The following is a 40,938-nucleotide window of genomic DNA, read 5'->3' as shown; positions in this document are numbered from 1 at the left end:
TCGCAGCCTTCTCGACTGACGAAGTCGCCGCCATCAGCAGCAAGGCAATCTCCGGCCTGTCCACGGATCAGCTGGCTGCCCTCGGGACCGATGTGACTGTCCTGACTTCCAAGCAGATCTCGGCGATGTCGACTACCCAGATTGCATCGATGAGCACGGATGTCATCGCTTCGCTCGGCAGCAACCAGATCGGCGCACTGACGTCCACTCAGATCGCGGCTCTGTCCACCAACGCGATCGGCGCAATCTCGACCGCCAGTGTCGTTGCCCTCACCTCCAAGCAGCTTTCGGCTATGTCGACAGACCAGGTCGCAGCTCTCGGTATCGATCAAGTAACGGCTCTCTCCAGCTCGCAGATCGCCGGCCTGAGCTCGGGTGCCATCGCTGCCATGTCGACCGACGAAATCGCAGCCTTCTCCACTGACGAAGTCGCGGCCATCAGCACGAAGGCAATCTCCGGTCTCTCCACGGATCAGCTTGCTGCTCTCAGCGCTAACGTTGGTTCGCTGAGCTCCAAGCAGATTGCGGCCCTGTCCACCGACCAGGTCGCGTCTCTGAGCACTGATACGGTTGCAGCCCTCAGCTCCACCCAGATCGGCGCGCTGACCTCCAGGCAGATCTCGGCACTGTCCACCGCCGCGATCGGTGCAATCGAAACGGCCGACATCGGTTCGTTGAGCTCCAAGGTGCTCTCGGCCATGTCAACCGATCAGGTTGCAGCGCTCAGCCTGGATCAGGTTACTGCACTGACCAGCTCGCAGATTGCCGGTCTGACCTCTGGCGGCATCGCCGCAATGTCGACCGACGAAATTGCAGCCTTCTCGACTGACGAGATCGCCGCGATCAGCACCAAGTCCATCTCCGGCCTGTCTACAGAAGACATTGCCGGCTTGGCCTCGACACAGCTCAATGCCCTGAACTCGCGTCAGATCCAGGCCCTGAGCGACGAACAGGTCGCAGCTGTCATTGCCGCATACTCGTCGGTCTGACGACCAGCGAAGGCGATACGCTCCATCATCAAAGGCGGCGCAGCTTAGGCTGCGCCGCCTTTTTGGTTGACCGCAGGGCATGCAAGTCTGGATTGCCCTCACCCTGCTTCGCGACCGCAATAACAAGCCCGACGCAAGCTAACCCCGATAATTACAAGGATAAGACGCGTGGAGTGCGTCAATCGTCAGCATCGCTGCCTTGGAACGGGATGGTCATGAACGCCAATATCGCACCTGCAACTGCCCAGGCTTCGCCCTTCGCCAGTATTCTGGAGAAGGCGCAGAACCAGCAACTCTCGCTCGGCGATCTGTTCCAGGTTGCAGAAGCGCTCAATTCCAGCGGCCAGCAGGCGCGCGCCGTCGAGGTCTACAAGGTGTGGACCGCCTTCAACGAAACCCACCCGCTTTTGCATGTCGCCTATTTCAACTACTCCGTGACGCTGCGACAGCAGGGCGACAATGCCGGCGCCATTCTCGCCTTGCAGGCGGCCAACAGGCTCGATCCGCTTTTCGGCCCGGCCCATATCAATCTGGGACGTACGCTCGAAGATTCCGGCCTCATCAATCAGGCACTCCAGAAATGGCGCACCTATATCGATCTGACCGACGAAGTCATTCCTGACCGCATCAACAACCGCCTGATGGCCATGCAGCATACCGGCCGCGTGCTCGAAAACGCAGGTCGGCTGGATGATGCGGAATCCATCCTGTGGCAGGCGATCGAACTGCAGCCAAACAAGACGGAGGCCGGCCAGCACTGGAGTTCGATTCGCCAGCGCCAGTGCAAATGGCCGGTTCTGACTACGACATCGCCGCATGTGACGCCGCGCCAGCTTCTCGACGCCATGTCGCCGCTGACGCTGTCGTGCTATTCGGACGATCCGATGTTCCAGCTGGCCAAGGCCTATCGCTACAGCAAGCAGCTTATCGGGGGGCCGTTCGACCTCAGTGCCTTACCGCGCAAGGCGGCCAAGAAGAAGACCGGAACCGGCCAGCGCCTGCGCATCGGTTACCTGTCATCAGACCTTCGCGACCATGCCGTCGGTTTCGCATTGCGTGAAGTGCTCGAGTTGCATGACAAGGACAACGTCGAGATCTACGCCTACTATTGCGGCGAGGCCCGCACCAACGATGCCACGCAGGACCGCATCAAGGCGGTCGCCGACCAGTGGCGCGATATTGCGGCACTTGGCGATGCGGAAGCGGCGAAGACGATCCGCGCCGACGAGATCGATATCCTGATCGACGTCAACGGCTATACGAAAATGGCCCGTGCGAAAATCTTCGCCTACCGTCCGGCACCTGTCATCGTCAATTTCTGCGGCTATCCGGGATCGATCGGCAGCCCGTTCCACCAGTACATGATTGCCGACGGTCACATCGTGCCGCCGGAAAACGAGATCTTCTATACGGAGAAGGTGCTGCGGATCGCCTGCAACCAGCCGATCGACCGCAAGCGCGTAATCGCCCCGACGCCGAGCCGCATCGGTGCCGGACTGCCGGACGGCGCCTTCGTCTATGCCTGCTTCAATGGCATGCAGAAGATCACGTCGGACTGCTTCAATCGCTGGATGAAGATCCTGTCGGCAACGCCCGGCAGCGTCCTCTGGCTGCTCGCGGGGGACGAGGATGCCAATGTGCGGCTGCGTCAGTTGGCAGAAAAGCAGGGCATCGCGGCAGAACGGCTGATCTTCGCGCCGAAAGCGCCGAACGCCAATCACCTTGCCCGCATCGCCTGTGCCGATCTCTTCCTCGATACATTCCCCTACGGCGCGCATTCGACGGCATCGGACGCCATCACCATGGGTCTTCCGATCCTCACTGTGTCCGGCAACGGCTTTGCCTCGCGGTTCTGCGGCAGTATTGTTGCCGCCGCCGGCATTCCGGAGATGATCTGCGCCACACCGGAGGAGTATGTCGCCCGCGCCATCGGATTTGCGCATGACCGCGAGAGCCTGCGCGCGATCAGAACGTCGCTCTGGGACAAGCGCGACACGAGCGCGCTTCGGGACATGCCCGGCCTCGCGCGTCGGCTGGAAGAACTCTACTGGCAGATGCAGGGCGAGGCCGAGCGTGGGGAGACGCCGGTGCCTGATCTTCGCAATCTCGACATCTATTACGAAGTCGGCGCGGAGCTCGTTCTCGAGGGGATCGAGTTCGAAACTGCCGATGCCTACCGGAAGCGCTACACATCGAAGCTGGCATATCAGAACGAATATGCGCCGATTCCCTACGACGACCGTTTCTGGAAACAAAACAAGGGCTGAACTGTCCTGACCCGGCTGTTCTCGATCGAGAGCGTCCGGGTTTTCGGCAGTCTCAAAGGCTCAAAATCCATTTTTAAAATCAAATGCCGCATCAAGGATCATAGCGTATGACCTCGACCATTTCCTCCCTGAGTGCCTCTCAGGTCAGGTCCCTCTCAACGGCAAGCGTCGCTGCGTGGACCACGGAAGATGTCGCATCGCTTTCGACCAAGCAGATCGCTGCGATGTCGTCCTCGCAGATTGCGGCCCTTGATGTCGAAGACGTCGACGTGATGAACACGGTGCAGCTCAATGCCATTTCGCAAAATGCGATCATCGGCCTGACGCTGGACCAGTTGTCCATTCTCAACGGGAACGAAATCGCCAGCCTGAGCACGAGACAGGTTTCCTCACTGTCAACCGCACAGATCAGCAGCCTTTCGGACGATCAGGCCGAGGCTCTGACCTCCGTCCAGGTCGGTGCCCTCACCTCGGAACAAATTGCGGCCCTTACACCCGACGAGATCGCAACATTCTCTACCGCCGACATGGCTGCGATCAGCGCGAAAGGTGTGCGCGGCCTGACATCGACGCTGATCGCCGCACTGTCGGAAGAACAGGTTGCAGCGCTCAACACAGCGGCGATTTCCAATCTGGCCACGAGCCAGATCAATGCCTTTTCCGCCGATCACCTTGCAGCGCTGAAGACAATCCAGATTGCCGCTCTCGGCGGGTCGCAAATGGGCACATTGACCAGCAACGATATCGCGGCGCTATCGACGGATCAGGTTGCGGCGCTCAACACAAGGGCGATCGTCGGTCTCAACACCGATCAGATTGCTGCTCTGTCCATCGACCAGGCCGAAGCGCTATCCTCGGTCCAGGTAAAAGCGCTGACCTCGATCCAGCTTGCGGTTCTGAGCGCAGAGGCGATCGAAACGTTTTCGACGGCGGACATTGCATCGATCAGCAGCAAGGCGGTCTCCGGTCTGACAACCGACGTGATCTCAGCCCTGTCCGAACAGCAGATCGCCGCCCTGACCGTGGGGACGGTTGCGAAGCTTTCGGCAACGCAGGTGGCAGCGCTCTCGGTCGATCAGTTCACTGCCATGGCGACAGCGCAGATCGCAGCGCTCAGCGCAACGCAGATCACCGCAATCAGCACGGGGACCATAGCCGAATTTTCCACGCAGCAGATTGCAGCACTCGGAACCGCGACCGTTGCCAAGCTTTCGACGGTTCAGATTGCAGCACTTTCCGAAGATCAAGCGGAAGCCCTCTCCTCGGTCCAGGTAAAGGCCCTGACCTCGTCGCAGATCGCAGCCTTCAGCGATTCGGCAATCGCCACCTTCTCAACCGACGATATCGCTGCCATCAGCAATCGTGGCATTGCGGGGCTCACCGTCGAGAACATTGCCGCGCTGACAACCGGACAGATCGCTTCGCTCAGCACGTCCGCCATTTCCAACCTCGGCACGGACCAGATTGCCGCCCTTTCGGTCGAACAGGCCGAGGCCCTGTCCTCGGTCCAGATCAAGGCGCTGAGCTCGAAGCAGCTTGCCGCACTGTCGCCGGAGGCAGTCGCGACGTTTACCACGGCCGAAATCGCCGCGATCAGCAGCAAGGGTATCGGCGGCCTCAGTTCGGATGCGATCGCAGGACTTTCCATCAGCCAGGTCGCGGCTCTCGGCACGGGTGCGATCGCCAAGCTGTCGACAACCCAGATCGCCAGCCTTTCGGCCGAGCAGGCGGATATCCTATCCACCCTGCAGATCGCGGCACTGACCTCGAAACAGCTTTCAGCGCTTTCCCCCGAGGCAATCGCGACGTTTACGGCCGCAGAAATCGCGACGCTCACCAACAAGAGCATCGGCGGCCTCAGCACCGATATCATTGCGGCACTCACGACAGCGCAGATCGCCGCTCTCGGGACGAGCGCGATTGCCAACCTCGGCACGCAGCAGATTGCGGCACTGTCGACGGATCAGGTGGCTACGCTTTCGGCGGCTCAGGTGAAGGTCCTGTCTTCCAAGCAGGTTTCTGCGCTGACGGAAGACGGTATCGCGACACTGTCGACGAACCAGGTGGCAGCACTGTCAACAGGTGCCATCAAGGGCTTGGTCGCGGACCAGATCGGTGCAATGTCGACCCGGCAGGCCGAAAGCCTGACGTCGGCACAGGTCGGCGCCCTGTCGTCGAAACAGCTCTCGGCGTTCGACGATGATCACATCGCCACCTTCTCGACGCTCGATATTGCAGCAATCGGATCGAGCGCGGTTGGCGGGCTGTCGGAGGATGCGATCTCGTCGCTCTCCGCAAGCCAGATCGCAGCGCTTGGGACAGGTGCCCTGGCGGCACTTGGTACAGGCCAGATCGCAGCTTTTGCAACATCACAGATCGGAGCGTTGAGCACCCAGCAGATCGCCGCCCTGAAACCGACACAGATCGCAGCGCTCGGCGCGAGCGACATTGCGGTTCTCTCCACGGCGCAGGTCGCCGCACTGAGCGCCTCCGCAGTGGCAGCGCTTGGCGTCGATCAGGTCGAGGCTCTCACATCCGCACAGATCACGGTGCTCGGCTCCAAGCAGATGGCGGCCCTGACATCGACGCAGGTCGCAGCGCTTGATACCGCCGACATCGCACGGCTATCTTCCATGCAGGTCGCAGCCCTCAGCGCCTCCGGCGTTGGGGGTCTCAGCACCAGACAGCTCGCCGTTCTGTCGGTCGATCAGGCCGAAGCGCTGAATTCTAATCAGATCGGTGCACTCACATCCTCGCAGCTTGCTGCACTCGGGACCGACGACATCGCGACATTCTCGACCAAGGAGATTTCGGCGATCGGTTCGGGCGCAATTTCGGGTCTGTCCACGTCAACGATCGCCAGCCTGTCGAGCGAGAAGATCGTGGCGATCAGCACAGCCGGTATCTCCGGCATGACGACACGGCAGGTCGATGCCCTGAGCGCTGGTCAGATCGCGATCCTTTCCACCAAGCAGATGTCGGCGCTGACCTCGCTGCAGGTCTCTGTTCTTGAGACTACAGATATTGCCGCTCTTTCCTCGAGCCAGGTGAACGCACTCAGTTCCACCGGTGTTCTCGGCCTGACCACGAGCCAGATTGCCGCGCTCTCCTCGGATCAGATCGCAGCGCTGTCCACCCGCCAGGCTGCGGTTCTGAGCTCGTCGCAGATCGTGGCGATCATCTCCAACAATATCGAGGCGTTTTCCGCCAAGAACCTCGGCGTGATCAGCTCCAGCGCGGTTGCCGGGCTTTCAACATCGGTGATCGCTGCTCTTTCGACCGCAGCCATCGCGGCGCTCAGCACGAACGGCATTTCCGGACTGACGACGAAACAGGTGGATGCGCTGACATCCGACCAGGTTTCGGTCCTCACCACGAAGCAGCTCGCGACACTGACCTCGGCGCAGGTCGGTGCTCTCGGCGCCAGCGACGTGACCGTGCTGACGACCTCCCAGATCGCGGCGCTTAGCGCGGCGGGTGTCGCCGGGCTTTCGACCGGCCAGCTGAGTGCGTTGAGCACGGCGCAGGTCGAAGCCATGACGGCCTCGCAGGTCGGCGCGCTCAGCTCCAAGCAGCTTGGAGCGCTCGGCACCGACGATATCGCCACATTCTCCACCGCAGATATCGCCGCGATCGGCTCGGACGCCATTGCCGGCCTCTCCACCGACATGATCGCGGCACTGTCGGTCGACCAGGTCGATTCGCTCAGCACAGCCGGCATAGCCGGTCTCAGCACCAGGCAGATCGACGCCATGGACTCGGCGCAGATCGAGGCGCTGACAAGCAAGCAGGTCGCGGCCCTCAATTCCCGGCAGGCGACGGCGCTCGACACTGCCGATATCGGCAAATTCTCGACGCAGGATATTGCAGCGATCGGCTCCGACCTCATCGTCGGGCTTTCGACCGCCGTGATCGCAGCACTGACCACCGATCAGGTCGCAGCGCTGAGTGCAGCCGGACTGTCCGGGCTGTCGACGAAGCAGATCCAGTCTCTGACAAGCGACCAGATCGGATCGCTCTCATCGTCCCAGATTGCGGTTCTCAACTCCAAGCAGATCGCAGCGCTGGATACGGAAGATGTCGCGGCCCTTTCGGCCGGCCAGATCGCCGCTCTGAGTTCGGGCGGCGTTACGGGGCTTTCGAGCGCGCAGATCAGCGTCCTTAGCACCGCTCAGGTCGAGGCCTTTACGGCGACCCAGGTTGGCGCCTTCAGTTCATCGCAGATTGCAGCGCTTGGCGCCGACGATCTTTCGACCTTCTCGGAAGCCGATATCGCCGCGATCAGCTCGGCTGCGATGCAGGGTCTGTCGACCGCGACCATCGCGGGCTTTTCGGCAGACCAGATCGAAGCGCTAGGCACCGCCAATATCGCCGGCCTGACGACGGCTCAGGTCGGGGCGATGAGCACGGATCAGCTGTCTGCGCTGACCACGAGCCAAATCAAGAACCTGACCTCGCGGCAGATTTCGGCGCTCGGCACATCCGGGATCGCTGCCTTCTCCCACGATCAGATCGAAGCGCTCAACACGGCCGCCATCGCGGGGCTGACAACGGCCCAGATGAGCAGCATGAGCAGCGATCAGATCGAAGCTCTGACGTCCGTTCAGGTTGCCATGCTGAGTTCGACGCAGATCGCATCGCTTGGCACGGACGATCTGGCGACATTCAGCACTGGCGATCTTTCGGCGATCAGTTCGTCGGCCATGCAGGGGATCTCGACAGCGACGATTGCAGGCTTCTCCGCCGATCAGATCTCTGCACTCGGCACCGGCGGCATTGCCGGGCTGACAACGGCCCAGATCAATGTCCTCAGCACCGATCAAGTCGGCGCACTCACCACCGGCCAGCTTTCGGCTCTGACATCGAGGCAGGTGGCAGCGCTCGGCACCGACGACATTCTTGCCATCTCGGCCGATCACATTTCGGCGCTCAACCCGTCGGTGATCGCCGCTTTTTCGACGGTCCAGATCGCAGCGCTCAGCACGAGCCAGTCGGAGGCACTGACATCCAGCCAGATCGCCACCTTGAGCTCAGGCCAGATCGCAGCCTTCGGACTTGACGACATCGAGACATTCTCGACTGCAGACATCGCCGCCATCACGTCCAAGGCCGTGCCCGGCCTGTCGACGTCGATGATTGCGGCACTTTCGACCGACCGTATCGCGGCTCTCAGCGCCGACGGCATTGCAGGCCTGTCGACCGCCCAGATCAATGCCCTGAGCGTGTTGCAGGTGGAAGCCCTGACGACTGCACAGTTCTCGGTGATGACGTCCCGCCAGCTTGCGGTGCTCGGCACGGACGATCTGGCGATGCTGTCGCCGAACGATATCGCGGCGCTCAACACAGGCGCGATATCAGGCCTCTCGGCGACCCAGATTGCCGCCTTGACGGTCGATCAGGTGGAGGCATTCACCTCCGATCAGGTGGGCATGCTCACATCCACACAGCTTGCCGCGCTTGGCCAGGACGATATCGAATCGTTCTCGACCAGTGACATTGCCGCGATCAGTTCGAAGGCGATGCCTGGCCTTTCCACAGCAATGCTGTCGGCGTTTTCGGTCGAGCAGATCTCCGTGCTCGGTACCGGCGGCATTGCAGGACTTTCGACGGCGCAGATCGCCGTCTTGAGCTCGATGCAGATCGAAGCTTTGACGACCACGCAGATCGCGGTCTTCACGTCCAAGCAGATTGCAGCGCTCGACACCGGCGATCTCGCCGTTCTCTCGAGCCAGCAACTCGCGGCCATCAGCTCGGCCAGCGTCGGCGGACTTTCGACGGCAACGATCGGCGCCTTCACGACGGAGCAGATCGCGGCCTTGAGCCCGGGGGCGATCTCGGGTCTCTCCACCAGCCAGATCAACGCCATCAGCGTCGATCACCTGGAAGCGCTGACGACCGACCAGGTCGGCGCCCTGACCTCCAAGCAGATGGCCTCGCTCGGCACAGACTATATCGCAGCACTTTCGGTCGAACAGATCGCAGCGATCGGTGCCGGCGGCATTTCCGGTCTCGGCAGTGTTCAGATCGCGGCTCTCAATACCGAGCAGATCGACGCGTTCACGACGAGCCAGATTGCGGCGCTGAGTTCCGGCGCGCTGATGGGGCTCTCGTCGGAAGATTTCGAAACCTTCTCGACGGCGGATCTGGCAGCGATCAGCTCATCCGCAATCAAGGGCCTTTCGACCGGCTTTATTGCCGCGCTTTCTAACGATCAGATTGCTTCTCTGAGTGCCGGAAGCGTCGGCGGCCTGACAAGCCTGCAGATCGACGCCATGAGTGCGCAGCAGATCGACGCGCTTTCGACCGAACAGCTTGCGGGCCTCAGCGCCAACGGACTTGGGGGGATTTCGGCAGACGATTTCGGCACGTTCACACTCGAAGAGCTGGCCGTTCTCAACCCGACTTCGATCAAGGGACTGCCGGTCAGCATCATCGCAGGTCTTTCCACGATCCAGATCGGCGCGCTGACGACGAGCCAGGTGGCCGGCCTCGGCTACAACCAGATCGTCGCCATGAACACCGATCAGCTCGCCGCATTGTCGGTCGATCAGGTCGGGGCCCTGGGCGCGCTTCAGGCATCGGGCATCGGCACCGACGATATTCTCGGCTTTACCACCGAGGAGATTGCCGCCTTCAGCACCGGTGCGATCTCAAGCTTGAGCGCGCTGGTCATCGCGTCGCTCACCACGGCACAGGCAGAGGCCCTCACACCGCTGCAGGTCAACGCGATGACGTCGGCACAGATTTCCGCACTGACGGATGCGGGCCTTGCGACATTCTCGGCCGAAGACATCTCGCTCATCAGCGCCTCGGGGATCTCTGGCATATCGACGGCAGACATCTCGCATCTGACGAGCGACCAGCTTGCGGCGTTGATCGATACGCAGATGGGATCGTTGAGCCCGGACCAGATCTCCGCCGTGATTGCCCGCTATGTCGCGTAAGTAAGGTTCACCGCGTCGCGGTGAACCGCTCGACGGCCGTTGGGTTCAAAGCATCTGTGAGAAACCGGTAAACCTTGCGGCTCGGCACGGGCGGACAGATGCCACCGCGCCGTGCTTCTGCTAAGCTTGCTGCCGATGAAGCAGGAGTTGGCTCTTGTCCGACGATCAGGATAAAGACAGCAAAACCGAAGACCCGACTGGTAAAAAAATCCAGGACGCGATGGACAAGGGCAACATCGCGATCTCGTCCGAGGTGGCGATCTTCGCCTCGACGCTTGCCTTCTACATCTACCTGATCTTCTTCCTGCCGCAAAATACCGCTCATCTGGCTGAGGTTCTTAAAGATCTGGTCGAACGCCCCGAACAGTGGCGCATCGATTCGAGCGCGGACCTGGTGTCGCTCTGCGCCTATGTGCTGCTTCAGAGCGCCTATTTCATGCTTCCGGCAGCCGTCCTGTTCATGGGCTTCGGGTTGCTGGCGTCGGCAGGTCAGCACATGCCGTCGTTCATTCTCGAACGAATCAGGCCGCAGTGGAACCGGATCTCGCCGATGTCCGGGTTCAAGCGGCTTTTCTCGATGCAGGGCATGGTCCATTTCGGCAAATCGCTGATCAAGATCGTCGCCGCCGGCATCATCATGTACCTGTCGCTGCGCAACGAGTATTTCAAACTGCTCGATTCGATCTTTTCCGACCCGCAGACGCTTTTTCCGATTCTGGCACGAATCATCAAGAAGATGATCATCGTCGTTCTGGCCTGCACGTTTCTGGTTGCAGCACTGGATATCGCCTGGACGCGTTTCCACTGGTTTACCGAGCTTCGGATGACCAAGCAGGAAATCAAGGACGAGATGAAGCAGTCGCAGGGCGACCCTTTCGTCAAGGCCCGGCAGCGTTCGATTGCCCGTGATCGCGCCCGGCGGCGCATGATCAACAGCGTTCCGCGCGCCACACTGATCATTACCAACCCGACCCATTATGCGATCGCATTGCGGTATGTCGCGCAGGAATCGGAAGCTCCGGTCGTGGTTGCCAAGGGCCAGGACCTGATTGCGATGCGAATCCGCGAAATTGCTCAGGAGCACGGAATACCGATTTTTGAAGACCCACCCCTCGCCCGTTCCATGTTTGCGCAAGTCTCGGTTGATAGCGTCATCCCATCGGTTTTTTATAAGGCGGTCGCTGAACTGATCCATCGGATCTATGCGGGACGTCGTCAGAACAAACGGATGCGCTGACAGAATGAAAAAATGCTCCTATTCCGCCGTACGTGAAGAAATTCTCGCAAAGGCCATCGGCCCGCTTGCATCCGAATTACGGCTCATCGATGCGGCCGATCTCATTTCGCTTTTGCGGCTTGAGTATCATGCCAATATCTCGGACCTCGTCTCTTCGGCGGCCGAGCTGTATTTCCATCCCGGCACCGTGAATTTCGGCGTCGGTGGCGACTATCATCTCGACTGGGATACGCACCCATCGGTCACGCTGGACCTGGAGATCAAGCCGCGTGGCGTGACGATCCATGCTCAGCTGACGCTTCAGGCCGAAAAGGCGAGCGTCGAAATCAACTACATCAGCTTCCTTTCGCCCTCGGCCAATCCTGACGAGAACACCCGGTTTCTCGAGCGCAGTCTTCAGGACGCAGCCTTCGTACCGTCCATGCGCGGTTTGGCCGGCATGGCCGCCACGGCGAACTAAAAGGCGTCGTACCGCGGATCGTAAAGCTCCGCTTAACCGGGTCTCTGGTACATATGCTTGATTCGGCATTTGACTGCCGAATCAAGCGGCGATGCCCGGGAATGAAGCCCGATCTTTAAGGGTGAAGACCATGACTTCGACGACGCTGTCGACCTATACGAGCTACCTGATCGTCAACCGCGACATGAAGTCGTCGCTTGACCGCGTCGCCAACCAGGGCACGGTCGCTCGCGATACCGAATATTACGAAGCCAATATCGACAAGGTGACGACAGCCGACGAATTCGTCGATGACTATCGACTGTATTCCTATGCGATGAAGGCCTATGGCCTTGAGGAAATGACCTACGGAAAGGCCTTCATGAAGAAGGTCCTGGAGAGCGATCTCAGCGATACCGCAAGCTTTGCCAATTCGCTGACCGACAAGCGCTATGCGACCATGGCGGCGGCTTTCAACTTCGGCACGAAGACCGCCGAGGCGCAGACTTCGGTTCAGGAAGATAATCTCGTCAAGGCGTATCAGGATTCCTTCGATCAGGAAGAAAAGGATATCCAGTCCGAGGTCGACTATTACAGCAAGGCCATCGCTAATATCACCGATGTCGACGACCTCCTGTCGAACAGCCGGCTGAAGACATATGTGCTCGACTCATTCGGGCTCGATGCCAAGTACACGTCCACCAGCTATCTGAAGCAGGTGTTGACCAGCGATCTCGAAGACCCGAACAGCTTTGCCAACCAGACCGGCAGCGACAAGTTCGTGGCGCTTGCCGAAGCGTTCAACTTCCAGGCTGACGGCACGGTCGCAGGCGGCGACAGCGCCCAGACGAGCGGCCAGATCGAATCGCTGAGGCTCGATTACGTCTACAACAAATCGACGTTCCCATCCGATACGCTCGCGGCCGCCAACCAGACCTATTGGGAAACCAATATTGCCTCGATGACCAGTGTCGACGAGTTGGTCGACGACCCGCGGATGGTCGAGTATCTGACCACGGCCTTCAGCGTCAAAGTGCAGTTCACCTCCACGATCCGGTCGCTGCTGACCAGCGATTCGGCTGCAGCGACGCTTGGCTATACGGGCGTCAAGGCGATGTTCAATTTCCAGAGCGACGGTTCGATCGCCACTGGCGAGACCGCTCAGAACCAGACCCAGCTGGCGTCTACCAGCACCTCCTACCAGACGGCCTTCAAGGCCAACCAGGAAGATGCGGTCACCAATGCGGTCACCAACTATCAGACGCGCATCGCCGAGGTGAAAAGCGTCGATGACTTTCTAAGTTCGAATAAAGACGACGACGACGATACCAATGACGATGTGACGGAGATCTGGGACGTCGCGCTGCGCGCCTATGGGATCGATCCGGCCGATGTCAGCAAGAGCCGGCTCAAGGATATTCTTGCAAGTGATCCGAACGACCCGAAGAGCTATGTCAACCAGCTGAAAGACGACCGGTACGTCAATCTGGTCAAGGCGTTCAACTTCGACGCGGAAGGCGATATCGACACGCCTCTCCTCGTCCAGTCAGCCAGCGTCATCAGCAATTTCGCGACAGACTACAAGACGGAACAGCTCAAACTTCTCAAGGGCAGCGCTCGCGAGAAGGCGGAGGAAGCTGCCGACAAGGAGATCGACTACTACAATACCCAGATGCAGACGATCACCACGGCCGCCGAGCTTATTGCCGACGACCGCCTGGTGTCCTTCGTGCTCGAATCGAAGGGGATCGATCCCAAATCGGTCACCAAGGACGAGCTGAAGAACATGTTCTCGTCCGATCTCGACAATCCCAAAAGCTATGTGAACAGTCTTGCCAACGGCGTATTTGCTGAGATCGTCGCATCGTTCAACTTCGATAGCGAAGGCAACCTTTCTGCCCAGCCCGTGGGCACGATCCAGCAGCGCGGCGACGTGCTGGCGACCGTCAATAACTACAAGCAACAGACGCTTGAAGAGCAGGAGGGGGAATCCAACGAGGGCGTGCGGCTGGCGCTGTATTTCGAGCGCAAGGCGGCGGACGTTACGAGCGCCTATACGATCCTTGGCGACACGGCGCTGTTCGAGTTCTTCAAGACGACGTTCAGCATGTCCGACTACATATCCAACATGGATACGGATCAGCAGGCGAGCATGATCGAGAAATACGTCGACATCTCGAAGCTTCAGGATCCGGACTACGTGACCAAGTTGATCAAGCAATACACGGCGCTCTACGATTCCGAGAACAGTTCGACGACATCGCCGGCGCTGACGCTGCTCACAACCACCGGCACGACACGCATCAGCTCCGATACGCTGCTTGCCGTCGCCCAGCTTTCATCGAAATAGAGACTTTAGTGGATGTAGCCGAGGCGGATCGCCTTGGCGATCGCCTGGATGCGGTTCACGGAATTGAGCTTGATCGTCGCGGAGCCGAGATAGGCGTTGACGGTATGAACGGAGAGGCCAAGCTTCTCGGCGATCTCTTCGCTGATACGACCGTCGCCGGCCAGTTGAAGACACGCCACTTCCCGTTCGCTCAAGGATTCGGCCGGCACGCTTCGACGCTCATCGAGTGCCAGAAGGTCCATCATGACCTGACAACTTCTGACGTGCTGGTCGATGATCAGATTGCTGCCCAGCTCCAGCGAGCCCGACAAAAACGTGACGTAGCCATTCCCGAGAGCACCCAACCGCACCGGGAATGCAATTCCTGACGATGGCATGATCCGGTCGTCGATCTTGCGCACGAGCGAGGAAAAATCGCCGGCCTCGCTATAGGCCCCTTTTTCCGTGCCGGTCCACACGATCGGCAGGATCGACATTTCGATATGATCGAGAAACATATCGCCGTAGGAGCTCACGAGTACGCCCTGATGCTCCCCGCTTCCGGCGCCCCAGTTGTCCAGCTCGCAGACCAGCTTGCGCTTGTTGGGAAGCCCGGCGCCGGTAACACGAAACACAGCAAAGTGCCGCGCCTTGAGGTTCCTCTGCATTGCGACGAGTTTGGGAAATATGTCAGAACGACTGGAGGCACGCTGAAGACGCAGATACTGGATGCTGCCCGGTCCATCTGACGTTCCACCGCGGGAAAAGCCCATTGTTGCCCCAAGCCTTCCTAAACCAGATTGTTGCGTACGGCATAAGCGATCGCTTCCGACCGCGTTTTGGTTGCCGTCTTACGCATCACGCTGGTGATGTAGTTGTTGATCGTATTGCGGGAGATCCCGAGGATCACCGCTATCTCATCGCTGGTCTTCCCCTCGGCGATCCAGAACAGGCATTCCAGCTCGCGTTCCGTCAGTTCGAAGTCGCGTTCAGCCTTGGCATCGCGCGCCTCGGCAAAGCTTGCGCCATAGGATGCAAACAGTCCGACTTCGCGAAGTCTTTCCTGTGACAGGATGATGCCTTCCAGGAAAAGCAGCATCAGAGAGAAACGGGTTTTGCCGACGCAGAATGTCAGCGAACAGTATTGGCGGCTGATGTCGTCCGGCGGCGTGATGTCATCGGGCAGGAGCGCGAAGCTCGGGGTCAGCAGCGACAGACACTTTTCGAGTTCCGTCGAACGCGCATAACCACTCGCCAGATCCGCCCCGAGCCGTCGGACGAGATCGAATGGCCAGTTGGAGGTTACGATGAAATCGAGACCGTGTTCCTGGACGAGGTCGTAGCGGGCGAGAAGAAAATGCGAAGCGCCAACGTAGTCTGCGAGCAGCCGCATGATAGCCTGAACGTTGTTCGATCTCGACAAGATCGAAAGCCGTCTTACCAGTTGTTCACGGGAGATAATTTTCGACCCAGGTCCATCGTGATACGCGCGCTGGTCGATCGTCATCTCTGCTTCAGGCAACTCCACCGTTATCTGCTCCCCACCGGCTCCTCTCCCCGAAGGGCGACACCGGTATGTTCAAACGACGTATGGCATCCGCTTCCAGAATTAAGGCAGTTCCGGGTGCCGATACCCTGGCGTGACCGGTCCATTCCGAATCAGACTTCACATGTGCAAAGCCTAGACGTTGCCGTACGAATCAGGGCCATTGTAGGAATCGCTTTTGGAAATGCTATGCCGCGAGCGCCGATTTTGCCCACTTCCATCCATAAAGGCTTCATCAATGAGGCTAAAATGCGCCAACTGTATGGCAATGCCCACGCAGCAAGGCCGGGACGAGCCCGGCCTGTTGTGATCATATGTTTGTGAAGGCAGTTTAGGCTGCTTTGTCGATCGCCCACTTGCGCAGGATTTTCGCGGCCCGCTCTTCGGAGATCTCGACCATGCGGGAGAGACGTTTTTCCGGACCTTCCTTGACCCGGCGGTTGAAGCCGCCGTCGTCGGCACCGCCCATAAGATCGTCCGAGCTGTCGAAACCGAAGTCGGCGCCGAAGCCATCCATGAGCGCCGGGCTTGCGCCACCCGGTGAGAAGTCGGGAAGTTCGAGGCCGGCCGCATCGGCGGTAAGCTCTCCGGCCGGGACGCTGGTGTTGCCACCGACGGTGCGCACCAGAGGACGAAGGCCAAGCCAGACCACGAGGAAGGCGACAAGAACGAACGCAAGCGAGTTGATGATGCCGCCGATATTACGGTTGAGCACTTCCATCATACCCGGACCAGACGAAGCGGCCTCGTCGAGAAGCTGGGTTTCGACGAAATCCATGGCCGTGAGTGTGACGACATCGCCGCGGTCGCTGCTGATGCCGGCAGCCGAAGACACGATCTTCTGCATTTCGGCAAGATAGGCGTCGACCTTTGCCTGATCCGCGGGCTCGCCCACCATCTTGGCAATACGGCCCTTGTTGACGACGACGGCGATCGAAATCTTTTCAATCTGATAGCCGTTGCGAACTGTCGCCGTGGTCTTCTGATTGATTTCGTAGTTGGTCTGCTCTTCCTTCTTGTCCGACTGGTCGGAGGATTTAGGAGCGCCGTCGCCGCCGGCCTGAGGAGCGGCCTGGGGAACGTTCTGCTCGACCGTGGTCGCGCTGTCGTTCTGGGCCTGCTGCGACTTGGAAGCTTCCTTGGTGGAGCGCACCGACCGTTCAACGCGGGAGTTCGGGTCGAAAACGGTTTCCTGGATCTGCTGGCTGTCGGTGTTGAGGGCGGCAGTCACGCTGGAGCGGAAGTTATCCATTCCGAGAAAGGGTGCCAGCGCCTTGTCGATGTTGTTTTCGATTTCCTGCTGGACCGACTGGACCACACCGAGCGAACGGCTGATCTGGCTGTTGCTGCCATCGTCGCCCGAGGCGAGAAGCTGGCCGGTTGAATCGAGGATCGTGACATCGTCGACTTCGAGGCCCGGGACGGCCGAGGCGACGAGATGGCGGATAGACGCAGCGGCTTTGCGACCGGCGGATGCGTTCGCACGGATCATCACGGACGCCGTCGGCTTCTGCTCACCGCGACGGAAGTTGCCGGCATCAGGCATGACGATGTGGACGCGTGCGGCCGACACGCCGGAGATCTGCTGGATCGAACGGCCGATTTCGCCTTCGAGCGCCCTCACCCGCGTGACTTCCTGCATGAAGGAGGTCAGACCGAGCGAGCCGACATTGTCAAACAGCTCGTAGCCGGCATTGGCGCTGTTGGGCAGGCCGCGTTCTGCAAGCATCAGACGCGCCTTGCCGGTCATACCGACAGGCACCTGGATGCTTGCGCCATCAGAGCCAACCTCAAAGGGCATGTTGGCTTCCGCAAGGGCGATGCTGATCTGATTGAGATCGGCTGTTTCCAGACCGACATACAGTCCCTCATAGGAGGGCTTGTTCACATAAAGGGCAGCGGCCAGAACGATCGCTATCGAAACGACGCCGACGGCGCCCAGCGCGATCAATCGTGTCTGGCCAAGACTGGCCAGATTTTTGAATATTGTTGGAAATTGAGATAACAGATTCATTCTGTCCCACGCCGCCAGATAACATCTCGAGCCTATGCCCAGCATCACCCTAGGGAGCGAAGCTTGCGCGAGCGTTTCGAAACGTCGTGTCTGGTTGCCGCATGATGATTGCAACGCGGCCTGGCAGCAGGGTCAGAGACAGTCTGTGACGTCAGAAGAAATCGAAGTCTCCGGCGGCCTTGTTAAGCGGCTGGGAGTGGCCGTGGCGCATCCCGTTGGCCAGCGCCTTCTGCATGTCGGCAAGTTTGACGAGGCTGAGAGCCGTCGACAGATCCACCATCCAGTCGCTCGGAATGCTCGCGGTGACGGTATCGATGAACTCTGCGAGACCCCGCGTTTTCTGCACCGCGAGATCGATGCCCTGCAGCACTTTTACGCTGTCGGGCGAATGAAGCAGGCCCGGGCCGCCCAGTTCCAACACCTGCGGTTCGATACGCTCGATCAGATAGGCGACATCGTGCAGCTCCGAGACGAGGCGCATCAGTACCTCGGGCAGAGATTCCTCAAGGGAATCGCGTATCGGGGCGGTGATTTCAGTCATGAATTTCCTCGTCTTTACCCAGGCGTAAGAATTAAAAGAATTCGATCGAGCTTTCGACGGGCTTTGGTGGCGTACGGACAGGACGCTGCTCCAGCGCAACCGTCTTTTGCGTTTCGGCGCCTGTGAGAGGATATTGCCGGGCACGGCCGCTGACCGGCCAGAATTCCAGCTTGCGGCCGTGATCGCCTCCGGTCGAGGACCCCACCACCGGAATGCCTTCGTCACGCAGGAACTCCACGGCGAAGGCCGCGTTCTGTTCGCCGACATTGGAGAAACTGGCAATCGTCTTTGCGCCGCCGAAGATCTTTGCCTCGAGCCGGTCACGACGGGCACCCTTTTTCAGGAGACCGTTGATCAACAACTCCATCAGGTGCACGCCGTAGCGGGTCGCGTCGCCCCCCGACGACGCTGCCCCGCCCGAGCCCGGAAGCAGGAAGTGGTTCATGCCGCCGACACCGGCGACAGGATCACGAAGGCAGGCAGCCACGCACGAGCCAAGAATCGTCGACAAAACCACATTGGGATCGCTTTCGACCTTGAATTCGCCCTGGATAATATGGACGCGTTTGGCACCTGCCGGGTCGTTCATTTAAGGGCTCCGAACACCGCCTCGATAGCAGCTTTCATCTTTTCGATTGTGAATGGCTTGGCGAGCACGTTGTTGGCGCCGAGCTGAGCAGCCTTCTGAACCAGAGCGCGATCGCCCTGCGCCGTCAGAATGATAAACGCTGCCTTCTTAGTATTCGGGTTGGTGCGCACTGCCTGCAGCAGGCCCAGACCGTCCATGTTCGGCATGTTGAAGTCCGAGATCACCAGGTGATGCGGCTGCTCGGCCATGATCTTCATGCCCTGCACACCATCGCCGGCGGCAGTGATCTGCTTGAAACCGAGCTGTGTCAGAGCGTCGCTGAGCAGCAGTCGGCTGGTGACCTGATCGTCGACGATCAGAACTTTGATTTTTTCAGCGAGGGACATTATTCGGTACCTTCTTTTCGGGCGGCAGTTAGTTTCAGTATTTCGTCTCCGATGGAGCCGAGCGGCAGCTGCTGCTCGACTGCACCAATTTCGTAGGCGACCCTCGGCATGCCGTAGACCACACATGTCTTTTCGTTCTGGCCGATCGTGCGAGCGCCAGCGCTGCGCATCCTCAACAGTCCCGAAGCCCCGTCGCGACCCATGCCCGTCAGGATAGCCCCGACCGCATTGCGACCCGCCAACTCCGCGACCGAATCAAACAGGACATCGACGGAGGGCCTGTGGCCGTTCACCGGATCGCGTTCGACCAGCCGGCAGCATGGCGCCGACGGATTGACCACCTGAAGGTGCCGGTCGCCACCAGGCGCGAGATAGATCTTGCCGATCTCGAGACGCGCACCATCGGTCGCTTCCTGCACTACAGGAGCGCAGATACGATTAAGCCGTTCAGCAAAACTTTTCGTAAACGTGGACGGCATATGTTGAGTGATTACAGTCGGTGGGCAGTTCAGCGGAAACTTTTGCAGCACTGCGATCAACGCTTCAACGCCACCGGTAGAAGATCCGATCGCCACAACCTTGCGACCGTTGCGGTAATCTGATGCCGGCGTCGGGACCATTGAGACCGGAGCACTGACCTGTCGGCGTGCAGAGCGTGCCGCAGCCTTTACCTTTTCAGCGAGATCCATGAACGGGCGAACGTCTCCCGGCACCGGCTTTCCGACGCAGTCGAACGCACCGATTTCGAGCGCGGCAAGCGTTGCGTCGGCGCCGCGCTGGGTCATGGTCGAGACCATGATGACCGGCATCGGACGCAGACGCATGATCTTTTCGAGGAAGTCGAGGCCGTTCATGTTCGGCATCTCGATGTCCAGCGTCACGACATCAGGATTGAGCTGCTTGATGGCGCTACGCGCTTCCATCGCATCGCTGGCCTGCCCGACGACGCTGACATCGGGATCGGAATTGAGGACGGCCGTGATCAGGCCTCGCATGGTCGGGCTATCGTCGACGACGAGAACTCTGGCCGGTGCGATCATGCCTTCCTCCCGGCATTCTTGCCCATATATTTGTAGGTCGTGATGCCGATATTATCGAACGTGTTCTTCGCTTCGCCCGATACCCGCTCCGAATGGCCGATATAGAGATGGCCGCCCTCCGGAAGAAGCTGGGAGAAGCGCGACCAGATTTTCACCTGGGTCGGTTCGTCGAAATAGATCACGACGTTGCGGCAGAAGATGATGTCGAAACCACCCTTGAAGGGCCATTGCGCCATCAGGTTCAGTTCGTTGAAGGTGATAAGCTTCTTGACGCGATCATCGACCTGGAACTTGCGGCGGCCACCGACGTCGACCTCGCGGAACCACTGCTTGCGCATGGCCGGGGAAACAGTTTCGAGGGCACCTTCGTCATAGGCTCCTGCCCGCGCGGCAGCCAGGATCTTAGGGTCGATATCGGTTGCCAAGATGCGGAAATCATAGTCGGCAGCGTTGGGAAGAAGGCCCAGCACCGTCAGCGCGATCGAATAGGGCTCCTGCCCATCGGAACAGGCCGCCGACCATATGCGCACACGTCCGCCATTGCGGGCACGCTGGATCAGCCCGGGCAGGACCTCGTCCCGAAGGTGCTCGAAGTGGTGGTTCTCTCGAAAGAAACGGGTGAAGTTCGTCGTCAGATGCGACAGCATCTCCCGGCGTGCCGGAGCGCCCTCGACAGAGGCGACCAGGGTACAGTATTCCCGAAAGCCCCGCAGTCCGAGGTTGCGGATATGCTTGGACAAGCGGGAATAGACGAGCGACGCCTTGGAATCGTTGAGGTAGATCCCGGCATCGGCGTAGATCATCGCCGCAATCTCCGACAGGTCGCGACGCGTCAACGGGTATTCCCCGCTGGCGAGGACTTCGTCCGGCGACTGTCTGGCTTCTATGGCGCCCAGGGGCATCATGCGGCTTCGCTTTCCTTTTCGAGGTACGTCTCGGGGAAGAGATGATCCAGCTCGATCATGCAGATCATCCGCTTATCGAACGCCAGAATGCCCTTCGCGTATTGTTTCGCCAGGTCGGAGGAAATCTCCGGCACAGGCTGGATATTCTCTTCTGTAATCGTAAGGATATCGGAAACGGCCTCGACCAGCAGGCCGACAATCCGTTTCCCGACCTGCGCAACGATGATGACGTGACGCGCCGTCGGTTCGGCATCCTTCATTCCAAGCCGCGCCGACAGATCGACGATCGGCAGCACGGCGCCGCGCAGATTGATCACGCCGCGCACATCGGCGGGAGCGTGCGGCAGCTGCATTGCCGGCGTCCATCCGCGGATTTCGCGGACAGACATGATGTTGACGCTGAATTCCTGATCGCCGATCCGGAAAGCGATCAGCTCCCGGCTTGCCTGCGTCAGATTTTTCACAGCGTAGGACATTGTGTTCAACCTGTCGCAGCGAGCGACATCTCCGGACTGAGCGACTGACCGCGGGATGCCGCAACCACCGCGTCCACATCCAGGATGAGAGCGACGCGGCCATCACCAAGGATGGTGGCGGCGGCAATGCCCGGAACATGGGTGTAGTTGGCTTCCAGCGACTTGATGACGACCTGACGCTGACCCTGGATGGCATCGACCATCAGCGCGCGCTGACCGCCGCCTTCGGATTCGACCAGAAGTGCCACGCCCTCGACCGGATTTGCCTGTGTGGCGCGGAAGTTGAGGATGCGGCCGACATCGACCAGCGGGCAGAACGAGTTGCGGATCGAGATGAGCCGCTGCGTTGCGCCAAACGAGTGGATGGCAGACGCTTCCGGCTGCAATGTCTCCACGATCGCCGTCAACGGCACGACAAGCGTCTGGCCGGCAACCGTTACCACCATCCCGTCGAGGACGGCGAGCGTGAGCGGCAGGCTCATGGTGAAGGTCGAGCCCAGACCCGGGCGCGAGGAGATCGAGATACGGCCGCCAAGTGCCTGGATCGAACGTTTGACCACATCCATGCCGACGCCGCGGCCGGAAATGTCGGAGATCGTGTCTGCCGTCGAGAAGCCAGGCGCGAAGATGAGGTTGTCGATTTCCTCGTCCGACAGATTGGCATCCGGCGAAATCAGGTCGTTGTCGATTGCCTTCTGCTTGACGCGCTCACGGTTGATGCCGCCACCGTCGTCGATCAGTTCGATCAGGATGCGGCCCGAACGATGCTTGGCCGAAAGCTTGATCGTGCCTTCCGGATCCTTGCCGGCGGCTTCGCGCTTTTCAGGGCTTTCGATGCCGTGGTCGACAGCGTTTCGGATCATGTGGGTCAACGGCTCGGCGATCTTGTCGATAACCGTCTTGTCGACTTCGGTGTTCTCGCCTTCGGTGACCAGACGGATCTGCTTGCCGACCATGTCTGCGACTTCGCGGACGATACGCGACATGCGCTGGAAGACCGGCTTGACCGGCTGCGCGCGGATCGCCATGACCGAGTCCTGGATCTCGCGCGTCAGCTGCTGCAGCTCTTCGAGACCCATATTGACGGCGGAGGTGCCGCTGGCATCGTTTTCGATGACGCTCTGCGAGAGCATCGCCTGGTTGATGACAAGCTCGCCGACCAGGTTGATCAGGCGATCGACGCGATCGAGATCGACGCGGATCGTCTGGCCGGCGGCCGCTGTGGCAGCGGCCTGGGCCGGAGCCGGCGCGGGTGCTGCGGCTTCCTTCTTTTCGACGCGTGCCGCGGCGGCAGCCATCTTGCTGACGTTGGCGGCAGCTTCAGTCGCCACGACGGCGGCTGCTTCGTCGGCAGCCTTCGTGTCGGAGCCGAGCTCATCGTCGAGCGACGAGAGATCGAATGGTACCGGAACCATCGGCAGTTCTTCGTCGCTTGGCTTTGCTGCGGCCAGCTTGACGTCGAGATCACAGTCCCACTCGGCGAATTCGAACACCGAGCGAATATCGGCTTCGGTCTTTTCGGTCGTCAGGGAGATTTTCCAGCTGAAATAGGAGGCTTCCGGATCCAGCTTGTCGAGGGTCGGCAGCTGCTCCATGTCGCAGCCGACGCTCATCTCGCCGAGCTTGGACAGGTCGCGCAGCAGGAGGGCTGCTTCGTTGCCCTTGGCATAGAGATCGTGGCGCGGCTTGAAGCCGATCTCGTAGACCGACCCTTTTGCTGCCGGGACGTCGTCGTCGAAACCATCGAAGGTGAAAGGGATCGGCTGGAAACCGCTATCATCGCTCGGCTTCGGTGCCTCGGCCTTTGCAGGCTTTGCGACTTCGGCATGGGCCGAAGGCATTTCGCCATGGGCAAGGGCTTCCAGTTCCTTGACGAGGCCGCGTGATCGCGCCTCGTCCACACCACCGCCGTCACGGGACGCGGTGACGAGATCGGCGAGCACGTCGGCCGATTTCAGCATCACCTTCAGAACGTCCTGGTTCGGCTCGAGCTTGTTGGACCGGACGCAGTCGAGCGTCGTCTCGAAGACGTGGGCAAAGCCCACGAGGTCATCGAGGCCGAAGGCGCCTGCTCCACCCTTGATGGAATGAACGGCGCGGAAGACGGCGTTGACCGTTTCGGGGTCGCGGTCCCCGTCGTTCAGCTTCAGCAGACCAGATTCCAGTTCAGCGAGCTGTTCTTCGCATTCCTGAAAGAAGATCTCTTTGATTTCGTTCATATCCATGGGAGGATTTCCTGGCTCAGGCGGTTACACGCTCGATGGCATCGATCAGTTTGGCGGGATCGAACGGCTTGACGATCCAACCCGTGGCACCGGCCTGGCGGGCGCGGTTCTTCTTCTCCGCGTCGCTTTCCGTGGTCAGGACCAGGATCGGGATGGCGCGGTACTTGTCGTTGCGGCGAACGCCTTCGATGAAACCGAAGCCGTCGAGGCGCGGCATGTTGATGTCGGTGACGATCACATCGGGGTTGCAGCCTTCGAGGACTTCGAGACCTTCGATGCCGTCTTCAGCCTGGATGGTTTCGAAACCGGCGTTGTTGAGAGTGACCAGAAGCATGTTCCGGATCGTCCGTGAATCGTCCACGGTCAGGACTTTTTTCTTCATCGCTAAATCTCCTTAGCAACCAAATTCTGTGTATCGAGGCCGATGAGCTGCATCGTCTTGACGAAGGCATCGGAAGGCTTTTGGACGGCAAAGGACTTCTTGTCGTCATCCCAGGCGTTTGCGCCGGCGACGAGGACCTGGACGCACTGGACGCCGAGACGCTCGACACCGGACGCATCGATGACGATGTCGCTACCGCGCATGGACAGCAGTTTGGCGTGCAGCGCGGACGCCTCGTTGAGGTCCAGCACGGAAGACAGTTTCAAACTTCCCGGACCGGCTTTCTTGGCCGCCATCAGCTTATTCCTTGTCGTTTGGAGTAAAATGTCTCTGAGGAACCGATGCGTTCCGCCGCGGCCCGCGGGGAGATGTCGGTGGCAATTTCCGGCCGGCGTGCAGCCGGCCTTGAGCGGTCGTCATCGTAACGGCCCTGTCGCGCAATCCGGAATTCGCGAACCGTGCGTCCAAGCTCCAGGATCACCGTCTGCAATTCGTCCGCGCCTTCGCCCGAGCGACGCGCCAGAACGGCATTGGATGCGACTTCCTGGCTGAGATCACTGACATGTGCCGTGACGACGTCGAGGCCTTCCGCCTGGACCCCGGTATCGCGAGCAATGCCCGCAATCGTGTCGTTGATGGCGGACACCTGCTGGACGATGCCATCGATGGCGCCCTGCGTGCGGTGAACCATTTCGACACCCGCATCGACCTGCGTCTTGGTGCCGTTGACGAGCGTCTTGATCTCGCGGGCGGCCTCGGCGGAACGCTGGGCGAGCGCTCTCACTTCCTGGGCGACGACCGCAAAGCCGCGGCCACTGTCGCCGGCGCGGGCGGCCTCGATGCCGGCATTGAGGGCAAGGAGGTTGGTCTGGAATGCGATCTCGTCGATCGTCCCGATGATCTGGCCGATCTTTTCGGCGGAGGCTTCGATATCTGCCATGGCGCTGATTGCCTGGCCGACGACCTTGCCGCTGTCTTCCGCCGAGCGGCGCGTCGCAGCCGTCGCCTTTTCGGCGGCGGCCGTGCCGACGGCACTCTGGCGGACACCGGCAGCGATCGACGAAAGCGTTTCGCCGGACTTTTGCAAGCGGGCGGACTGGTTCTCGGAAGTTCTGGCGAACGTGCGTGCGCTCTCGGAAAGAGCGTCGGTCAGCATGTCCGCCTGGATTCCGGTCTCTCCGACGGTCTCGAATGTCGTGCGGAGGTCGCCGATGGCGCTGTTGAGGATGTCGCCGAGTTCGCGATAGGCGTCCGGCATGTCGTCCGGAACCTTGGCGGTCAGATCGCGATCGGCCAGCGCTGAAACCACGGAGAGGAACGTCTCAACGGCCTGCGCCTGATCGGCCTGGCGCTGCTCGGTCAGGGCACGCTGGTGCTTGAGGCGCAATTCGTTAAAGCGCAACGACACCGCGATCTCCGCGTCGACCATGACGAGACGCACGATTGCGCTGACGAGATCGTTGAGTTCCTGTTCGCGTTTGCGACTTGCCGGAAGAATGGAGCGCGATGACATGCCGGCGACCGCACCGGTGATCAGATGCTCGAGCATCACCGAATGACCGGCAAGGTGCCAGCGCGGATCAAGACCCATGCGGCTTTCGGTATCGGCGAGGAGTTTGACCCGTTCGGCATACAGTGCATCGAAGCGCGCGTCGCTGAGCACGCTCCAGTGAGACGCCTGGAGGTCATGCAGGCGTTCGATCTGCTGTTCGCTTTCGAAGATACCGGCAGCCTCGGGAACGGACTGCAGCCGGTGAAAATAGTCGCGCAATCCGGCTTTGAGATGAGGTTCGAGTTGCGGCCTGCACCGGCGCAGCAAGTCGCGCAGGTCCCCGTCGAGGCCAGCAAAGGCCAAGCGTTCGCTCAGGCTGCCCGCCTGGCTCCGTCGCCCCTGTTCTGTCGGCGTGTCCTGCACCAAAACCGTCCCCGCATGAAAGTCAGACCAACCCGACGAGTTGGTGTATTGCCGCCCAGCGAGGCAAATCCGAAACGGGCGGGAGCGTGCCGGGACAGGCTATGACCTGTCTGCGGTGGCGACGCTTATACCGCGAAGCATTTCGTAATCTGTCGATGAGAAATACCGGATTCAGACCGGTACGGCTTGGCGGCTTCATGCCTGTTGGGAGCCCTCGGGACATCCCATTCGCCGTCTATCTAATATGTATGGTTAATTCCTTGCCCGAAGGTTAACACGGGCGGTGTGAAATGCTCTTTCAAGCAAAGTCAGAAACCGGCCATAGCTCCGACTGTCCGCAAAGGTGACAACAAACAGAGGCGCAGAACAGCTCAACCAAAAGCTTTAAAACTTTCAGTAAAATCAAATGGATCTAATCTGGAAGTTCAGCTTGTGCCGGTGTTTCAATTGTCCGGCGGCCAGATCAGTTCGGCCAGCGCTCGTTGGCCGTCCTTGCTTCCGGTCGATGCAAGAGCCTGAAAAATTCTTCGCGCATCGGGCTTGCGACCGACATTGAGATAGGCGTAGCCGCGCAGGATCATCAGATCGGTCTGTTCCGGCGTGATCTGGGCGCGCTGATCGAGCGCGATGAGCGCCTCCCGGTAGCGACCGAGGTTGAAGGAGCTTTGGGCGCGATTGGCAAGAATGGCGCTCTGAAGCTCCACGGCGCGGGAGTTGGTCTGCTTGGCGGCGGCGGCGGCAACAGATGCCTGATCCGTCAGGCCTGCCCGCAGATAGGCAAGGCTTCGACCATAGGACGCATCGGAGCGGACCACGTCGGAAGCACTGTTTTGCGCGACCTCGAAAGCCTTGACGGCTTCGAGCGGCCTGTTCAGATCCATCAGGCACCAACCGCGCGATAGTGCCTGGTCCGGATTGGTCTGGCGGAGTTCCGTCAGAGCACAACCGCGAGACGGCGGCCCGGAGCTTGCCTGAGCGGATCTGGTTGCCTGGCGGACCGACGGCTGCACGGCAACAGGCTGCCGGGTTGCAGCGGCACGCTGCGGGTTGGGTTGCTGAACGCTGCGTTGCGCTGGTTGCTGATAGGGTTGTCCGTCCTGCTGCGAATAGGCTTCCGCAGTGCGATCCTCGGGCCTGACGCTCGGCAGCGGCGGTTGGCGACGGTAACCTGTCCGATCATCGACGCCCGCTACAGATGGTCTGCCGAGATTTGCAATGCGCTCTGAACGACCGCCCCAGGCACGCTGGAGAGAAGCGACACCGGCCCGGTCGCCCAGGTCGTTGCGGGTCAGCGCCAGACCATAGGCGGAGGGCTCGTCATCCGGCTTCCAGGCGAGTGCTGCCCCGAACCACTCGGCGGCCGTGCGAAGCTGCCGCATTGCTCTTGCATACCAGCCGAACTGTTGTGCCGCGTCGGCATCGCGGGCGGCGATCACGACAGGCGCCATGCGGGCCAGAACCTCTTCCTGCAGCATGGGCGGAGGATCGAGTGCAAGAAGATTGGCGACGGCGGAAAGATAGGCCGCCTTGGTGCCTTCGGAACTTTCCCGGAAACGATAGAGAACGTTTTCCGCTTCAAGCGGCGACTTCTGGCGGACCAGGGTGAGCGCCAGCCCCTCAGCAGCGGAGGCCGTCTCTTCCTTGCCATAGGCGCGCCGGAACCAGCGCTCGGCACCGCCGAGATTGTCTCTGCGATAGGCATACCAGCCCAGCAGCAGCGCGTCCGAGGCGAGCCCCTCGCGTTCCGCGAGTTGTTCGAGACGCGTGACATACTGCTGGCCGACGACCAGTTTCGCATCGTCGCCGGCTTCGTTGACAAAGCGGCGCGCGAGATCGTTTCTCAGACCCTCGAATTCCGGCTGACCACCGGCGGGAGTTTTTTCCTTTGCGAGGAGATCTTCCAGCATGGTGGAGGGAAGAAGTTCACTTGCCTTCTGCACCGTGGCGACACGCGCGGCGGTGTCCTCGCAATTGTCCAGGACGTAGAGATAGGCATCCCGGGCGCGACCCTGTCGCTCGGTCTCGGCAAAGGCTTCCGCCACCCGCCACAAGACGTCGATTTCGCTGCAGGTGAGAAGGCTCGGGTTTTCGGCCGCCATGCGGATGACGACGTCGTAATCCTTGCTGTCGGAGGCGCCGGTCAGGCTGACACGTGCTTCGGCAAGCTTTAGCCGGTCGAGGAGATCGTCCGGTGCCTGCCAGCCGCTCTCGGCAGTCTGACGGTCGGCGATTGCCTTACGCACGTCGGCAAAGCGCGACTGTGCATAGAGTTGCCACATGTTTTCGAGCTGTGGATCACCGCTTGCGCGCACAGCCAGCGGATCAGCGGGCGGAGACCAGGTCGGATAGAGCGCACGCAGGCGCGAGATCTCGGCCTGAAGCCGTGCCGTGTCGCCACGGGCAGCAAAATATCGCAAGGCGCTTTCATCCACGACGACCGGAGGCGGCGTGTTGCCGCGCTGCGCCGTCAAGTTTTCGGGACGCTGCAAGGGTGGTGGCGACGATGCGGCCGGGGACTGTGCGATCAAGGGCATGCCCGAACGCGCCGGGGAAGGCGTATCGGCCGGTTCGGTGGCGGATCCGTTCGGCAGCGTTTGCGTGATCACAAGCGCTGCTGCACCCGGAGACTGCGCGGAAGGTTCGTCGGAGGAGAGCAGTTGAGCCGTAAGCCGCTCGGTCTTGGGACGCGGCTGCATACCGTCTGCCCATGCGGGCGCGTCGGGACTGATGGCGCCGGTCAGCTGCGTCATGTCGACATTGGAGGATTGTCTATCGAGGCTCCAGAATCCAACAGCGGCGATACCTACCACCGTCAATGAGATCATCATAACCTTCATGGACTTCCGATCCCGATCCTAACCCCGACCTGTTGCCCCGCAACGAGGCGTATCAATGGCATGAACGCCATGATGTGTAAGAATGAGCTGATATGGTTAACGAACAATTTAGATTTGTTTAGCAAATTGTAAGCAAGACTCGCGATTCGCTTCGTTGCGTAGACTTTTGTGGAAGCGGAAATCGAGACGGAAGCGATCGGACGATGACTGTCCAGTAGATGCGCCATTATATGCGAGTGCCCATGACGAAAAGATCATTTGCCGAAGTTCGCCGGTTCGTACGCAGCGACCGCCGAAGCTTCGCAATTGCCATCGCAGGATTGCTGCCTCTCGTCCTGGCAAGTTGCGGCGGAGCTCCGATCCAGCCGGGCGCCCTGGTGAAGACCGTGCAGGCGGAAGAAGCCATGGTCATGCCGCCGCCATCCGGCCCCGGTATCGTCGGCGTCATCGAGCGGCGCTACGACAACGCCATCGAGCAGGAAATTCCGCTCTTCACATCCGCACTCACGCCCGGCCAGAACTTCATCAAGGCGCAGTTCTTCGGCACGAAGAGCGCGTTCAGCTACAGCTCGAACCGGCTGACGTCGAAAATGGTCTCGCAAAGCGGCACGGCTCGCGAAATGGCATCCGGGTTTCCCGGTGTACGGATGGTGCGGTCGCAATTTTACGTCCAGAACAGCTATGGCCCGTTCGGCTATGCGTTCGGGCGCGGCAGGGGCAGCGATCTTTGCCTCTACGGATGGCAGCAGATCCGCTCGCAGGCGCAGAAGATGTCGCCGGTCGATAATTACGGCTCGATCCAGATCCGCGTGCGAATCTGCGAGGCCGGCGCGACGGAGCAGGCGCTTCTCGCCTTCATGTACAATTTCACTATCAACGCCTCCGTCGACTCGCTCGGCTGGAATCCCTATGGCGATGCGAGCCCGCTTTCGCCTGAAATCGGACGAACCGGCGCTCCGACCTACCCGCGTCCTGCCTCGACGGAAGCTATCGTTCCGGTCCTGCCGCAGCGACAAGCTGCGCCGATGATCCGCCGCGCAGCCCCTGCCGCGCCGGTCCGGCCAGCCGTAGCACCGGTCGCCAGCGGCATGATGGAGCCTGTCATGCAGCCGGTGGGGCCAAGGATCCCCAGCGTTTCCGCCCTTTCTCCCGCAGGCCTCAGTCCGTCAGCGCCCTCGGACGCTGCTGCGTCCCAGAGGTCACCAACACCCGCAGCCGCTCCGCGCGTCACGGTTCCTTCGCCTTCCTGCTCGACACAGGCGGAGGGTGCCAATGTCGTATGTCGCTGAGCGTCAGGCCGGCAATCCCGTCGTGATCCTGCCAACCGTAATCCGGTCGATCGAACCGCAAAGGTAATCCGGCGATGCGTACTTTTATTTCTGCCATCGTGTGGGTTCTCGCCACGATCATGATCGTGACCCTGGTCACCCTGCCGATCAACACGCGCACCCAGTTGATCGCGAGCGTCCTGATCGTCACGGTGATGATCATCATCAAGATGCTCAACGCCGACGGCAAATGGCGTCTCGTGGCTCTCGCCTTCGGCACCGCGATGGTGATGCGCTACGTCTACTGGCGCACGACGAGCACGCTGCCGCCGGTGAACCAGCTGGAGAACTTCATTCCCGGCATGCTCGTCTACTTGGCCGAGATGTACAGCGTGATGATGCTGGCGCTCAGCCTCTTCGTCGTTGCCATGCCGCTGCCGGCGCGAAAGCCGCATGGCCGCACGGAAGGACCGCTTCCGAGCGTCGACGTCTTCGTGCCGTCTTACAACGAGGACGAGACGCTGCTTGCCAACACGCTTGCAGCCTGCCGCAACATGGATTACCCGGCCGACAAGTTGACCGTCTGGCTGCTCGATGACGGCAGCACGCTGCAGAAGCGCCGCGCCGACAACGTGGCGGATGCACGGGCTGCGGATGCGCGCTACAAGGCCCTCAACCAGCTTTGCGAAGACCTCGGCGTCAAATACCTGACCCGCGAGCGCAACGAACACGCCAAGGCCGGCAATCTCAACAACGGGCTTGCCCATTCGAGCGGCGATCTGATTGCCGTGTTCGACGCCGATCACGCTCCGACGCGCGACTTCCTCTTGGAAACCGTCCACTATTTCGAGAAGGAGCCGAAACTCTTCCTCGTGCAGACACCGCACTTCTTCCTCAATCCTGATCCCGTCGAGCGCAACCTGCGCACATTCGAGAAGATGCCGAGCGAGAACGAGATGTTCTACGGCATCATCCAGCGTGGTCTCGACAAGTGGAATGCCGCCTTTTTCTGCGGCTCCGCGGCCGTTCTCAATCGCAAGGCGCTCGAAGTCTCCAACGGTTTCAGCGGCGTCAGCATCACGGAAGACTGTGAAACCGCGCTCGATCTGCACGGTCTCGGCTGGCACAGCATCTATGTCGACCGCCCACTGATTGCCGGCCTGCAGCCGGCGACCTTCGCCAGCTTCATCGGCCAGCGCTCGCGCTGGGCGCAAGGGATGATGCAGATCCTGCGGTTCCGCTTCCCGCCGCTCAAGCGCGGGCTCTCCTTCCCGCAGCGCCTCTGCTACATGTCCTCGACGCTATTTTGGCTGTTTCCCTTCCCGCGGACGATCTTCCTGTTTGCGCCGCTGTTTTATCTGTTCTTCGATCTGCAGATCTTCACCTCGTCCGGCGGCGAGTTCCTGGTCTACTCGCTGACCTATATGATCGTGAACATGCTGATGCAGAACTACCTCTATGGGTCGTTCCGCTGGCCGTGGATTTCGGAGCTCTACGAATACGTCCAGACCGTGCACCTGCTGCCGGCTGTCGTTTCGGTCATGCTCAATCCGCGCAAGCCGACCTTCAAAGTGACGGCGAAGGACGAGTCCGTGTCCGTCAGCCGACTTTCGGAGATCAGCCGTCCGTTCTTCGTGATCTTCTGCGTTCTCGTCATTGCCTTCTTCATCAGCATCTACCGGGTCTATACCGAGCCGTTCAAGGCGGACGTGACGCTGGTCGTGGGCGGCTGGAATCTTCTCAACATCATCATTGCGGGCTGCGCGCTCGGCGTCGTTTCCGAACGTGGAGAGAAGCAGTCGTCCCGCCGTATCCGCGTCAGCCGGCGTTGCGAATTCGGGATCGGCGACCGCTGGTTCACGGCGACGATCGAGGATGTTTCGGTCAATGGTGCAGCACTGCAGATCTATACGGAAGGCGCCAGGGACATCGCGAACGGTGCCATGGGTGTGCTCCGGTTCCAGCCGTTCAGCGACCTGCCGATCAGCGACTTGCCGATCGAAATCCGCAATTTCGATACGGTCGGCGACGTGACAACGGCGGGGTGCCGCTACATGCCCCAGAAATCCACCGATCACCGTTTGATCGCCGATCTCATATTCGCCAATTCGAGCCAGTGGACACAATTCCAGACCTCGCGACGTTACAACCCGGGCCTCTTGCGCGGCACGATCTGGTTCCTGGGTCTTGCCGCCTATCAGACGACCCGCGGCCTCGGCTACCTGTTGAAGGATCTGGGCAAGAGCCAGACGACGAAGGAAGGTTGAGCGACATGATCATCAATACACGCTTCCCCCGCCTTCTCTTCGTCGCGGCCATGCTGGCATCGACCGGCGCCCTGTCGGTCTCGTCGCTTGCGCAGCAACCCGGTCAATCGCCGGCCACCGCATCATCGCCATTCGACATGGGTCCGGAGCGGTCCCGCCAAGGTGTAACCCCGACCGCGCCGCCTTCACCGCAAACCCCGGCTCCGGCACCTGTGCCACAGGTTCAACGGCCCATTCCAGCCGCTCCGAAAACGCCCGCGGCACCGGCACCGGCGGCCACCGCTTCTCCCTCTCCGGTAACGGCCCCTGCTCCTCAGGCGGCAGCCAAGGCTTCGACCGAAACGGCGCGGCGCTACCTCATCCCTGCCCCGTCGCTGCGCCTGAACGGCGAGGTCCAGCAGCGTTCCTGGTCCGTCTACCTGACCGAGGAGCAGGCGGCGACGGGTGCAAAGCTGCACCTCACATACCAGAACTCGATCGTCGTTGCGCCGGAGGCCTCGCGACTTTCCGTGACGATCAACGACGTCGAGATCTATGGCGACAAGATTGCATCGCCCGACCAGCCGTTCGAACGGGTGCTCGACATACCGCCGGGCGTTCTGAAGGCGGGCGGCAATATGGTACGGTTCGCGGCCAATCAGCGTCACCGCACCGACTGCACGGTCGAATCCACGTTCGAACTCTGGACCGACATCGACCCGAAGCGGACGTTCCTGGCGTTCGACGACGAGCGTAGCGACCGGTTCAACCGACTGGACGATGTCAGGGCGGTCGGCGTCGACGGCAGCGGAAAGACGCGGTTCCGCTTGATTGTGCCGGCGCTCGACCAGCTGGGCGCGACGGATGTTCTGATGCGGCTTGCGCAGGGACTATCGCTGGTGGGCGGCATGCCGAACCAGTCGTTTTCCTTCCAGAAAACCATTACACCCGATCTGAGGCCCGGCGAACTTGCGGTCTTCGTGGGGACACCGGACGAGCTTCGACCGATCCTTCCGAACCTGGCGGCAGCCGCTTCCAGTGCAGCCGTTGCAAGCTTTACCGATTACCCCGGGCACGGATCCTCCGCTCTGGTCCTGTCGGGACCCAGCTGGCCGGCGCTTCAGGGCCTTATCGACAGTTTCGTTGCCTCCACCGATGGCGGCAGCATCCAGCGCCGCGATACACTGGCGACCTCGAGCTGGCGCGGCATCGATACGCCATTCCTGTTTGCCGAGAAATCGATTGATTTCAATTCTCTTGGGGTCAGCAGCGAGGAGTTTTCCGGGCGGCTTTACCGTACCGAGTTCACAATCGGCGTCCCGGCGGATTTCTACGCTAACGCCTATGGCGAAGCGCGCATCCTGCTGGATGCCGCCTATGTGTCGGAGGTTCTGCCTGGCAGTCACATCGACGTCTTCGTCAATGGGAATATTGCCTCAACCGTTCCGATCACCTCGGACGGAGGCGCCATTCTGCGCCACCTGCCGATCAAGCTGACGCTGCGTCACTTCAAGCCTGGGGTCAACACGATCACGCTCGAAGCTGCGCTGCTGACCGCGTCGGACAAGGCCTGCGCGCCGGGCGCCACTGCGAATGAAAACACGCGGTTTGCTCTCTTCGGTACTTCACAGTTCGAGATGCCGGATTTCGCCCGCATTGCCCGCGTCCCCAATCTCGGCGCTACGTCGGGCACCGGCTTTCCTTACTCGACCGGCACCGAGTCCGTTCCTTTGTTCCTCGGCCGGATCGATGAAAAGACCCTCGGATCTGCGGCGACTTTCCTTGGCAAGATCGCGACCGCGTCACATCGGGCAATACCGGTCTCGGTGACGATTTCAACGGCGCGTATAGCCGGGCGCAATGCGCTGTTTGTCGGCGCGATCTCCGAATTTCCAGCCAATATCCTGACGGATCTCGGCATCGAGCAGAAAAGCCGCGGTAGCTGGGGTGAGAACAGCGATCACGTCCCGGCCGACCGGGCGTCATTGACGCTCCAGGACTGGCAGGATCGCAACGGCAACAACTTCTTCGGCCGACAGCTTTCTTCCGTGGCGGATTGGGCCAAGCGGAACTTTGACCTCTCCGCACCGATGCTGCGGTTTGCGCCGGCAGGTGACGCGATCTATGTGCCGCCGAAAACCGCCGGAATGATCATCGCACAGGAAAACGATCCGACCCAAACCGGCACCTGGACGGCAGTGATCGGCGCGACGGGCGATGAGCTTTCCGCCGGGATGGAGGCCTTTTCGGCACGCGAGGCGTGGAACCAACTCGACGGACGCGTGTCCGTGCACGATGTTTCCGAAGCAGATCCGGTGATTGTTCCGGTCAACTGGTTCCACTTCACGCCGACTGCAAACTTTTCACTCTCGAATGCACGGTTGATCGCAACGAACTGGCTGTCGGACAACATCATGTCCTACGGACTGCTTCTCGTCGCGAGTGCAATTCTCGTGGGGCTGGCAACCGGTGGACTGCTGACCCGGCTCGGTCGGAAATAGGCACGGCAGGTCAATCCCGTGCGGCTGTCGGGTCCTCCGGCAGCCCTCCCTTGCCGGTAAAGCGTCGGCTGACATGCAGCGATCCCTGAAGGCCGAACCGCCACGGCTGGTCGATACCACGCGATATTCCGATCCGCCGTCCCGCGACCACCAAGGGCGGCGTTACCGGCGGAGCAAGCCGGAAAGGCGCTTCCATGAGCGACAGGCCGTCATGCTCGATACCAATTCCCAGCGCCTGGCAGACGCGTCCGGGGCCGGAGCATAACAGCAGGGGCTCCGCCCTGCCCCGCCGGTGTTCCATCTCGGCAATGCCGTTCACGGGCTGCAAGGCCCGGATCAGCACCGCGCTGCCTGGCGTGCAAACGAAATTCACGCACCAGTGTATGCCGTAGGAACGGTAAACATAGGCATGACCGGCCGGCCCAAACATGGCAAGGTTGCGGGGCGTCGGCCCGCGAAAGCTGTGGGATGCCGGATCATCCGGCTGGTAGGCCTCGGTCTCGACGATGACGCCGCCGACGCCCGAAAGCTCGAATTCAGCGCCGATCAGGTCGCGCGCCACATCCACCGCGGACCGCGTGAAAAATCCGGCTGCCAGTGCCATGTCGTGCCTCACCATTTCTGCGGTTCATGATCCAACCTAACCACTCGATAGCGCCAAGGGAACAAAGGGCGTCGTCACGGGTTGGCGTCCATTCCCTGGCTCTTTGCCTCCCGGAGCGTTTTCATGACTGTTTTTTCTTCCGATAACAGAGACTCTGCGGCCTATCCGCTGCAGTCCCTCTTCGTTCCCTTTCCTTTCGTCTGCTTCACCCTGACACTCGGGACCGACCTGGCCTTCTGGCTAAGCGATGGTCACCTGATGTGGCAGAACTTTTCCTCTTGGCTTCTGTTTGCCGGCCTTGTCTTCGGCGGCGTTGCAATCGTCGCTGGCCTGCTGGATATGCTTCGTCCAAGAACGCGGCCGCTGCGCCCGGCATTTCTCACCATCGTCATCTATATCGTCATTCTGGCGCTGGCTTTCCTCAACAGCCTTGTTCACGCCGGCGACGGCTGGACGGCCGTTGTGCCTTACGGACTGGCGATTTCTGTCGTCACATTCGTTCTCTCGGTTTTCGCCGCCGCGATTTCCGCCCGCAAGTATTCCCGCCTGGCCTGGAGGATCTGATCCATGAAGCCGTCCCGCATTCTCTTTGCCTCCGCGCTTTCGCTGTCGCTCGGCACCGCCTTGCCGGCCTTTTCCCAAAGCAATGACTTCGACGTCAACTCGCAGATTGGGCCCGATCCTGTCCTGCCGGAACCATCGCACCCGCTCATCCCCGACCTGAAAGTCGCGGAAGTGATCGGCTGGAAGGATGGCGAAACGCCGAAGGTTCCTGAAGGCCTGAAGGTTACCGTTTACGCCAAGGATCTTTCGAGCCCGCGCACCGTCCACACGCTTCCGAACGGCGATGTGCTTGTCGTGCAATCCAAGGCACCGGCAGGCGAGCCGACCTCGAGGCCGAAGGATTTCATCCGCGGCTGGATCATGTCGATCGCCCACGGCGATATTGGCGCTGAGAAGGAAACCAATATCATCACTCTGCTGCGCGATACCAATCGCGATGGCACGGTCGATGAACGGCACGACCTTCTGACCAAGCTCGATTCCCCGTTTGGCCTGGCTTGGGTGGACAATACGCTCTACGTGGCCTCGGCCAGCGCCGTGATCGCCTACCCTTATGAACTCGGCCAGAACGAGATTACCGCGCCGCCAAAGGTGCTGACCCCGCTTCCTGGCGGGCCAATCAACCACCATTGGACTAAGGATCTGGCGCTCAGCCCCGATGGCAAGATGCTCTACGTCTCGGTCGGCTCGAACTCCAATATCGTGGAGAACGGGCTCGAGGCTGAAAAGGGCCGCGCCGCGATCTGGCAAGTCGATCGTCAGACGGGGGCGGCACGCGTCTTCGCATCCGGCCTACGCAACCCGAATGGTCTTGCCTTCAACCCGGATACGGGCGTTCTCTACACCGTCGTCAACGAGCGTGATGAACTCGGTCCGAACCTGGTGCCGGACTACATGACGTCGGTGAAGGAAGATGGCTTCTACGGCTGGCCGTGGAGCTACTACGGCAACCATGTCGACGTTCGCGTTCACCCGCCACGGCCGGACATGGTCGAAAGGGCGATCGCGCCGGACTACGCGCTGTCCAGCCATGTCGCAGCACTCGGCCTGACGTTTTCGGCCAATTCCGCCATGCCGTCCGCCTTCGCAAGCGGTGCCTTCATCGGCGAACATGGCAGCTGGAACCGGGATCACTTCAACGGCTACAAGGTCATCTATGTGCCCTTCGAAAAGGGCAAGCCTGTTGGCAAGGCACAGGACGTCGTGACAGGCTTTATCGAGAACGATCAGGCGCGCGGCAGACCTGTCGGTGTCGGGATCGATGGAACGGGGGCGCTTCTGGTTGCCGACGATTCCGGCAACACGGTCTGGCGGGTCGCCAATGCCGACGGCACGGTCATTCCGCAGCCGATCGGCACCGACCAGACCGCGGCAACCGCACAGCAGGCCGCGACCACCGACAAGACGGATCGGGCACCGGTCGCGGCAGTGAGTCCTCCGGCCAACGGGACGACCGGCTCCACGGAACCGGCACTCGCCGCACCAACCGCCCCTGCAGAAGAGCGGCTGACCGGTCAGGCCCCAGTGTCCGGTAAAAGTGATACGCTGCAGCCGTCGCAAACCGACATTGCGCCAGCAGCAAGGCCCTGATCCGGAAACGGTCTCGCGCTTATCGACGCTAGACAGACGAACTCATGTGCAGCCGGTACCACCTACCGGCTGCACTTTCTTTTTAAGGTCGCCCGTCATGCCGCGCGCTTGAGTGCATCACCGAGCATCGAGACGATGGTGCCGATCTGCTCCTTTTCGATGATCAGCGGCGGCGACAGCGCGATCGTGTCGCCCGTGACTCGGACCAGCAGCCCCTTCTGGAAGCAATCGACGAAGACATCATAGGCACGTGCGCCCACAGCGCCTTCGCGCGATGCCAGCTCGACGGCGCCGACGAGGCCAAGGTTTCTGATGTCGATGACGTGCGGCAGGCCTTTCAGCGAGTGCAGCGCCTCTTCCCATTCGCCGGCAAGACCGGCGGCGCGGGTCAACAGGCCCTCTTCCTCGTAGATTTCCATGGTCGCGAGACCGGCGGCGCAGGCGACCGGGTGGCCGGAATAGGTATAGCCGTGGAACAGCTCGATCGCGTTCTCTGGTCCTGCCATCATGCCATCATAGATGGTGCGGCTGGCAAAGACGGCGCCCATCGGGATCGTGCCGTTGGTAATGCCCTTGGCGGTGGTGACGAGATCCGGCACGACACCGAAGTAATCCGTGCCAAACGGCATGCCGAGACGGCCAAAGCCGGTGATGACTTCGTCGAAAATCAGAAGAATGCCGTGTTTCGTGGCCGTTGCGCGCAGCTTTTCGAGATAGCCCTTGGGCGGCAGGATGACGCCGGCGGAGCCTGACATCGGCTCCACGATCACAGCTGCGATGGTTTCCGCCCCGTGCAGTCCGACGAGACGTTCGAGATCGTCGGCAAGTTCGATGCCATGCGCGGGCAAGCCCTTCGAGAAGGCGTTGCGCTCGATATCGAGCGTGTGACGCATATGGTCTGCCGGGATCTGCGGAAAGACACGGCGATTGTTGACGAGACCGCCGACCGAAATGCCGCCGAAGCCGACGCCGTGATAGCCCTTCTCGCGACCGATGAAACGGGTGCGGGTCCCCTGCCCGATCGACCGCTGATAGGCAATGGCGATCTTGAGCGCGGTATCGACAGATTCGGAACCGGAACCGGTAAAGAAGACACGATCCAGCCTGGCGGAGGCGCCGCCCGGCGCATGCTCCGCCAGTTTCGTGGCGAAATCGAACGCGATGGGATGACCCATCTGGAAGGTCGGGGCAAAATCCATGGTGGTGAGCTGACGTTCGACGGCCTGTGCGATCTTCTTGCGACCATGGCCGGCATTGCAGCACCACAGCCCCGCCGTGCCGTCGAGAACCTTGTTGCCGTCGACATCGGTGTAATACATGCCATCCGCCTGCGCGAGCAGACGCGGCGTCGCCTTGAACTGGCGGTTTGCCGTAAACGGCATCCAGAAATTGTCAAGATTGAGCGCGTTTGTCTTGCTCGCGTGGTCCATGAAAGCCTCCTGTTCGATAGGGTAGATGTCACGGATTTTTTGGTGGCGAACAAGTCTTTTTGTGGTGGGGGGGCATCTCGTGCGGGAGTGGCCTCCGAAAGCGGATGTCAATCTGGGTGAAATGCCTCCCCCGCTCAGGGCTATGCGGCCGAATACCGAGGCGTAGATTGTCGCGACGAGGAAAACAGTGTGCTGTCATCTCGATAGCCTCAACCTCGGATCAAACGTTGTCGAATCGATCAGCGTAGAAATAGTCAAAACTGCATCTGCTGGTTGGCTTTACTTCCGTTGACAAGTGCTTACTCAGATCCGACAACATAACTTGGACGGCAGCCACCGGGGGGACTTTTTGATGTCTAGGCGCGCGATCTTCGGACTTTCCGCATTGTTGTTTTCGTCTCTCGTTCTGGCGCTGCCTCTGACTGCGGCGGAGCGGCGGATAGAGACCACGGCGGATGGGGACTATTCGGGTTTTGATCTGCGGACCGTCAAGAATGTCAGCCAAGGTCAGTGCGAAACCGCCTGTATCGGCGACAACCAGTGCCGCGCCTTTACCTATAATGTCAAAGCCAAGTGGTGCTTCCTCAAGTCCGACCACGCTCAGCTCAATCCGTTTATAGGCGCGGTTGCCGGCAAGATCGTCGAAGTGGCGGCAGAGCCGGATATCGGAGCGGCGCCACGGCTCTCCTTTCTGACGGAAGAACTGCTTCAGCAGGCCCGCGAGCAGAAGGATGGCCTGACGCTTGGTGACAACCAGCAGGGCCGGGATGTCGAAAGACTGAAGACCGACGCGCAGGCCGAACTTCTCGCAGGCCGGTTCGATAACGCGATCTATAATTACAAGGGTGCCCTCTCGCTCACACCTGAAGATGGCGCGCTCTGGATCGAATTTGCCCGCGCCGCCTCCACTGCCAACGGCAACAGCTCTGCAGACGGCGATGCAACGCTTGGCGCCATCAACGGCTATCTTCTGACCCGAACGACCCAGGCAAGAGCCGATGCGCTTGCCGTTCTTGGCGCAGCGCTTGCCAAGCAGCAGGCTTACCGCCAGGCGATTTCCGCCTACAAGCAGAGCCTTGCGCTGGTCAGCGCCCGCACGGTGCAGGCTTCCTATAACGACCTTCGCGAGCGTCACGGTTTTCGCGTAACCGGCAACACGGTCGATGCAGACAGCGCCAATCCGCGCGCCTGCGTTCAGTTTTCCGATCCTCTGGTGAAGGCCGGCGTCGACTATGCGCCCTTCGTCACGCTGGATGGCAAGGCGCCGAAGGCGATGGAAGCCAAGGACAACCAGATCTGCGTCGAGGGCCTGACCCACGGCCAGCGTTACAAGCTGTCGCTGCGGCGCGGCCTTCCCTCCTCCGTCGATGAACCGCTGCCAGCACAGGTGGATCTCGACCTTTACGTCAAGGATCGTTCGCCTACGGTGCGGTTTACCGGCGACAGTTTCGTGCTGCCATCCACGGCCCGGCGCGGCATTCCGATCGTTTCGGTCAATACCGAAACGGCCGCTCTCAAGCTTTACCGGATCGGCGACCGCAATATCGCGCCGCTTCTGACGGACTCGGAATTTCTGACCCAGATGAGCGGCTACACCGCCGACCGCATCGAGCAGGAAAACGGTGAACTCGTCTGGCAGGGCACGATCGCTCTTGGGCCCGAATCCAACCGCGA

27 protein-coding genes and 1 pseudogene (1 of these 28 cut by a window edge) are annotated in these 40,938 nt (G+C 60.7%); 12 read left to right on the top strand and 16 right to left on the bottom strand.

The genetic code is table 11. The features are described from left to right. The 6 genes and pseudogenes from ASF70_RS24170 to ASF70_RS08780 form a co-directional block, all read left to right on the top strand. A pseudogene (locus ASF70_RS24170) lies at positions 1-989 on the top strand (hypothetical protein); the annotation flags it as partial. Positions 990-1,204: 215 nt separating this feature from the next. After that, positions 1,205-3,256, top strand: coding sequence for a glycosyl transferase (locus ASF70_RS08800; RefSeq protein WP_062580155.1), 2,052 nt, complete (start codon positions 1,205-1,207; stop codon positions 3,254-3,256). 107 nt (positions 3,257-3,363) lie between these two features. After that, on the top strand, positions 3,364-10,200 hold the full coding sequence (locus ASF70_RS08795) for a hypothetical protein (protein ID WP_062579085.1): 6,837 nt from the start codon (positions 3,364-3,366) through the stop codon (positions 10,198-10,200). Between the two features lie 154 nt (positions 10,201-10,354). Next, positions 10,355-11,437, top strand: coding sequence for a flagellar biosynthesis protein FlhB (gene flhB, locus ASF70_RS08790; protein ID WP_062453826.1), 1,083 nt, complete (start codon positions 10,355-10,357; stop codon positions 11,435-11,437). Between the two features lie 4 nt (positions 11,438-11,441). Then, complete coding sequence (locus tag ASF70_RS08785) at positions 11,442-11,897, top strand: hypothetical protein (RefSeq protein WP_062453827.1); 456 nt, start codon at positions 11,442-11,444, stop codon at positions 11,895-11,897. A gap of 130 nt (positions 11,898-12,027) precedes the next feature. Beyond that, positions 12,028-14,226, top strand: a complete 2,199-nt coding sequence (locus tag ASF70_RS08780; protein ID WP_062579082.1) for a DUF1217 domain-containing protein — start codon at positions 12,028-12,030, stop codon at positions 14,224-14,226. A 5-nt stretch (positions 14,227-14,231) separates the two neighbouring features. Here ASF70_RS08780 and ASF70_RS08775 read toward each other — a convergent pair whose 3' ends face one another. From ASF70_RS08775 to ASF70_RS08710, 14 genes are all read right to left on the bottom strand, one after another. Further along, complete coding sequence (locus tag ASF70_RS08775) at positions 14,232-14,978, bottom strand: helix-turn-helix transcriptional regulator (RefSeq protein ID WP_062453829.1); 747 nt, start codon at positions 14,976-14,978, stop codon at positions 14,232-14,234. A gap of 17 nt (positions 14,979-14,995) precedes the next feature. Then, positions 14,996-15,712: a helix-turn-helix transcriptional regulator gene (locus ASF70_RS08770; protein ID WP_082471832.1), complete on the bottom strand. Its 717-nt coding sequence runs from the start codon at positions 15,710-15,712 to the stop codon at positions 14,996-14,998. Between the two features lie 370 nt (positions 15,713-16,082). Next, positions 16,083-17,765: a flagellar basal-body MS-ring/collar protein FliF gene (gene fliF, locus ASF70_RS08765; protein ID WP_062579079.1), complete on the bottom strand. Its 1,683-nt coding sequence runs from the start codon at positions 17,763-17,765 to the stop codon at positions 16,083-16,085. Positions 17,766-17,916: 151 nt separating this feature from the next. Then, positions 17,917-18,306, bottom strand: coding sequence for a hypothetical protein (locus ASF70_RS08760; RefSeq protein WP_062453832.1), 390 nt, complete (start codon positions 18,304-18,306; stop codon positions 17,917-17,919). Between the two features lie 31 nt (positions 18,307-18,337). Next, a complete protein-coding gene (gene cheD, locus ASF70_RS08755) occupies positions 18,338-18,895 on the bottom strand; it encodes a chemoreceptor glutamine deamidase CheD (RefSeq protein WP_062453833.1) in 558 nt (185 codons plus the stop codon). Next, a complete protein-coding gene (locus ASF70_RS08750) occupies positions 18,892-19,281 on the bottom strand; it encodes a response regulator (RefSeq protein ID WP_062453834.1) in 390 nt (129 codons plus the stop codon). Before ASF70_RS08750 ends, cheD begins: the two co-directional genes overlap by 4 nt. Next, positions 19,281-20,321 (bottom strand): protein-glutamate O-methylesterase CheB, encoded by a 1,041-nt coding sequence (cheB, locus tag ASF70_RS08745; protein ID WP_062453835.1) that lies wholly within the window; start codon positions 20,319-20,321, stop codon positions 19,281-19,283. Before cheB ends, ASF70_RS08750 begins: the two co-directional genes overlap by 1 nt. Continuing rightward, positions 20,318-21,226 (bottom strand): protein-glutamate O-methyltransferase CheR, encoded by a 909-nt coding sequence (gene cheR / locus ASF70_RS08740; RefSeq protein WP_062453836.1) that lies wholly within the window; start codon positions 21,224-21,226, stop codon positions 20,318-20,320. Before cheR ends, cheB begins: the two co-directional genes overlap by 4 nt. Continuing rightward, positions 21,223-21,702, bottom strand: coding sequence for a chemotaxis protein CheW (locus ASF70_RS08735; RefSeq protein ID WP_062453837.1), 480 nt, complete (start codon positions 21,700-21,702; stop codon positions 21,223-21,225). The genes cheR and ASF70_RS08735 overlap by 4 nt, the downstream gene beginning before the upstream one ends. A gap of 5 nt (positions 21,703-21,707) precedes the next feature. Continuing rightward, positions 21,708-23,927 carry a chemotaxis protein CheA gene (locus ASF70_RS08730; RefSeq protein ID WP_062453838.1) on the bottom strand — a complete coding sequence of 740 codons (2,220 nt, stop codon included), beginning with the start codon at positions 23,925-23,927 and terminating at the stop codon, positions 21,708-21,710. Between the two features lie 16 nt (positions 23,928-23,943). Next, positions 23,944-24,309, bottom strand: coding sequence for a chemotaxis response regulator CheY1 (gene cheY1, locus ASF70_RS08725; protein ID WP_062453839.1), 366 nt, complete (start codon positions 24,307-24,309; stop codon positions 23,944-23,946). A gap of 2 nt (positions 24,310-24,311) precedes the next feature. Next, positions 24,312-24,605 carry an STAS domain-containing protein gene (locus ASF70_RS08720; RefSeq protein ID WP_062453840.1) on the bottom strand — a complete coding sequence of 98 codons (294 nt, stop codon included), beginning with the start codon at positions 24,603-24,605 and terminating at the stop codon, positions 24,312-24,314. Then, a complete protein-coding gene (locus tag ASF70_RS08715) occupies positions 24,605-26,227 on the bottom strand; it encodes a globin-coupled sensor protein (protein ID WP_082471831.1) in 1,623 nt (540 codons plus the stop codon). The genes ASF70_RS08720 and ASF70_RS08715 overlap by 1 nt, the downstream gene beginning before the upstream one ends. 440 nt (positions 26,228-26,667) lie before the next feature. Next, a complete protein-coding gene (locus ASF70_RS08710) occupies positions 26,668-29,052 on the bottom strand; it encodes a tetratricopeptide repeat protein (protein ID WP_162237963.1) in 2,385 nt (794 codons plus the stop codon). A gap of 251 nt (positions 29,053-29,303) precedes the next feature. Here ASF70_RS08710 and bcsN point away from each other — a divergent pair, with 251 nt between their 5' ends. From bcsN to ASF70_RS08695, 3 genes are all read left to right on the top strand, one after another. After that, positions 29,304-30,350 carry a cellulose biosynthesis protein BcsN gene (bcsN, locus tag ASF70_RS08705; protein WP_162237962.1) on the top strand — a complete coding sequence of 349 codons (1,047 nt, stop codon included), beginning with the start codon at positions 29,304-29,306 and terminating at the stop codon, positions 30,348-30,350. 74 nt (positions 30,351-30,424) lie between these two features. Continuing rightward, positions 30,425-32,596 carry a UDP-forming cellulose synthase catalytic subunit gene (gene bcsA, locus ASF70_RS08700; RefSeq protein ID WP_062453845.1) on the top strand — a complete coding sequence of 724 codons (2,172 nt, stop codon included), beginning with the start codon at positions 30,425-30,427 and terminating at the stop codon, positions 32,594-32,596. Positions 32,597-32,601: 5 nt separating this feature from the next. Continuing rightward, positions 32,602-35,076, top strand: a complete 2,475-nt coding sequence (locus tag ASF70_RS08695) for a cellulose biosynthesis cyclic di-GMP-binding regulatory protein BcsB (RefSeq protein ID WP_062579072.1) — start codon at positions 32,602-32,604, stop codon at positions 35,074-35,076. Positions 35,077-35,086: 10 nt separating this feature from the next. Here the strand turns inward: ASF70_RS08695 and ASF70_RS08690 are convergent, their stop codons facing one another. Next, positions 35,087-35,680: a DNA-3-methyladenine glycosylase gene (locus ASF70_RS08690; protein WP_082471830.1), complete on the bottom strand. Its 594-nt coding sequence runs from the start codon at positions 35,678-35,680 to the stop codon at positions 35,087-35,089. Between the two features lie 123 nt (positions 35,681-35,803). Here ASF70_RS08690 and ASF70_RS08685 point away from each other — a divergent pair, with 123 nt between their 5' ends. Together ASF70_RS08685 and ASF70_RS08680 are read left to right on the top strand one after the other, a co-directional pair. Continuing rightward, positions 35,804-36,244 (top strand): DUF2231 domain-containing protein, encoded by a 441-nt coding sequence (locus ASF70_RS08685; RefSeq protein ID WP_062453848.1) that lies wholly within the window; start codon positions 35,804-35,806, stop codon positions 36,242-36,244. 3 nt (positions 36,245-36,247) lie between these two features. Then, positions 36,248-37,834: a sorbosone dehydrogenase family protein gene (locus tag ASF70_RS08680; RefSeq protein ID WP_062579068.1), complete on the top strand. Its 1,587-nt coding sequence runs from the start codon at positions 36,248-36,250 to the stop codon at positions 37,832-37,834. A gap of 95 nt (positions 37,835-37,929) precedes the next feature. Here ASF70_RS08680 and ASF70_RS08675 read toward each other — a convergent pair whose 3' ends face one another. After that, entirely contained in the window at positions 37,930-39,264 is a 1,335-nt protein-coding gene (locus tag ASF70_RS08675; RefSeq protein ID WP_062579066.1) for an aspartate aminotransferase family protein, read from the bottom strand. A gap of 352 nt (positions 39,265-39,616) precedes the next feature. Between ASF70_RS08675 and ASF70_RS08670 the strand changes: the two genes are divergently transcribed. Continuing rightward, positions 39,617-40,938, top strand: the beginning of a protein-coding gene (locus ASF70_RS08670) for an alpha-2-macroglobulin family protein (protein WP_062579063.1). The gene runs 4,144 nt beyond the window's last position; 1,322 of the gene's 5,466 nt are visible here — the first part of the coding sequence; it begins with the start codon at positions 39,617-39,619; the stop codon falls past the right edge of the window.

The sequence above is a fragment of the Rhizobium sp. Leaf321 genome (assembly GCF_001423215.1).
GTDB lineage: Bacteria > Pseudomonadota > Alphaproteobacteria > Rhizobiales > Rhizobiaceae > Neorhizobium > Neorhizobium soli.
Note: the sequence above shows the minus strand (reverse complement) of the source record. Positions and strands in the feature narration are given on the sequence as shown.

Bases quoted from the DNA above. Each gene is read 5' to 3' on its own strand.
- ASF70_RS08690 (WP_082471830.1), bottom strand. From the start codon at position 35,680: ATGGCACTGGCAGCCGGATTTTTCACGCGGTCCGCGGTGGATGTGGCG.
- ASF70_RS08695 (WP_062579072.1), top strand. From the start codon at position 32,602: ATGATCATCAATACACGCTTCCCCCGCCTTCTCTTCGTCGCGGCCATG.
- ASF70_RS08730 (WP_062453838.1), bottom strand. From the start codon at position 23,927: ATGGATATGAACGAAATCAAAGAGATCTTCTTTCAGGAATGCGAAGAA.
- ASF70_RS08760 (WP_062453832.1), bottom strand. From the start codon at position 18,306: ATGACTGAAATCACCGCCCCGATACGCGATTCCCTTGAGGAATCTCTG.
- ASF70_RS08775 (WP_062453829.1), bottom strand. From the start codon at position 14,978: ATGGGCTTTTCCCGCGGTGGAACGTCAGATGGACCGGGCAGCATCCAG.
- ASF70_RS08750 (WP_062453834.1), bottom strand. From the start codon at position 19,281: ATGTCCCTCGCTGAAAAAATCAAAGTTCTGATCGTCGACGATCAGGTC.
- ASF70_RS08720 (WP_062453840.1), bottom strand. From the start codon at position 24,605: ATGGCGGCCAAGAAAGCCGGTCCGGGAAGTTTGAAACTGTCTTCCGTG.
- cheR (WP_062453836.1), bottom strand. From the start codon at position 21,226: ATGATGCCCCTGGGCGCCATAGAAGCCAGACAGTCGCCGGACGAAGTC.
- bcsA (WP_062453845.1), top strand. From the start codon at position 30,425: ATGCGTACTTTTATTTCTGCCATCGTGTGGGTTCTCGCCACGATCATG.
- ASF70_RS08785 (WP_062453827.1), top strand. From the start codon at position 11,442: ATGAAAAAATGCTCCTATTCCGCCGTACGTGAAGAAATTCTCGCAAAG.
- ASF70_RS08800 (WP_062580155.1), top strand. From the start codon at position 1,205: ATGAACGCCAATATCGCACCTGCAACTGCCCAGGCTTCGCCCTTCGCC.
- fliF (WP_062579079.1), bottom strand. From the start codon at position 17,765: ATGAATCTGTTATCTCAATTTCCAACAATATTCAAAAATCTGGCCAGT.
- ASF70_RS08680 (WP_062579068.1), top strand. From the start codon at position 36,248: ATGAAGCCGTCCCGCATTCTCTTTGCCTCCGCGCTTTCGCTGTCGCTC.
- ASF70_RS08735 (WP_062453837.1), bottom strand. From the start codon at position 21,702: ATGTCCTACGCTGTGAAAAATCTGACGCAGGCAAGCCGGGAGCTGATC.
- ASF70_RS08795 (WP_062579085.1), top strand. From the start codon at position 3,364: ATGACCTCGACCATTTCCTCCCTGAGTGCCTCTCAGGTCAGGTCCCTC.
- ASF70_RS08770 (WP_082471832.1), bottom strand. From the start codon at position 15,712: ATGACGATCGACCAGCGCGCGTATCACGATGGACCTGGGTCGAAAATT.
- ASF70_RS08675 (WP_062579066.1), bottom strand. From the start codon at position 39,264: ATGGACCACGCGAGCAAGACAAACGCGCTCAATCTTGACAATTTCTGG.
- ASF70_RS08685 (WP_062453848.1), top strand. From the start codon at position 35,804: ATGACTGTTTTTTCTTCCGATAACAGAGACTCTGCGGCCTATCCGCTG.
- cheB (WP_062453835.1), bottom strand. From the start codon at position 20,321: ATGATCGCACCGGCCAGAGTTCTCGTCGTCGACGATAGCCCGACCATG.
- ASF70_RS08780 (WP_062579082.1), top strand. From the start codon at position 12,028: ATGACTTCGACGACGCTGTCGACCTATACGAGCTACCTGATCGTCAAC.
- ASF70_RS08710 (WP_162237963.1), bottom strand. From the start codon at position 29,052: ATGATGATCTCATTGACGGTGGTAGGTATCGCCGCTGTTGGATTCTGG.
- cheD (WP_062453833.1), bottom strand. From the start codon at position 18,895: ATGAACGACCCGGCAGGTGCCAAACGCGTCCATATTATCCAGGGCGAA.
- cheY1 (WP_062453839.1), bottom strand. From the start codon at position 24,309: ATGAAGAAAAAAGTCCTGACCGTGGACGATTCACGGACGATCCGGAAC.
- bcsN (WP_162237962.1), top strand. From the start codon at position 29,304: ATGACGAAAAGATCATTTGCCGAAGTTCGCCGGTTCGTACGCAGCGAC.